This window comes from Variovorax paradoxus (assembly GCF_024734665.1).
Lineage (GTDB): Bacteria > Pseudomonadota > Gammaproteobacteria > Burkholderiales > Burkholderiaceae_C > Variovorax.
Map to the genome: position 1 here is coordinate 5,814,758 of NZ_CP102931.1, position 56,790 is coordinate 5,871,547.

51 protein-coding genes (2 of these 51 only partly in view) are annotated in these 56,790 nt (G+C 66.1%); 31 read left to right on the forward strand and 20 right to left on the reverse strand.

Annotation, left to right across the window (positions count from 1 at the left end; translation table 11 throughout):
• From cnbZ to NWF24_RS27475, 7 genes are all read left to right on the forward strand, one after another.
• On the forward strand, window positions 1–712 hold the 3' portion of the coding sequence (cnbZ, locus tag NWF24_RS27445) for a 2-amino-5-chloromuconate deaminase CnbZ (RefSeq protein WP_258351290.1). The gene continues 65 nt to the left of window position 1, outside the view; 712 of the gene's 777 nt are visible here — the last part of the coding sequence; the start codon falls outside the window, past its left edge; it ends in the stop codon at window positions 710–712.
• Window positions 713–801: 89 nt separating this feature from the next.
• The gene (locus tag NWF24_RS27450) at window positions 802–2,463 is read left to right on the forward strand and encodes an ABC transporter substrate-binding protein (protein ID WP_258351291.1); all 1,662 of its coding nucleotides are present in this window, start codon (window positions 802–804) and stop codon (window positions 2,461–2,463) included.
• A gap of 45 nt (window positions 2,464–2,508) precedes the next feature.
• Window positions 2,509–3,462 (forward strand): ABC transporter permease, encoded by a 954-nt coding sequence (locus NWF24_RS27455; protein WP_258351292.1) that lies wholly within the window; start codon window positions 2,509–2,511, stop codon window positions 3,460–3,462.
• 6 nt (window positions 3,463–3,468) lie between these two features.
• Window positions 3,469–4,371 (forward strand): ABC transporter permease, encoded by a 903-nt coding sequence (locus NWF24_RS27460; RefSeq protein ID WP_258351293.1) that lies wholly within the window; start codon window positions 3,469–3,471, stop codon window positions 4,369–4,371.
• Window positions 4,372–4,678: 307 nt separating this feature from the next.
• On the forward strand, window positions 4,679–5,719 hold the full coding sequence (locus NWF24_RS27465; protein ID WP_258351294.1) for an ABC transporter ATP-binding protein: 1,041 nt from the start codon (window positions 4,679–4,681) through the stop codon (window positions 5,717–5,719).
• A complete protein-coding gene (locus NWF24_RS27470) occupies window positions 5,716–6,726 on the forward strand; it encodes an ABC transporter ATP-binding protein (protein WP_258351295.1) in 1,011 nt (336 codons plus the stop codon). Before NWF24_RS27465 ends, NWF24_RS27470 begins: the two co-directional genes overlap by 4 nt.
• A 30-nt stretch (window positions 6,727–6,756) precedes the next feature.
• Window positions 6,757–7,935, forward strand: a complete 1,179-nt coding sequence (locus tag NWF24_RS27475; RefSeq protein WP_258351296.1) for an amidase — start codon at window positions 6,757–6,759, stop codon at window positions 7,933–7,935.
• Between the two features lie 13 nt (window positions 7,936–7,948).
• On the opposite strand, the gene NWF24_RS27480 is transcribed toward NWF24_RS27475, so the two are convergent.
• On the reverse strand, window positions 7,949–8,464 hold the full coding sequence (locus tag NWF24_RS27480; RefSeq protein ID WP_258351297.1) for an ureidoglycolate lyase: 516 nt from the start codon (window positions 8,462–8,464) through the stop codon (window positions 7,949–7,951).
• A gap of 54 nt (window positions 8,465–8,518) precedes the next feature.
• Between NWF24_RS27480 and NWF24_RS27485 the strand changes: the two genes are divergently transcribed.
• From NWF24_RS27485 to NWF24_RS27495, 3 genes are all read left to right on the forward strand, one after another.
• Entirely contained in the window at window positions 8,519–8,857 is a 339-nt protein-coding gene (locus tag NWF24_RS27485) for a Rieske (2Fe-2S) protein (protein WP_375338419.1), read from the forward strand.
• Between the two features lie 31 nt (window positions 8,858–8,888).
• The gene (locus tag NWF24_RS27490; RefSeq protein ID WP_258351298.1) at window positions 8,889–9,479 is read left to right on the forward strand and encodes a YbhB/YbcL family Raf kinase inhibitor-like protein; all 591 of its coding nucleotides are present in this window, start codon (window positions 8,889–8,891) and stop codon (window positions 9,477–9,479) included.
• An 89-nt stretch (window positions 9,480–9,568) separates the two neighbouring features.
• Window positions 9,569–11,068, forward strand: a complete 1,500-nt coding sequence (locus tag NWF24_RS27495; protein ID WP_258351299.1) for a sensor domain-containing diguanylate cyclase — start codon at window positions 9,569–9,571, stop codon at window positions 11,066–11,068.
• A gap of 37 nt (window positions 11,069–11,105) precedes the next feature.
• Here NWF24_RS27495 and NWF24_RS27500 read toward each other — a convergent pair whose 3' ends face one another.
• Window positions 11,106–12,005, reverse strand: a complete 900-nt coding sequence (locus tag NWF24_RS27500) for a LysR family transcriptional regulator (protein ID WP_093173172.1) — start codon at window positions 12,003–12,005, stop codon at window positions 11,106–11,108.
• Between the two features lie 144 nt (window positions 12,006–12,149).
• Here NWF24_RS27500 and NWF24_RS27505 point away from each other — a divergent pair, with 144 nt between their 5' ends.
• The 13 genes from NWF24_RS27505 (at window position 12,150) to NWF24_RS27565 (ending at window position 27,387) form a co-directional block, all read left to right on the forward strand.
• A complete protein-coding gene (locus tag NWF24_RS27505) occupies window positions 12,150–14,285 on the forward strand; it encodes a 3-hydroxyacyl-CoA dehydrogenase NAD-binding domain-containing protein (protein WP_258351300.1) in 2,136 nt (711 codons plus the stop codon).
• Window positions 14,286–14,324: 39 nt separating this feature from the next.
• Window positions 14,325–15,515 (forward strand): acetyl-CoA C-acyltransferase, encoded by a 1,191-nt coding sequence (locus tag NWF24_RS27510; RefSeq protein ID WP_258351301.1) that lies wholly within the window; start codon window positions 14,325–14,327, stop codon window positions 15,513–15,515.
• 10 nt (window positions 15,516–15,525) lie between these two features.
• Window positions 15,526–16,734, forward strand: a complete 1,209-nt coding sequence (locus NWF24_RS27515) for an acyl-CoA dehydrogenase family protein (RefSeq protein ID WP_258351302.1) — start codon at window positions 15,526–15,528, stop codon at window positions 16,732–16,734.
• A 12-nt stretch (window positions 16,735–16,746) separates the two neighbouring features.
• Window positions 16,747–17,889, forward strand: coding sequence for an acyl-CoA dehydrogenase family protein (locus NWF24_RS27520; protein WP_258351303.1), 1,143 nt, complete (start codon window positions 16,747–16,749; stop codon window positions 17,887–17,889).
• Window positions 17,886–18,698, forward strand: coding sequence for an oxepin-CoA hydrolase, alternative type (locus NWF24_RS27525; RefSeq protein WP_258351304.1), 813 nt, complete (start codon window positions 17,886–17,888; stop codon window positions 18,696–18,698). Before NWF24_RS27520 ends, NWF24_RS27525 begins: the two co-directional genes overlap by 4 nt.
• 70 nt (window positions 18,699–18,768) lie before the next feature.
• Complete coding sequence (locus NWF24_RS27530; protein WP_258351305.1) at window positions 18,769–19,977, forward strand: CaiB/BaiF CoA transferase family protein; 1,209 nt, start codon at window positions 18,769–18,771, stop codon at window positions 19,975–19,977.
• 39 nt (window positions 19,978–20,016) lie between these two features.
• Window positions 20,017–21,009 carry a Bug family tripartite tricarboxylate transporter substrate binding protein gene (locus tag NWF24_RS27535; protein ID WP_258351306.1) on the forward strand — a complete coding sequence of 331 codons (993 nt, stop codon included), beginning with the start codon at window positions 20,017–20,019 and terminating at the stop codon, window positions 21,007–21,009.
• A gap of 42 nt (window positions 21,010–21,051) precedes the next feature.
• Complete coding sequence (locus NWF24_RS27540; RefSeq protein WP_258351307.1) at window positions 21,052–23,004, forward strand: acyl-CoA synthetase; 1,953 nt, start codon at window positions 21,052–21,054, stop codon at window positions 23,002–23,004.
• 38 nt (window positions 23,005–23,042) lie between these two features.
• Window positions 23,043–24,044: a Bug family tripartite tricarboxylate transporter substrate binding protein gene (locus NWF24_RS27545; protein ID WP_258351308.1), complete on the forward strand. Its 1,002-nt coding sequence runs from the start codon at window positions 23,043–23,045 to the stop codon at window positions 24,042–24,044.
• A 46-nt stretch (window positions 24,045–24,090) separates the two neighbouring features.
• Window positions 24,091–24,840: an electron transfer flavoprotein subunit beta/FixA family protein gene (locus NWF24_RS27550; protein ID WP_258351309.1), complete on the forward strand. Its 750-nt coding sequence runs from the start codon at window positions 24,091–24,093 to the stop codon at window positions 24,838–24,840.
• Between the two features lie 2 nt (window positions 24,841–24,842).
• A complete protein-coding gene (locus NWF24_RS27555; protein ID WP_258351310.1) occupies window positions 24,843–25,775 on the forward strand; it encodes an electron transfer flavoprotein subunit alpha/FixB family protein in 933 nt (310 codons plus the stop codon).
• A 15-nt stretch (window positions 25,776–25,790) separates the two neighbouring features.
• Window positions 25,791–26,762: an NAD(P)H-dependent flavin oxidoreductase gene (locus NWF24_RS27560; RefSeq protein WP_258351311.1), complete on the forward strand. Its 972-nt coding sequence runs from the start codon at window positions 25,791–25,793 to the stop codon at window positions 26,760–26,762.
• 355 nt (window positions 26,763–27,117) lie between these two features.
• The gene (locus NWF24_RS27565; protein ID WP_258351312.1) at window positions 27,118–27,387 is read left to right on the forward strand and encodes a hypothetical protein; all 270 of its coding nucleotides are present in this window, start codon (window positions 27,118–27,120) and stop codon (window positions 27,385–27,387) included.
• A 408-nt stretch (window positions 27,388–27,795) separates the two neighbouring features.
• Here the strand turns inward: NWF24_RS27565 and NWF24_RS27570 are convergent, their stop codons facing one another.
• Window positions 27,796–29,964, reverse strand: coding sequence for a phage infection protein (locus NWF24_RS27570; protein WP_258351313.1), 2,169 nt, complete (start codon window positions 29,962–29,964; stop codon window positions 27,796–27,798).
• Window positions 29,965–30,381: 417 nt separating this feature from the next.
• Here NWF24_RS27570 and NWF24_RS27575 point away from each other — a divergent pair, with 417 nt between their 5' ends.
• Genes NWF24_RS27575 through NWF24_RS27585 form a run of 3 tightly spaced genes read left to right on the forward strand, consistent with a single transcriptional unit; the run spans window position 30,382 to window position 33,335 of the window.
• On the forward strand, window positions 30,382–30,963 hold the full coding sequence (locus NWF24_RS27575; protein ID WP_258351314.1) for a TRAP transporter small permease: 582 nt from the start codon (window positions 30,382–30,384) through the stop codon (window positions 30,961–30,963).
• Window positions 30,960–32,258, forward strand: a complete 1,299-nt coding sequence (locus tag NWF24_RS27580) for a TRAP transporter large permease (RefSeq protein ID WP_093079115.1) — start codon at window positions 30,960–30,962, stop codon at window positions 32,256–32,258. The genes NWF24_RS27575 and NWF24_RS27580 overlap by 4 nt, the downstream gene beginning before the upstream one ends.
• 39 nt (window positions 32,259–32,297) lie before the next feature.
• The gene (locus NWF24_RS27585; RefSeq protein ID WP_258351315.1) at window positions 32,298–33,335 is read left to right on the forward strand and encodes a DctP family TRAP transporter solute-binding subunit; all 1,038 of its coding nucleotides are present in this window, start codon (window positions 32,298–32,300) and stop codon (window positions 33,333–33,335) included.
• Between the two features lie 27 nt (window positions 33,336–33,362).
• Here the strand turns inward: NWF24_RS27585 and NWF24_RS27590 are convergent, their stop codons facing one another.
• On the reverse strand, window positions 33,363–34,328 hold the full coding sequence (locus NWF24_RS27590) for a GlxA family transcriptional regulator (protein WP_258351316.1): 966 nt from the start codon (window positions 34,326–34,328) through the stop codon (window positions 33,363–33,365).
• Window positions 34,329–34,436: 108 nt separating this feature from the next.
• Here NWF24_RS27590 and NWF24_RS27595 point away from each other — a divergent pair, with 108 nt between their 5' ends.
• The 3 genes from NWF24_RS27595 to NWF24_RS27605 all read left to right on the forward strand — a co-directional run bounded on the left by NWF24_RS27595 (window position 34,437) and on the right by NWF24_RS27605 (window position 37,539).
• A complete protein-coding gene (locus NWF24_RS27595; protein WP_258351317.1) occupies window positions 34,437–35,267 on the forward strand; it encodes a dienelactone hydrolase family protein in 831 nt (276 codons plus the stop codon).
• 311 nt (window positions 35,268–35,578) lie between these two features.
• On the forward strand, window positions 35,579–36,565 hold the full coding sequence (locus NWF24_RS27600) for a nucleoside hydrolase (protein WP_371127393.1): 987 nt from the start codon (window positions 35,579–35,581) through the stop codon (window positions 36,563–36,565).
• A 158-nt stretch (window positions 36,566–36,723) separates the two neighbouring features.
• Window positions 36,724–37,539 (forward strand): class I SAM-dependent methyltransferase, encoded by an 816-nt coding sequence (locus NWF24_RS27605; protein ID WP_258351318.1) that lies wholly within the window; start codon window positions 36,724–36,726, stop codon window positions 37,537–37,539.
• 171 nt (window positions 37,540–37,710) lie between these two features.
• On the opposite strand, the gene NWF24_RS27610 is transcribed toward NWF24_RS27605, so the two are convergent.
• The 6 genes from NWF24_RS27610 to NWF24_RS27635 all read right to left on the reverse strand — a co-directional run bounded on the left by NWF24_RS27610 (window position 37,711) and on the right by NWF24_RS27635 (window position 43,711).
• Complete coding sequence (locus NWF24_RS27610) at window positions 37,711–38,448, reverse strand: amino acid ABC transporter ATP-binding protein (RefSeq protein WP_093057334.1); 738 nt, start codon at window positions 38,446–38,448, stop codon at window positions 37,711–37,713.
• A 43-nt stretch (window positions 38,449–38,491) separates the two neighbouring features.
• Window positions 38,492–39,181 (reverse strand): amino acid ABC transporter permease, encoded by a 690-nt coding sequence (locus NWF24_RS27615; RefSeq protein ID WP_258351319.1) that lies wholly within the window; start codon window positions 39,179–39,181, stop codon window positions 38,492–38,494.
• 1 nt (window position 39,182) lies between these two features.
• The gene (locus NWF24_RS27620; RefSeq protein ID WP_258351320.1) at window positions 39,183–39,914 is read right to left on the reverse strand and encodes an amino acid ABC transporter permease; all 732 of its coding nucleotides are present in this window, start codon (window positions 39,912–39,914) and stop codon (window positions 39,183–39,185) included.
• Window positions 39,915–40,012: 98 nt separating this feature from the next.
• Entirely contained in the window at window positions 40,013–40,912 is a 900-nt protein-coding gene (locus NWF24_RS27625) for an amino acid ABC transporter substrate-binding protein (RefSeq protein ID WP_258351321.1), read from the reverse strand.
• A gap of 168 nt (window positions 40,913–41,080) precedes the next feature.
• Entirely contained in the window at window positions 41,081–42,547 is a 1,467-nt protein-coding gene (locus NWF24_RS27630; protein WP_093079130.1) for an aspartate ammonia-lyase, read from the reverse strand.
• A 174-nt stretch (window positions 42,548–42,721) separates the two neighbouring features.
• Complete coding sequence (locus NWF24_RS27635; RefSeq protein ID WP_093057305.1) at window positions 42,722–43,711, reverse strand: LysR substrate-binding domain-containing protein; 990 nt, start codon at window positions 43,709–43,711, stop codon at window positions 42,722–42,724.
• A 61-nt stretch (window positions 43,712–43,772) separates the two neighbouring features.
• Here NWF24_RS27635 and NWF24_RS27640 point away from each other — a divergent pair, with 61 nt between their 5' ends.
• The gene (locus NWF24_RS27640) at window positions 43,773–45,215 is read left to right on the forward strand and encodes an amidase (protein WP_258351322.1); all 1,443 of its coding nucleotides are present in this window, start codon (window positions 43,773–43,775) and stop codon (window positions 45,213–45,215) included.
• Window positions 45,216–45,219: 4 nt separating this feature from the next.
• On the opposite strand, the gene NWF24_RS27645 is transcribed toward NWF24_RS27640, so the two are convergent.
• Window positions 45,220–46,158 (reverse strand): 2-hydroxyacid dehydrogenase, encoded by a 939-nt coding sequence (locus NWF24_RS27645; protein WP_093057303.1) that lies wholly within the window; start codon window positions 46,156–46,158, stop codon window positions 45,220–45,222.
• A gap of 42 nt (window positions 46,159–46,200) precedes the next feature.
• A complete protein-coding gene (locus NWF24_RS27650; RefSeq protein ID WP_258351323.1) occupies window positions 46,201–48,042 on the reverse strand; it encodes an ABCB family ABC transporter ATP-binding protein/permease in 1,842 nt (613 codons plus the stop codon).
• A gap of 41 nt (window positions 48,043–48,083) precedes the next feature.
• Here NWF24_RS27650 and NWF24_RS27655 point away from each other — a divergent pair, with 41 nt between their 5' ends.
• Complete coding sequence (locus NWF24_RS27655; protein WP_081268377.1) at window positions 48,084–48,509, forward strand: acyl-CoA thioesterase; 426 nt, start codon at window positions 48,084–48,086, stop codon at window positions 48,507–48,509.
• A 15-nt stretch (window positions 48,510–48,524) separates the two neighbouring features.
• Here the strand turns inward: NWF24_RS27655 and NWF24_RS27660 are convergent, their stop codons facing one another.
• The 8 genes from NWF24_RS27660 to NWF24_RS27695 all read right to left on the reverse strand — a co-directional run.
• A complete protein-coding gene (locus tag NWF24_RS27660; protein WP_309148888.1) occupies window positions 48,525–49,631 on the reverse strand; it encodes an ABC transporter substrate-binding protein in 1,107 nt (368 codons plus the stop codon).
• A gap of 183 nt (window positions 49,632–49,814) precedes the next feature.
• Window positions 49,815–50,579 (reverse strand): enoyl-CoA hydratase, encoded by a 765-nt coding sequence (locus NWF24_RS27665; RefSeq protein WP_093057301.1) that lies wholly within the window; start codon window positions 50,577–50,579, stop codon window positions 49,815–49,817.
• 37 nt (window positions 50,580–50,616) lie between these two features.
• Window positions 50,617–51,210, reverse strand: coding sequence for a 2-hydroxychromene-2-carboxylate isomerase (locus tag NWF24_RS27670; protein WP_258351325.1), 594 nt, complete (start codon window positions 51,208–51,210; stop codon window positions 50,617–50,619).
• Between the two features lie 303 nt (window positions 51,211–51,513).
• Window positions 51,514–52,263: an SDR family oxidoreductase gene (locus tag NWF24_RS27675; protein WP_258351326.1), complete on the reverse strand. Its 750-nt coding sequence runs from the start codon at window positions 52,261–52,263 to the stop codon at window positions 51,514–51,516.
• A 6-nt stretch (window positions 52,264–52,269) separates the two neighbouring features.
• Window positions 52,270–53,106 (reverse strand): acyl-CoA thioesterase, encoded by an 837-nt coding sequence (locus NWF24_RS27680; RefSeq protein ID WP_258351327.1) that lies wholly within the window; start codon window positions 53,104–53,106, stop codon window positions 52,270–52,272.
• Between the two features lie 29 nt (window positions 53,107–53,135).
• Window positions 53,136–54,035 carry an alpha/beta hydrolase family protein gene (locus NWF24_RS27685; RefSeq protein WP_258351328.1) on the reverse strand — a complete coding sequence of 300 codons (900 nt, stop codon included), beginning with the start codon at window positions 54,033–54,035 and terminating at the stop codon, window positions 53,136–53,138.
• Window positions 54,036–54,048: 13 nt separating this feature from the next.
• Window positions 54,049–55,248 (reverse strand): acetyl-CoA C-acyltransferase, encoded by a 1,200-nt coding sequence (locus NWF24_RS27690; protein ID WP_093057296.1) that lies wholly within the window; start codon window positions 55,246–55,248, stop codon window positions 54,049–54,051.
• 11 nt (window positions 55,249–55,259) lie between these two features.
• Window positions 55,260–56,790, reverse strand: the 3' portion of a protein-coding gene (locus NWF24_RS27695) for a 3-hydroxyacyl-CoA dehydrogenase/enoyl-CoA hydratase family protein (protein ID WP_258351329.1). 869 nt of this gene lie beyond the right edge of the window; the window shows 1,531 of its 2,400 coding nt (coding positions 870–2,400); its start codon lies beyond the right edge, outside the window; the stop codon is at window positions 55,260–55,262.

Consider the following 56,790-nt stretch of genomic DNA (forward strand, 5'->3'; position numbering starts at 1 on the left):
GTTCCAGTATTCCGCCGGCGTGGCGGCGCTGCCCGGCTTTGCCATCGAGCGGGTGCGCTTTCAGCAGGCCGTGCCGCTGGCCGACGGCTTCGACGCCATCGCGGCGCATCTGCGCGCCATCGGCCGGCCGCTCACCGCGCTGTGCGCCTGCGAACTGCGCTCGCCCGCGCCGTTCTCGGAGCGCGGCTTTCACGACTTCAACCGCATCTATGCCGGCACGCTCGAGCGCTGGCAGTTGCTGCGCGGCGAACACAACCCGGTGGCGCGCACCAACGTGTGCCCTCGCGTCGGCGCACCGGCCACGCCGGCCTTCCAGGCCTTCTCGTACACCGTGCCGGCCGACGACGATGCCGGGCCGCCGAGCTTCGTGGTTTCGGGCGGCGGCGAAGCGCCCGACGGCCACGCCAGCTACCGCGAGGTGATGGTCCGCCTGGGCGACACCAGCCCCGACGGCCTGCGCGCCAAGCTCGGCTACGTGATGACTGAAATGGAACGCCGCCTCGCCGTGCTGGGCTTCGGCTGGCGCGATGCCGCAGCCGTGCAGGCCTACACGGTGCATGACATCGGCGCGCTGGTGTTCGACGAGATCGTGCAGCGCGGCTCACTCACCACCGGCTTGACATGGCACCTCGCGCGCCCGCCGATCGTGGACATGGAAGTCGAGATGGACCTGCGCTGCGCAAGGCGCGAGATCGCGCTGTCATGGCCCTAGGCCCACAAGGGACTGATCGCCTGCTGGCACATGTCGTGCTTGAGAGTTTCCTTTCGTCCTTTTCGCCATTCCACCCAACGGAGTTCCATGTGAAGCGTGCTGCCCCTGCCCTGTTCCTGAAGCCCCTGGCCGCCTGCGCGGCGCTCGCCATCCTGGCCCTGGCCGCGCCCCATGCGATGGCCCAGGAAAAGACGCTGCGCATCGCCATGACGGCAGCCGACATTCCGCGCACGCTGGGCCAGCCCGACCAGGGCTTCGAAGGCAACCGCTTCACCGGCATCCCGATCTACGACTCGCTCACGCAGTGGGATCTGTCGAAGGCCGATGCACCGAGCGTGCTGATTCCCGGCCTCGCCACTTCGTGGGCGGTGGACGCCAAGGACAAGACCAAGTGGGTCTTCAAGCTGCGCCCCGGCGTCAAGTTCCATGACGGCTCGGCCTTCACCGCCGACGCCGTGGTGTGGAACGTGCAGAAGGTGCTCGACAAGGAAGCCGTGCAGTTCGACCCCAGCCAGGTCGGCGTGACGGCTTCGCGCATGCCCACGCTCAAGTCGGCGCGCAAGATCGACGAAATGACGGTCGAGCTCACCACCAGCGAGCCCGACGCCTTCCTGCCGATCAACCTCACGAACCTGTTCATGGCCTCGCCCGCGCACTGGCAGAAGAAGTTCGATGCCGCCGCCGGCGCCACGCCCGCCGACAAGGCCAAGGCCGCCTGGACCGCCTTCGCCGCCGACCCCGCCGGCTCGGGCCCGTTCAAGGTCACGCGCTTCGTGGCGCGCGAGCGCCTTGAGCTGGCCGCCAACAAGGCCTACTGGGACGCCAGGCGCGTGCCGAAGATCGACAAGGTCGTGATGCTGCCGATGCCTGAGGCCAATGCGCGCACCGCCGCTCTGCTGGGCGGCCAGGTCGACTGGATCGAGGCGCCCGCGCCCGACGCCATGGCGCAGATCACGCAGCGCGGCTTCAAGATCTATTCGAACGCGCAGCCGCATGTGTGGCCGTGGCAGCTCTCGTTCGCCGAAGGCTCGCCCTGGCTCGACAAGCGCGTGCGCCAGGCCGCCAACCTGTGCATCGACCGCGGCGGCATGAAGCAGTTGCTGGGCGGCATGATGGCCGAGCCCAAGGGCACGGTGCCGCCAGGTCACCCGTGGTTCGGCAAGCCCACCTTCGACATCAAATACGACGTGAAAGCCGCGCAGGCGCTGATGACGCAGGCCGGCTACTCCGCCGCCAAGCCGATCAAGGTGAAGGTGCAGATCTCGGCCTCGGGCTCGGGCCAGATGCAGCCGCTGCCGATGAACGAGTTCGCGCAGCAGTCGCTCAAGCAGTGCTACTTCGACGTGCAGTTCGACGTGATCGAATGGAACACGCTCTTCACCAACTGGCGCAAGGGCGCAAAAGACCCGTCGGCCAACGGCGCCAATGCGGTCAACATCAGCTTCGCGGCCATGGACCCGTTCTTCGCGATGGTGCGCTTCGTGAGCACCAAGGCCTTCCCGCCGGTGTCGAACAACTGGGGCTACTACGGCAACCCCGAGGTCGACAAGCTGGTGGCCGATGCGCGCACCAGCTTCGACGACAAGGCGCGCGACGCCGCGCTCGCCAAGCTGCACACGCACATCGTGGACGACGCGCCCTTCGTGTGGATCGCGCACGACGTCGGTCCGCGCGCAATGTCGGCCAAGGTCAAGAACGTGGTGCAGCCCAAGAGCTGGTTCATCGACATCGCCACGATGACGATGGACTGACCGCCTTCTTCCTTCCAGCCAGCCCATCAGCCAGCTATCCAGCCAATGTTCGCCTACCTCCTGCGCCGCGTGATCTACGCCGTGCCGATCATGATCGGCGTGGCCCTCGTGTGCTTCCTGCTCGTGCACATCGCGCCGGGCGATCCGCTGGTGTCGATATTGCCGCCCGACGCCTCCGCCGAACTGCAGGCGCAACTGCGCGAGCTCTACGGCTTCAACCGTTCGCTGCCCGAGCAGTTCGCGATGTGGCTGTGGCGCGCGATGCACGGCGACCTGGGCGTGTCCATTGCCAGCAACCGCGCGGTGGCCGGCGAGGTGTTCACCGCCGTGGGCAACACGCTGCGGCTCGCGGTGGTGGCAACCTTCATCGGCTTCGTGCTGGGCTGCCTGTTCGGCTTTGTGGCGGGCTACTTCCGCAACTCGTGGATCGACCGCCTGGCCTCGATGTTCTCGGTGCTGGGCGTGAGCGTGCCGCACTACTGGCTGGGCATGGTGATGGTGATCGTGTTCTCGTCGCAGCTCATGTGGCTGCCGGCCACCGGCGCGGGCCCCAGCGGCTCCGACGACTGGGCCTGGAACTGGGAGCACCTGCAGTTCTTGTTGCTGCCGGCGCTCACGATGTCGGTGATTCCGATGGGCATCATCGCGCGCACGGTGCGCGCACTGGTGGCCGACATCCTCGACCAGGAGTTCATCGTCGGCCTGCGCGCCAAGGGGCTCACGCACCTCGGCGTGTTCCGCCACATGGTGAAGAACGCGGCGCCCACGGCGCTGGCGGTGATGGGCCTGCAGCTGGGCTATCTGCTCGGCGGCTCGATCCTCATCGAGACCGTGTTCTCGTGGCCGGGCACCGGCTTTTTGCTCAACTCGGCCATCTTCCAGCGCGACCTGCCGCTGCTGCAGGGAACGATTCTTGTGCTGGCGCTGTTCTTCGTGCTGCTGAATCTGCTGGTCGACGTGCTGCAGACCCTGCTCGACCCACGCATTGCCCGGGCCTGAAAGACCATGTCCTCCGTGCTCGCCCCCTCCTCCATCGCCGCGGCCGTCGAGCCGCTGCCCACCCAGCGCTCGCGCGGCTACTGGGCCTCGGTGTGGCTGCGCTTCCGGCGCGACCCGGTCGCCGTCGGCGCGGCCATCGTCGTGCTGCTGCTGATCGCGCTCGCAGTCTTCGGCCCCTGGCTCGCACCATCGGACCCCTACCAGTCGTCGATGCTCAAGCGCCTGAAGCCCATCGGCACCGAGGGCCTGCCCTTCGGCAGCGACGAGCTGGGCCGCGACATGCTCTCGCGCCTCATCGTCGGTGCGCGGCTGTCGCTGTTCATCGGCATCACACCGGTGCTGTGTGCCTTCGTGTTGGGCACGATCATCGGCATCGTCGCGGGCTACGCGGGTGGGCTGACCAACACGCTCATCATGCGCACCATCGACGTGTTCTATGCCTTCCCCTCGGTGCTGCTGGCCATCGCGCTGTCGGGCACGCTGGGTGCGGGGGTGGTCAATTCGCTGATCTCGCTGACCATCGTGTTCATTCCGCAGATAGCGCGCGTGGCCGAGAGCGTGACCACGCAGGTGCGCACCCGCGACTATGTGGAGGCGGCGCGCGCTTCGGGTGCCAGCCCCTTCACCATCGTGCGGGTGCATGTGCTGGGCAATGTGCTCGGACCGATCTTCGTGTACGCCACCAGCCTGATCGCGGTGTCGATGATCCTGGCTTCGGGCCTGTCGTTCCTCGGTCTCGGCGTGAAGCCGCCGGAGCCCGAGTGGGGGCTGATGCTCAACACGCTGCGCACCGCCATCTATGTGCAGCCCTGGGTTGCGGCGCTGCCGGGCGCGATGATCTTCATCACTTCGATCTCTTTCAACATCTTGTCCGACGGGCTTCGGTCTGCCATGGACAACAAGGGGTGAGCATGGGAACTCGTGTTTCGATGCAATGCGGTTCAGGGCGCGATCACGCCGACGGCGTGCTCTGCTCCGCGAATGTCCCCCGGCCTGCGGCCTCCTCCTTTATTTCGCTGCGCAGAGCACACCATCGACGTGATCGATGGACGGAGCAGTCGATCGGCCGGCATAAGTGCTGCGCCCATGTGCGAATGGCATCGGGTGCTCCCCGCAGCGAAATAAAGGAGGAGCCGAAGGCGGGGGACATTCGCGGAGGGGAGCACCCGGTGTCATTCGCACGCACCCCGAACGCAGTGAACAGGAGCTAACAAAAATGGACGCACCCAAAGACATCGGCGGCCCAGCCCAACCGCTCCTGACAATCAAGGGCCTGGTCAAGCACTTCCCCCTGAAGAAAGACCCGCTGGGCCGCGGCGGCGGCGTAGTGCGCGCAGTCGACGGCGTGGACTTCGAAGTGCTCAAGGGCGAAACGCTCGGCGTGGTCGGTGAGTCAGGCTGCGGCAAATCGACCACCGCACGCCTGCTGATGCAGCTCATCGAACCCACACGCGGCGAAGTCGTGTTCGACGGCCGCGAGGTCGGCAGCCGCGACCTGCCGCTGAAGGAATTCCGCCGCCAGGTGCAGATGGTGTTCCAGGACAGCTACGCCTCGCTGAACCCGCGCCTCACCATCGAAGACTCGATCGCCTTCGGGCCGCAGGTGCACGGCGTGCCTCGGCGCGAATCGGTGGAACGGGCGCGCGACCTGCTGGCTCGCGTGGGACTGTCGCCGCAGCGCTTTGCCGAGCGCTACCCGCACGAACTCTCGGGCGGCCAGCGGCAGCGCGTGAACATCGCGCGGGCACTGGCACTGCAGCCGCGCATGGTGATCCTCGACGAAGCCGTCTCCGCGCTCGACAAATCGGTGGAAGCACAGGTCATCAACCTGCTGCTCGACCTGAAGACCGAGTTCGGCTTGACCTACGTGTTCATCAGCCACGACCTCAACGTGGTGCGCTACGTGAGCGACCGCGTCATGGTGATGTACCTCGGCCAGGTGGCAGAGATCGGCCCGGCCGATGCGCTGTACGACGCGCCCGCGCACCCCTACACGCGTGCGCTGCTGTCCTCCATGCCGTCGATGGACCCTGACCACCGCACCGAAGAAGCCGCGCTCGCGGGCGATCCGCCGAACCCCATCAATCCGCCCTCGGGCTGCCGCTTTCATCCGCGCTGCGCACTGGCCTCGCCGGTGTGCGCCAAGGTCGTGCCCGAGCGCATCGTCACCGGTTCGCAGCATGCGGTGAGCTGCCTGATCCACGAGGCGGGCAGTGGGCATCCGATGGCCATCGAAACCCCGAGGCAAGCAGCATGAGCGACAACAACGAACCGATGGTCCGCCTGCGCGACCTCAGCGTCACCTTCAGCGGTGGCCGCAAGCCGGTGCACGCCGTCAGCGGCGTGAGCCTCGAAGTGCAGCGCGGCGAGGTCGTCGCGCTGATCGGCGAATCGGGCTCGGGCAAGAGCGTGACCATGCGCACCCTGCTGCGCCTGCACCCCGAGCGCCGCACCCGCATGGGCGGCACGGTGCAGGTCGCAGGCCGCGACGTGCTCGCGATGTCGCAGCGCGAGCTGGCCGACTTCCGCGGCAAGGTCGCGTCGATGATTTTCCAGGAGCCGCTGCTGGCGCTCGACCCGGTGTATTCGGTGGGTGCGCAGATCGTCGAGTCGATCCGCCGGCACGAATCCGTCTCACAGGCCGAGGCGCAACAACGTGCGCTGGCGCTGTTCGAGCGCGTGCGCATTCCGAGCCCCGAACGGCGCCTGCAGGCCTATCCGCACGAGATGTCGGGCGGCATGCGCCAGCGCGCCATGATCGCGCTGGCGCTCGCCTGCAAGCCCCAGCTGCTGCTGGCCGACGAGCCCACCACCGCGCTCGACGCCACGGTGCAGATCCAGATCCTGCTTCTGCTGCGCGAACTGCAGCGCGACCTGGGGCTGTCGGTGATCTTCGTCACGCACGACATCGGCGCCGCCGTCGAGGTGGCCGACCGCATCGCCGTGATGTATGCGGGCCGCATCGTCGAGGAAGGCACTGCGCGCGAGCTGATCCGCTCGCCGCGCCATCCGTACACGATTGCGCTGCTCAAGAGCCGCGCGCACGGTGCGCTGGCACGCGGCACGCGGCTCGAAACCATCGGCGGCGCGCCGCCCGACCTGTCCGCACTGCCGCCCGGCTGCGCCTTTGCCGAACGCTGCGCGCTCGCAAGCGACGCCTGCCGCGCCGCGCAACCACCAGTGGTCGAGCTTGCGCCAAACCACCGCGTGCGCTGCATCCACACCGATGCGGCAGCGGCCATTGCGCCGGTGCTCGTCGCCTGACAGACAACCTCTTCGACATCTTTCATCGCCATGCCCCTGCACGACCCCGCCCACGCCTTCGTTCCGTACCCCGATGCGCCAGTGCCGCGTGCCACGACCGGTCCGCTGGCCGACCTGAGCTTTGCGGCGAAAGACCTGTTCGATGTGGCCGGCTACCCCACGGGCGGCGGCAACCCCATCGTGCTGGCGATGTCGGGCATCAAGACCCGCACCGCACCCACCGTGCAGAAGCTGCTCGATGCCGGCGCGCGCTTTGCCGGCAAGACCGTGACCGACGAACTGGCGTTCTCGATGAACGGCAACAACGCGCACTTCGGCGCGCCTATCAACGGTGGCGCACCCACACGCATTACCGGCGGCTCGTCGTCGGGCTCGGCCTCGGCCGTGTCGTCGAACCTGTGCGACTTCGCGCTGGGCACCGACACCGGCGGCTCGGTGCGCGCGCCGGCCAACCACTGCGGCCTGTACGGCCTGCGCCCAACCCACGGCCGCGTGAGCCTTGAAGGCGCGCTCGACCTCGCACCCAGCTTCGACACCTGCGGCTGGTTCGCGCGAGACATCGGCACCTTCGCGCGCGTGGCCGATGTACTGCTGGGCACCGATGCCACGCCGCTGCCCGAACGCGTGCGGCTGTTGCGGCCCGACGATGTCTGGGCGCTGGCCGTGCCCGCCGCAATCGAAGCGCTGAAGGGCGCTGCCGACCGCGTGCAGGGCCTGCTCGGTGCCGCCAAGGGCACCACGGTGGCGCTGGAATCCTTCGACACGATGTACTGGAACTTTCGCTACCTGCAGTCGCGCGAAGCCTGGCTCACCGATGGCCCGCTGATCGAACGCTACGCACCGCCGCTGGGCCCGGGCGTGGCAGAGCGCTTTGCGTGGTCGCGGGAAGTGACCGATGCGCAGGTTGCAGCGGGCCGCACCTTCCGCACCGCGTTTCGCGAGCACCTGGCCGCGCTGCTTGGCACCGACGGCGTGCTGCTGATGCCGACCATGCCCGACATCGCACCGCTGCGCAGCGACAGCGAAGCCGCGCTGGAGGACTACCGCAACCGCGCGATCCGCATGCTGTGCATCGCGGGCCTGGCGGGCTTTCCGCAGTTGTCGATGCCGCAGGCCACGCGCGACGGTGCGCCGCTGGGTATCTCGCTGCTCGGACCGGCGGGGTCGGACCGGTCGCTGGTTGCGCTGGCGCAGCGCATCGCTGGCTGAGGCCGGGCAAGCCTCAGAACTGCACGCTGCCGCTCTGCCGAAGAAGGCAGACGTCGCAATCGACATCGCCTCCCGCGCGCTCGATCACCACGAAGTCGCCCGCATCCACCGCCAGCAGCGCGTGATGCCAGGTGCCGGGCGCGAGCACCACGCCCTGACGCCCGTCGGTGACGAAGGCCGCGAGTTGCTGTGCAGAAGTGGGCGCCTCGCCCGCGCGGGCGACCACGATCACGAAGCGCCTGTCGCCCAGCGGCACGAAGGTCTGGCTGCCCAGCGCGTGGCGCTCCATCTCCGACACCTCGTGCGGAAAGTGCCGCGCCTGCGCGCGGAACAGCGCGAGCATCGGCCGTCCGCCTTCGGCATCGAGCTGCAGGTCGTCAAGCAGGTCGAAGCGCTGTGCATTGCCTCCATTGATGGGTCGGCCCTCGCCGGTGGGGGCCTCGATCACGGTGCCATACGGCTCAAAGGCATGGGAGGTCAGCGGCTGCGCAACGAACAACGCGGCGCTGGTGGAAGAAAAATCGGTCATGCCGCGATTGCAGCAGAAAGCATGCCTTCCGCCTTGCGAGGGATACTGTTCGCCATGAGCACGACAGAGCCCCAGTTGATCGCCCCGGCGCTTGCCGACGGCGGCCTCGCCGCCATGTTCACGGCACCGGGCGGTGCCCAGGCCTTTGCCGTACGCTGGCAGGGCGGCGTGCACGGCTATCTCAACCAATGCCCCCATGCAGGCGGGCCGCTTGATTTCGAAGGCCAGGTGCTGGAAAGTTCAGGCCGCTTCCTGATGTGCGCGCGGCACGGCGCTATCTTCGAGCCCGACACCGGCAAGTGCGTCGGCGGCCCCTGCCGCGGCGCACGGCTCACGCCGCTGGCGGTGCACGAGAAAGCGGACGGCAGCGTATGGTTCGGCCAGGCCGAATGAAGACGAAGACAACCCTCCAGGAGAAAAAGATATGCGCAGCAACAACAGGCTTCACCCCCTCACCCTGTCGGTCACGGCCCTCGCCTTCGCCGGCCTCATGGCGGGCTGCACCGGCATGTCGCCCGGCAACGGCAAGGCCTTCACGGGCATGAAGGTCACATCCAGCGCCTTCGGCGACAACGGCGTCATTCCGGCGGACTACGCCGGCGCGGGCGACTGCGGCGGCAAGAACGTCTCGCTGCCCGTGGCGTGGAGCAACCTGCCGGCCAAGACCAAGTCGGTCGCCGTGCTGGTGTTCGACCCCGACGGCGCGGCCGGCCTCGGCGTGTCGCACTGGGTGGCGTACAACATCGCGGCCGAGCGCGGCGAGCTCAAGGCGGGCGAAGGCCAGGCGGGCTCGAACTTCAACTTCACGATGGGCCCGAACGTGGCCGGTGCGCCTGCCTATCGCGGCATGTGCCCCCCGGTGGGCGACCGGCCGCACCACTACGTGATGACCGTGGTCGCCACCGACTTCGCGCCGGGCAGCCTGCCGGCAGGCCTTGCGCGCGACGCTCTGCTGGCCGCGCTCAAGGGCCACGCATTGGGCGGGCAGAGCGTGGTGGGCCTCTACAGCCGCTGAATGCAGCGGGTGCGCGCGTAATAATTAAGACTTCAGTTCGCCGGCATTCGTCAGCCATGGCTGCAGCCGCTTCTTCGAAAGCTTCATCGATGGCCCAGCCCGCTGCCGCGTCCTCCCCCTCTTCGGCCCCACCGTCCATCGGCGACCTCGACGCCATGTTCGACCTGGCGCCCGTCTCGCTCTGGATCGAAGACTACGGCGACCTCAAGCGCAAGCTCGACGGCTGGCGCGCCGAGGGCGTGACCAACCTGGTGGCGCACCTGCACGCAGACCCGCAGCGCGTGAGCGACTGCATGGCGCTGCTGAAGGTGCTGCGGGTCAACCAGCACACGCTGAAACTCTTTGCCGCCGACAGCCAGGAAACCCTGCTGGGCGCGCTCGACCGCGTGTTCCGCGGCGACATGTCGGCCACCGTGGTGCACGAGCTCGACCAGCTGTGGCACGGCCAGCTCACCTTCGAGAGCGAGACCGTCAACTACGCGCTCGATGGCCGGCGGCTCGACGTGCGCGTGCGCGCCCGCGTGCTGCCCGGATACGAAGACAGCTGGAGCCGCGTGCTGGTTTCGCTCGACGACGTTACCGAGCGCGTGGCCGCGCAGCGCCTGCGCGACGAGAGCGCCATGTACGCGCGCAGCCTGTTCGACCGCTCGCCCGTGTCGCTGTGGGTGGAAGACTTCAGCGCGGTGCGCTCGCTGCTCGAGAGCATCCGTGCGCGCGGCATCACCGACTTCGCCACCTTCATCAAGGTGCACCCCGACTTCGTCGCGCGCTGCATGCAGGAGATCCGCGTCATCGACGTGAACCACGAAACGCTGCGCATGTTCGGCGCGCCCGACCTGCCCACGCTGCTGGGCAGCATCTCGCGCATCTTCCGCGACGAGATGCGCGAATCGTTCGCCGAGCAGTTGCAAGACCTGTGGAACGGCAAGACCGTGCAGCATCGCGAGGTGCTCAACTACTCGCTGTCGGGCGAGGTGCTGAACATCCACATGCAGTTCGCGGTGCAGGAAGACCGGCAGGGCACCTGGGACCTGGTGCTGGTGTCGCTGGTCGACATCACTGCGCGCAAGAAGGCCGAGGCCTATCTGGAGTACCTCGGCAAGCACGACGTGCTCACGCAGCTGTGCAACCGCACCTACTACAGCGAAGAGCTCAACCGCCTGTCGCGCAAGGGCCCGTGGCCGGTGTCGATCGTGGCCATCGACCTCAACGGCCTGAAGCAGATCAACGACCAGGAAGGCCACGCCGCCGGCGACTCGCTGCTGCGCCGCATGGGCGAGGTGCTCGACAAGGCCGTCGACCCGCCGGCCTGGCCCGCGCGCATCGGCGGCGACGAATTCGCGGTGCTGCTGCCGATGACCGACGAGCGCGGCGCCGAGGCAATGCGCGAGCGCATCCTCACGCTGCTCGAAATGAACAACCAGTTCCACGCGGGGCAAAGCGGCCACGCCTTGAGCCTGGCCATCGGGCTCGCAACCTGCCATGGAGACGAGTCGCTGGAGGTTGCGTTGCAGCGTGCGGACCGGGCGATGTATGTGGACAAGGCGCGGCACTACGAGAGCGCGGAGAGACACCAGCGGCACGCGTGACCTCCCCGGGCACGATGCGAGTGCCGGCGCCTCCAGTTCACTCCGGCACCGGCACCCGAACCCGCTCCAGAATGAAATCGATGAACGTGCGGATCGCCCGCGTGTGCTGGCGGTTCGGCATGTAGAGCATGAACATCTGCGTGCCGAAGATGCTCAGGCGCCAGTCGTCGAGCGTGGTCACGACGTCGCCTTTGCGCACGTCTTCCTGCACCACGTAGTCGGGCACGAGACCGATGCCCAGCCCCGCGAGGATGGCCTGGCGCAGGAACAGGAAGTTTTCCGAGATCAGCGTCGGCTCCAGGATCACTTCGCGCCGCGTCTCACCTTGGTAGGCCGACACGCGCAGTTGCCGCCCGATGACGGCAGCGGTGACCACGGGTGCGCCCTGCAGCGCGTCTAGCTGCACCGGCAGCGGGTTCTTCGCCGCGTAGTCGGTTGAAGCACACGCCACATAGCGCACCGGCCCCATCTCGCGCGCCACCAGGTTCTGCGGCGGCTCGGGAATCACGCGTATCGCGATGTCGACTTCGTCGCGCAGCAGGTCCTCGATGCGGTTCTCGAACACCACGTCGAGCACGATGCCGGGGTACTGGCGCTTGAAGTCGATCAGCCAGTCGGCCATCACGAGCTGGCCGTAGCCGCTGGGCACGCTCAGGCGCACGCGGCCCTGCAGGCCCTGCCCCAGCGTCGTTACCGATTCGCGCGCCGCCAGCAGTTCGCCCTGGATGGCAACGCCGTGCTGGTAAAGCCGCAGGCCGATTTCGGTCGGCTCGGCGCGCCGGGTGGTGCGCCGCACCAGCTGCGCGCCGACTGAGCGCTCCAACTGGTTCAGGTGGTAGCTGACGTTGGCGCGGCTCATCTTGAGCCGGCGGGCAGCAGCACTCAGGTTGCCGGCGTCAAGAATTTCCACCAACAAAGTGAGCGACTGGAGGTCCATGGGCCGATTGTGTCAAAAATTCTTTGACAGTCTGTCAACCGCCTATGCAATTGTCAAAGCGGCGCAGCGGGCAAAGAATGCTGGGTTCACCCCCAGAGCCTCGAACCTCAGCACGGTTCGCAACGCAAAGAGACAAGCAAGCACATGGCCACCACAACTCCCAGCCCTTCCACGTCCAACGGTCCCGTCACCTTCCAGCGTCGAGGCGACGTGTTCGTGGTGACCATCGACAACCCGCCCGTCAATGCCCTGGGCGTGGATGTGCGCCGCGGCCTCGTGGCCGCCATCGACGCCGCGGAGGCCGACAGCGGCGCCAAGGCGGTGCTGATCGTCGGCGCGGGCCGCAACTTCATCGCGGGCGCGGACATTCGCGAGTTCGGCAAGACGCCGCAGCCGCCGTCGCTGCCCGAGGTCTGCCTGAAGATCGAGAACTGCTCCAAGCCGGTTGTCGCCGCCATCCACGGCGCCGCACTGGGTGGCGGGCTCGAAGTGGCGCTGTCGGCGCACTACCGCCTCGCCTCGCCTACCGCGAAGCTGGGCCTGCCTGAAGTGGCACTGGGCCTCTTGCCCGGCTCGGGCGGCACGCAGCGTGCGCCGCGCCTCATCGGCGTGAAGCCCGCGCTCGAACTGATGCTCAGCGGCCGCCATGCGGGCGCGAAGGAAGCGCTGCCGCTCGGCCTCGTCGACCGCCTCGGCACCGATGCCGACGCGCTGGCCGAAGGCCTCGCCTACGCGCAAGAGCTGGTCGCAGCCAAGGCCCCGGTGCGCCGCACGCGCGAAGCCGGCGCATTGGCCGACAAGGAAGCCAGCCGCGCAGCCCTCGAAGCCGCGCGCGCCGACACCGCGAAGAAGAGCCGCGGCCTGTTCTCGCCGATGAAGATCATCGAAGCCGTCGAAGGCGCGCTCACGCTGCCCTTCGACGAAGGCATGGCGCTGGAGCGCAAGCTGTTCCTGCAGTGCATCGACAGCCCGCAGCGCGCCGGCCTGATCCACGCCTTCTTCGCCGAACGTGAAGTGCTGAAGGCGCCCGAGACCAAGAGCGCGAAGCCGCGCGCGCTGGAGTCGGCCGGCATCATCGGCGGCGGCACCATGGGTGCGGGCATTGCGGTGGCGATGCTCGACGCCGGCATGCCCGTGACCATGATCGAGCGCGACGACACCCAGCTCGCGCGCGGCCGCGCCAACGTGGAGAAGGTGTACGACAGCCTCATCGCCAAGGGCCGCATGACGCCTGAGGCCAAGACCGCCGTCATGGCCCGCTTCTCGGGCTCCACGTCTTATGACGCGCTCGCTCAGGTCGACATCGTGGTCGAGGCCGTGTTCGAGGAAATGGGCGTCAAGAAGGCCGTGTTCGCCGAACTCGACCGCGTGTGCAAGCGCGGCGCCGTGATCGCCACCAACACCTCGTACCTCGACATCGACCAGATCGCTGACAGCATCTCGCGCCCGCAGGACGTGGTGGGCCTGCACTTCTTCTCGCCCGCCAACATCATGAAGCTGCTGGAGATCGTGGTGCCCGCCAAGGTGAGCGCCGACGTGGTCGCCACCGGCTTCGAGCTTGCGAAAAAGCTCAAGAAGGTGCCGGTGCGCGCAGGCGTGTGCGACGGCTTCATCGGCAACCGCATCCTGGCCGTGTACCGCCAGGCCGCCGACCACATGATGGAAGACGGTGCCTCGCCCTACGACATCGACGCGGCCGTGCGCAACTTCGGCTATCCGATGGGCCCGTTCCAGGTGTCCGACCTGGCCGGCGGCGACATCGGCTGGGCCACGCGCAAGCGCAAGGCCGCCACGCGCGATCCGCAGGCGCGCTACGTACAGGTGGCCGACCGCATCTGCGAGCGCGGCTGGTTCGGCCAGAAGACGCAGCGAGGCTACTACCTGTACCCCGAAGGCGCACGCACTGGCCAGCCCGACCCCGAGGTGCTGGCCATCATCGACGCCGAGCGCGAACGCGCGGGAATCAAGCCGCGCACCTTCACCGAGGAAGAAATCATGCGCCGCTACATGGCCGCGATGATCAACGAGGGCGCCAATGTCGTGCTCCAGCGCATCGCGCTGCGCCCACTCGACGTGGACGTGACTTTCCTCTACGGCTACGGCTTCCCGCGCCACCGCGGCGGCCCCATGAAATACGCCGACACCGTGGGCCTGCCCAAGGTGCTGGCCGACATCCGCGAGTTTGCGAAGGAAGACCCGATCTTCTGGAAGCCCTCGCCGCTGCTGGTCGAATTGGTCGCGCAAGGCGCCGATTTCGCCAGCCTCAATCAATCCGAGTAATCAGAGTCCACCTCAGTCAGCCGTCCAGGAGACATTCCCATGCGTGAAGCCGTCATCGTTTCCACTGCCCGCACCCCGCTCACCAAGGCGCACCGCGGCGAATTCAACATCACCCCCGGCCCCACGCTGGCGGCCTTCGCCGTGAAGGCTGCGGTCGAGCGCTCGGGCCTCGACGCTGCGCTGATCGAGGACGCGATCCTCGGCTGCGGCTACCCCGAAGGCACCACCGGCCGCAACATCGCGCGCCAGGCCGTCATCCGCGCGGGCTTGCCCATCAGCATCGCCGGCACCACGGTCAACCGCTTCTGCGCCTCGGGCCTGCAGGCGATTGCGATGGCCGCGGGCCGTATCGTGGTGGACGGCGCGCCGGCCATGATCGCGGGCGGCGTCGAAAGCATCTCGCAGATCCGCTCGCGCAGCGCCACCGACAGTGGCGACAGCGGCATGGACCCGTGGATCGTCGAGCACAAGCCCGCGCTGTACATGGCGATGATCGAGACCGCCGACATCGTGGCCAAGCGCTACGGCATTACCCGCGAAGCACAGGACCGCTTCTCCGCCGAGAGCCAGCGCCGTACCGAAGAAGCGCAACTCGCCGGCCGCTACAAAGACGAGATCGTCGCCTGCACCACCACGATGGCCGTGACCGACAAGGACACGAAGGAAGTCACCTACCGCGAAGTCACCGCCACCGAAGACAACTGCAATCGCCGCGGCACCACCTACGAGGCGCTTGCCAAGCTGAAGCCGGTGATGGGCGAAGACAAGTTCGTGACCGCAGGCAACGCCTCGCAGTTGTCGGACGGCGCATCGGCCTGCGTGCTGATGGAAGCCAAGGACGCCGAGCGCGCCAACATCAAGCCGCTGGGCGCCTTCCGCGGCCTCGCAGTGGCCGGCTGCGAACCCGACGAGATGGGCATCGGCCCGGTGTTCGCCGTGCCCAAGCTGCTCGCGCGCCACGGCCTCAAGGTGCAAGACATCGGCCTGTGGGAGCTCAACGAAGCCTTCGCCTCGCAGTCGATCTACTGCCAGGACAAGCTGGGCATTCCGTCGGAGCTTCTGAACGTGAACGGCGGCGCGATCTCCATCGGCCACCCCTTCGGCATGACCGGCGCGCGCCTCACGGGTCACGTGCTCATCGAAGGCAAGCGCCGCGGCGCGAAGTACGCCGTGGTCACGATGTGCATCGCCGGCGGCATGGGCGCGGCCGGCCTGTTCGAAATCTATTGAGGAGCCTGCGATGGACCTGAACTTCACGACCGAAGAAGAAGCCTTCCGCAGCGATGTGCGCGCCTTCCTGGCCGACAAACTGCCCGTGCGGCTGTCCGAGAAAGTGCGCAGCGGCAAGATCCTCGAGAAGGCCGACATGCAGGAATGGCACGCCATCCTCAACGAGCGCGGCTGGCTCGCCAACCACTGGCCCGAGCAGTACGGCGGCCCGGGCTGGACGGCAGTCGAGAAGTTCATCTTCGAGCACGAATGCGCGCTGGCCTTTGCGCCGCGCATCGTGCCCTTCGGCGTGAACATGCTCGGCCCGGTGCTCATCAAGTACGGCAACGAGGCGCAGAAAAGCTACTGGCTGCCGCGCATCCTGAACGGCGCCGACTGGTGGTGCCAGGGCTATTCGGAACCCGGCGCGGGCTCCGACCTGGCAGCGGTGAAGACATCGGCCGTGCGCGGCATCGACGCGCAGGGCGACCACTACATCGTGAACGGCCAGAAGACCTGGACCACGCTGGGCCAGCACGCCAACATGATCTTCTGCCTGGTGCGCACCAATCGCGAGGCGAAGAAGCAGGAAGGCATCAGCTTCCTGCTGATCGACATGGACTCGCCCGGCGTGGAAGTGCGCCCGATCATCACGCTCGACGGCGAGCATGAAGTCAACGAGGTGTTCTTCTCCGACGTGCGCGTGCCCGCCGAGAACCTCGTGGGCGAGGAGAACAAGGGCTGGACCTGCGCCAAGTACCTGCTGACCTACGAGCGCACCAACATCGCGGGCGTGGGCTTCTCGGTGGCCGCGCTCGAACAGCTCAAGGGCATTGCAGCTACGCAGACGAAAAACGGCAAGCCCCTGGCCGAAGACCCGGCCTTTGCGGCACGCATGGCGCGTGTCGAGATCGACCTGGAGAACATGAAGACCACCAACCTGCGCGTGATCGCGGCGGTGGCCGGCGGCGGCGTGCCCGGCGCGGAAAGCTCGATGCTGAAGATCCGCGGCACCGAGATCCGCCAGGAGATTTCTTCGCTGGCCCGCCGCGCGATGGGTGTGTACGGCCGCCCCTTCATCGCAGAGGCGCTGAAGGATGGTTTCACAGGCGAGACCTTCGGCCCCGACTACGCCTCGGCTGCCGCCTCGCGCTACTTCAACAACCGCAAGCTGTCGATCTTCGGCGGCTCGAACGAAATCCAGAAGAACATCATCAGCAAGATGATTCTTGGCCTGTAAAGGAGACATGCAATGAACTTCGAACACACCGAAGACCGGCGCATGCTCGCCGACAGCCTGAACCGCTTCATCGCCGAGCAGTACGCGTTCGACGCGCGCGACCGCATCGCAAAATCGGAGCACGGGTTCAGCAAGGAAATCTTCCAGCAGTTCGCCGAACTGGGCGTGATCGGTGCGCTGTTCAGCGAGGCCGATGGCGGCTTCGGCGGCGGCGGCTTCGACATCGCCGTGGTCTTCGAGGCACTGGGCCGCGGCCTCGTGATCGAGCCGCTGCTGGGCGCCGTGATGGTCGGCGAGGCAATCAGCGCCGCGGGCACCGATGCGCAGAAAGAGAAGCTCGGCGACATCATCAACGGCGTGACGGTTGCGGCCTTCGCGCACGACGAGGCCGACACGCACTACGAACGCACCCGCGTGGCAACCAAGGCCGAGCGCAGCGGCGATGGCTGGGTGCTCCACGGCACCAAGGCTGTCGTGCCGCAAGGCGAGCAGGCCGACCTGTTCCTGGTCTCGGCCCGCACCTCGGGTGCCATCGACGACGAAGCCGGCATCTCGCTGTTCCTCGTGCCCGCGAAGACTGCCAGCCTCACGGTGCGCGGCTGCCCCGCCATCGACGGCGGCCGTGTCGCCGAGCTCTCGTTCGACGGCGTGAAGCTGGGCGCCGATGCACTGCTCGGAACCGAAGGCCAGGGCCATGCCACGCTGGAACGCGCCATCGGCCGCGGCGTGCTCGCGCTGTGCGCCGAAGCGCTGGGCGCGATGGAAGCAGCCAAGACCGCCACGCTGGAATACCTGCGCACGCGCAAGCAGTTCGGCACGCTGATCGGCAGCTTCCAGGCACTGCAGCACCGCATGGCCGACCTGCTGCTCGAAATCGAGCAGGCCCGCTCGGCAGTCATCAACGCCGCAGCAGCCATCGACACCGGCGACCGCGTGACGCGCGAGCGCGCGCTGTCGGCCGCCAAGTTCAGCATCGGCCGCATCGGCGCGCTGGTGGCGGAAGAAAGCATCCAGATGCACGGCGGCATCGGCATGACGTGGGAGCTGCCGATGCCCCACTACGCCAAGCGCCTCGTGATGATCGACCACCAGCTCGGCGACGAAGACCACCACCTGCAGCGCTACATCGCGCTCGGTAAGGAGGTCGTGGCATGACGGACAAGACGGTTCTGATCTCGCAGGAGGGTGCGGTCCGCGTCCTCACCAACAGCAACCCCGGCGCGCGCAACGCGATCACGCCGACGCTGTACGCCGAACTCTCTGCCGCGCTCGCCGACGCCGAGAACGACCCTGAAGTCGGCGCCATCGTCTTCACCGGCGCGGGCGATTTCTTCTGCTCCGGCGGCGACCTCAACCTGCTGGCCAAGCGCCGCGAACTGCCCGCCTCGGAGCGCCGCGAAAAGCTCGAAGGCCTGCATGACCTGATCCGCGCGATCCGCGATTGCGGCAAGCCCGTGATCGCGGCGGTCGAAGGTGGTGCAGCCGGCGCCGGCCTGTCGATGGCGCTGGCCTGCGACATGCTGGTGTCGGCACGCGACGCCTTCTACACCGTGGCCTATGTCAAGGTCGGCCTCACGCCGGACGGTGGCGCCACGGCGTTCCTCTCGGAGTTCGTCTCGCGCCAGGTGCTGACCGAGATGTGCCTGACCGGCGACCGCATGCCGGCCGAGCGCCTGCACGCGCTGGGCGCGGTCAACCGCCTGACCGACAAGGGCGCAGCACTGGCCGAAGCCATCGCGCTCGCAGCCAAGGTGGCAAGCGGCCCGCAGCGCGCGAGCGCACGCATCAAGACGCTGTGCCGCCAGGCACACCGTGCCACGCTGGAAGAGCAGCTCGACGCCGAGGCCGTGTTCATGGTCGAGTCGCAGGCGGATGCCGAAGCGGCCGAAGGCATCGGCGCCTTCCTCGGCAAGCGCAAGGCCGACTTCGTCGCGCTGCGCCGACAGAAGCAGGACGCGTCCTGACACGCGCCGTGCTCACCCTTCCAACCTCTTGCACGCAGGTGCAGAGGTTTTTCGTCTTTCTGGAGCTGCCATGTCTTCGCTGAATTCCTCGCTGCCGCTTGCCGGCGTGCGCGTCCTCGATCTGTCCCGCATCCTCGCGGGCCCCTGGTGCGGCATGGTGCTGGCCGACATGGGCGCCGAAGTCATCAAGGTGGAGCACCCGGGCCGCGGCGACGACACGCGCGACTGGGGCCTGCGCGTCGGCAAGACCGAGACCGCCTACTTCAACAGCGTGAACCGCAACAAGCGCTCGGTCACGCTCGACCTGCAGACGCCCGAAGGCCAGCAGATCGCACGCGACCTCGCCAAGCAGTGCGACGTGGTGATCCAGAACTTCAAGTTCGGCGGCATCGACAAGCTGGGCCTGGGCTACGAGCAACTGAGCAAGGAGCAGCCCGGCCTCATCTACTGCTCGATCTCGGGCTACGACCGCACCGGCCCCGAAGCCACACGCCCGGGCTACGACCTCGTCGTTCAAGGCGAGGCCGGCCTGATGGCGCTGAACGGCGAAGCCAACCAGCCGCCGCTGAAGTTCGGCGTGGCCGCCGTCGACCTGTTCACCGGCATGTACTCGGCACAAGCCATCCTGGCCGCGCTGTACCAGCGCGAGAAGACCGGCAAGGGCCGGCATGTCGAGATGGCGCTGTTCGACTGCGGCCTGATGATCACCGCCTACTACGGCCTCGAAGCGCTGCTGATGGGCGAAGACCCGCCGCGCTACGGCAACTCGCACCCGTCGATCGTGCCCTACGGCGTGTTCGATGCGGCCGATGGTCCGCTGGTCATCACGGTGGGCAACAACGCGCAGTTCGCACGCTTCTGCACCGACGTGATCGAGCGGCCCGACCTCGCTGCCGACGAACGCTTCAAGACCAACATCCTGCGTTCGGCAAACCGCGCGGTGCTGCTGCCCGAGCTGCACGCCGAGCTGGCGAAGCGCCAACGCACCGACCTGCTCGCGAAGCTCACTGCCTCGGGCATTCCGTGCGGCGAGGTGCTGGGCCTGCTCGAAGCGCTGCAATCGAAGCGCGCGACCGATGCCGGCCTCGTGACCACGCAGCCGCATCCGGTGGCCGGCACTGTCAACGTGCTGGCGCCGCCCTACCGTTTCGATGGCGAGCGCCTGCCCGTGCGCAGCGCGCCGCCCACACTGGGCGAAGGCACGCACGACGTGCTGCAGTCCCTGCTCGGCCTGTCGGATGAAAAGCTGGCCGCGCTTAAAACGAGTGGCGTCGTCTGAAGAAGACAGACGCCCGCATTTCCAAAGTAGACAAACCCAATGGCATCCCTTTCTTCCCTTCGCAGTCCCGTTCGCCGCGCCCTTCTCGCACTCGCCCTGCCCCTGGTGGCCGGCACCGCCTTCGCGCAGGCCTGGCCCGCCAAGCCGATCACGCTGATCGTGCCCTTCCCGCCCGGCGGCCCGACCGACGTGGCCTCGCGCATCGTGGCGCAGAAGATGTCGGTCGCGCTCAAGCAGAACATCGTGATCGACAACCGTAGCGGCGCCTCGGGCACCGTGGGCGCAGCCGCCGCGGCCCGCGCCGCGCCCGATGGCTACACCTTCGTGATGCTGGCCACGCCCACGCTGCTGGCCTCGCACCTGTACGGCCCCACCGGCTACGACATCTTCAAGAACTTCACGCCCGTGGGCTCGGTGTATGACCTGCCGATCGTGCTGGTGGTCAACCCCAAGTCGCTGCCCGACGTGACCGGCGTGCAGGGCCTGATCGCCAAGGCCAAGGCCGAAGGCGGCAAGCTCAACTACACGAGCGCGGGCGCCGGCAGCTTCGGCCACCTGACGACCGAGCAGCTGAAAAACATCGGCAAGTTCGACATGCAGCACGTGCCCTACCGCGGCAGCGCGCCAGCCGTGACCGACCTGATCGGCGGCCAAGTGCCCGCGATGTTCTCTGACCTTGTGGGCGTGCTGCCGCACATCAAGGCCGGCAAGCTGCGCGCCATCGCGGTCGGCTCGGGCCAGCGCGTGAGCCTGCTGCCCGATGTGAAGACGGTGGCTGAGCAAGGATTCCCCGGCTTCGATGCAACCTCGTGGGGCGGCCTGCTGGCACCGGCCGGCACGCCCAAGGACGTGATCGACCGCATGAGCGCCGAACTGAAGACCGCGCTGGCCGACAAGGAAGTGCAGGACAAGCTCCAGAGCGTCGGCACCTTCTCGGCCTACCGCACGCCCGAGCAGACGGGCGTGCGCATGCGCGAGGACTTCGAGCGCTGGGGCAAGGTCATTCGAGACAACCACATCACGAACCAGTAAAACGGCCGGGCCGGCAGGGCGACAACACCAAGGAGACAAGACATGACAGAGAAGTACGACAACAACTACAGCACCCCCGTCGGCGCGCCATTCCGCCCCGCCCTTCCGGTTCGCAGCCTCGCCGACATCCGCAAGCTCGAGGAGACGCCGCTGGAGCAGGCGCTCACGGTGCGCAGCACCTACGAGATCTTCCGCAACGCGGGCCATGCCTTCGGCAACAAGACGGCGCTGACCTTCCTGCGCACCGGCAACCCGGCCGACGAGCCCATCCGCTGGTCGTACGCCGAACTGCTCGCGCGCATCCACCAGACCGCGAACATGCTGCACACGCTGGGCGTGGGGCCGGGCGACGCGGTGGCGGTGCTGCTGCCCGGTTGCCTGGAGTACCACCTCGCGCTGTGGGGTGGCGAGGCGACCGGCATCGTGCAGCCGCTGAACCCGCTGCTCACCGACGAGAAGCTGGTCGCACTGATGACCGCGGGCCGCGCGAAGGTGCTGATCGCCTATGGCTCGGACAGCGAATCGGGCATGTGGTCGAAGGCAATGCGCCTGCGCGGCCAGGTGCCGACGCTGACCACGGTGCTGCGCGTGGCACCGCACGACGAAGCGCCCGGCGCAGCCGGTGCACTGCCCGAAGGAGTCGCCGAGTTCGACGTGCTGCGCGCCGCGCAACCCGACGACCGCCTCGTGAGCGGCCGCGACATCGCGCCTTCCGACATCGCCGCCTACTTCCACACCGGCGGCACCACGGGTGCTCCGAAGCTTGCGCGCCACAGCCATGGCGCACAGGTGTTCACGGCCTGGGCCAGCGTGCAGGTCGCGGGCATGAACGAGAACGGCATCTCCATCAACGGCTATCCGCTGTTCCATGTGGCGGGCGTGCTGCCGGCCTCGCTGTCGTCGCTGTCGGCCGGTGTGGAAGTGATCATTCCCACGCCCTCGCTGCTGCGCAACAAGGAGGTGCTGGCCAACTACTGGAAGCTGGTGGCGAAGTACCGCCCGACCTCGCTGTCGGCCGTGCCCACCGTGCTCGCGGCGCTGGCCAATGTGCCGCTGGACGGTGCGGACATTTCATCGATCACCTACTGCCGCACCGGCGCCGCCGTGCTCGCGCCCGAGCTGGCCGCGCGCTTCGAACGCCTGTTCGGCCTGCATGTGCACGAGAGTCTGGGCATGACGGAGATGGCCGGCATCTCGACCATCACGCCGCCGGGCGTGGACGGGCCCGCGGGCTGCGTGGGCTTTCGCCTGCCGTACATGCAGATGCGCGTGGTGGCGCTCGACGAGAACGGCAACGCCAGCGACCGCGAAGTGGCGCCCGGCGAACAGGGCATGGTGCTGTTCAAGTCACCCAATGTGTTCTCCGGCTTCGTGGACCCGGCCGACAACGCCAAGGCCTTCACGGCCGACAGCTGGCTCGCGACCGGCGACCTGGGCTGGATCGACAGCGAGGAGCGGCTCAACCTCACGGGCCGCTCGAAGGACCTGATCATCCGCAGCGGCCACAACATCGACCCCAAGACCATCGAGGACGCGCTGGGCGCGCACCCGGCCGTGCAGCTGTGCGCCGCTGTCGGTGCGCCCGATGCGTATGCGGGCGAACTGCCGGTGATCTTCGCGACGCTGGTACCCGGCGCCTCGGCAACGGAAGAAGAGCTGCTGGCCTTCACCGCCGAGCGCGTGGACGAAGCACCCGCAAAGCCCAAGTGGGTGTCGGTGATCGAGACCATGCCGATGACCAACGTCGGAAAGATCTACAAGCCCGAGCTGCGCGCGATGGCCGCGCGCCAGGTGGTGAGCGCGACAGTGGCGGAAGTGTGCGTGTCGCTCGGCGTGCCCGATGCAGCGCGGCCCGTCGTGAAGACCGAAGGCGAAAGCCTCGTGCGCGTGCTGATCGACAACGCGGCGGCGGGCGCGCTGGCCGCTGCACTGCAAGAGCAGCTGCAGAAGGCGCTGGAGCCCCTGCCCTTCAAGACGCGCATCGCGGCGCAGTGACCCTTTTTGAAACCGAGACCGAGAAACAGAGACAAGCCATGACCTTCTTCCGCATCCAGACCCGCCGCGCCGTGCTGTGCACCGCCGCTTCCGTCGCCACGCTGTGCGCGCTGCCCGCAGCCAATGCCCAGACCGCTTACCCGAACAAGCCGATCCGCATGGTCGTGCCCTTCGCCGCCGGCGGCGCCACCGACGTGCTCGCGCGCGTGATCGGCCAGAAGATGTCGGCTGGCATGGGCCAGCCCGTCATCATCGACAACAAGCCCGGCGCGGCCGGCATCATCGGCACCGACGCGGTCGCCAAGGCTGCGCCCGATGGCTACACCATCGTGCTGGGGCTGAGCAATTCGCTGATGACCAACGAGTTCTTGTACGAGAAGTTGCCCTACGACACGCAGCGCGACCTCACGCTGGTCTACCAGATCGCGATGGCGCCGCTGGTGCTGGTGGTGCACCCGAGCGTTCCCGCGAAGACCGGCCCCGAGCTGCTGAAGTACGTCACCGCCAACAAGGGCAAGGTGGCCTACGGTTCGTACGGCGTGGGCGCATACCCGCACCTGGCCGGCGCGCACATGAGCCTGGCCACGCAGTCCGACATGAACCACGTCGCCTACAAGGGCGAGGCGCCGATGATGCAGGACCTGATCGGCGGCCAGATCCAGATGGCGTATGCGAGCGCGCTGGTGGCCAAGCCGCACATCGACTCCGGGAAGATCCGCGCCATCGGCGTGAGCGGCGAGCGCCGCATGAGCACGCTGCCCAACGTGCCCACGCTCGCCGAGCAGGGCCTGAAGGACGAGGCCTACCGCGTGACCGGCTGGCTCGCCATCGCGGCTCCTGCAAAGACACCGAAACCCATCGTGGACCGCATCGCTGAAGAAGTGCGCAAGGCCACGCAGCAGCCCGACGTGCGCGAACGCGTGGCAGCCATGGGCTTCGAGATCAAGGACAGCTCGCCCGAACTCTTCGCCACCGCCTGGAAGGCCGAGCGCCCGGTGTGGGAGCGCCTCATCAAGCAGTCGGGCGCCAAGCTCGAATAACCCATTCACTCACTCATTCATTTCTTCGTCATTCAAAGGAACAGCCATGAAGGTTCTTGTACCTGTCAAACGGGTCGTCGACTACAACGTGAAAGTGCGCGTCAAGAGCGACGGCACCGGAGTGGACATTGCCAACGTCAAGATGAGCATGAACCCCTTCGACGAGATCGCGGTTGAAGAGGCCGTTCGCCTGAAGGAAAAGGGCGTCGTGACCGAAGTCATCGCCGTCTCGTGCGGTGATGCCAAGTGCCAGGAAACCCTGCGCACCGCGATGGCCATCGGCGCTGATCGCGGCATCCTGGTCGAGACGACTGAAGAACTACAGCCCCTGGCTGTCGCCAAGCTGCTCAAGGCGCTGGTCGACAAGGAACAACCCCAGCTGATCATCCTCGGCAAGCAGGCCATCGACGACGACGCCAACCAGACCGGCCAGATGCTGGCTGCGCTGGCCGACCTGCCCCAAGCCACCTTCGCCTCCAAGGTCGAAGTCGCAGGCGACAAAGCCACCGTCACCCGCGAAGTCGACGGCGGCCTGGAAACCATCTCCCTGAGCCTGCCCGCTGTCATCACGACCGACCTGCGCCTGAACGAGCCGCGCTACGTGACGCTGCCCAACATCATGAAGGCCAAGAAGAAGCAGCTCGACGTCTTCAAGCCTGAAGACCTGGGTGTGGACGTCAAGCCCCGCCTAAAGACCCTGAAGGTCTCGGAGCCCCCGAAGCGCGGCGCCGGCATCAAGGTGCCTGACGTTGCAACGCTGGTGGACAAACTGAAGAACGAAGCGAAGGTGATCTGAACATGACCGCACTTGTTATTGCCGAACACGACCACGCGACCGTCAAGCCCGCGACCCTGAACACCGTGACTGCTGCACTCGCCTGCGGCGGCGATGTCCACGTGCTGGTGGCCGGTGCCAATGCCGCCGAGGCCGGCAAGGCCGCTGCACAGATCGCCGGAGTCTCCAAAGTCATCGTGGCCGACAGCCCCAGCCTGGCTGAGAACCTCGCAGAAAACGTTGCAGCCCAGGTGCTGGCGATCGCAGCCAACTACAGCCACATCCTGTTCCCCTCGACCGCCAACGGCAAGAACGTCGCTCCGCGCGTGGCTGCCAAGCTCGATGTGGCCCAGATCAGCGACATCACCAAGGTCGACAGCCCGGACACCTTTGAGCGCCCGATCTACGCCGGCAACGCGATTGCCACCGTGCAGAGCAGTGACGCTACCAAGGTGATCACGGTTCGCACGACCGGCTTCGACGCTGCAGCCGCCACCGGTGGCAGCGCGGCCGTCGAAACCGCCGAAGGCGTTGCAGACAGCGGCAAGAGCAGCTTCGTGGGCCGTGAAGTCACGAAGAGCGAACGCCCCGAGCTGACCGCCGCCAAGATCATCGTCTCGGGTGGCCGGGCGCTGGGTAGCGCAGAGAAGTTCACCGAAGTGATGGCTCCTCTGGCCGACAAGCTGAACGCAGGCCTGGGCGCCAGCCGCGCAGCCGTCGATGCAGGCTACGCCCCCAACGACTGGCAAGTCGGCCAGACCGGCAAGATTGTCGCGCCGCAGCTGTACATCGCAGCAGGCATCTCGGGCGCCATCCAGCACTTGGCCGGCATGAAGGACTCCAAGGTGATCGTGGCGATCAACAAGGACGAAGAGGCCCCGATCTTCTCGGTGGCCGACTACGGCCTCGTGGCCGACCTGTTCACGGCCGTGCCGGAACTGGTGAAGGCGCTGTAAGAAGAGGCAGCGACGATGAAGACCCGCATCACCGAACTGCTCGGCATCCGCTACCCGATCATCCAGGGCGGCATGCAATGGGTAGGCCGCGCCGAGCTGGCCGCGGCCGTGTCGAACGCCGGGGGCCTCGGCATCATCACCGCGCTGACGCAGCCCACGCCCGACGACCTGCGCAACGAAATCGCGCGCACCCGCACGCTGACCGACAAGCCCTTCGGCGTGAACCTCACGATCCTGCCGGCGGTGAAGCCGCCGCCATATGCGGAGTACGTGCAGGCCATCATCGACAGCGACATCAAGATCGTGGAGACCGCCGGCAACAGCCCGAAGGACTTCATCGAAGCGCTGAAGCGTCATGACGTGAAGATCGTGCACAAGTGCACCTCGGTGCGCCACGCGCTGTCGGCGGAACGCAATGGCGTCGATGCCGTGTCGGTCGACGGCTTCGAATGCGCGGGCCATCCGGGCGAGGACGACGTGCCCGGCCTGGTGCTGCTGCCGGTGGCGGCGCGCAAGCTGCGCATTCCGATCATCGCGTCGGGCGGCATCGCCGACGGGCGCGGCATGGCCGCCGCGCTGGCACTGGGTGCCGAGGGCATCAACATGGGCACGCGCTTCTGCGTGACGAAGGAAGCGCCGATCCACGACAACATCAAGCAGGCGCTGGTCGACGCAACCGAGCGCGACACGAAGCTGATGTTCCGCACCCTGCACAACACGGCGCGCGTGTTCCGCAACGCCATCTCCGAAGAGGTGGTGGCCACGGAGAACCGCCCGGGTGGCTGCGAGTTCGAGGACGTGCGACCGCTGGTGGCCGGCGCGCGTGGACGGGCGGCGCTGGAGTCTGGTGAGGTGCACAACGGCGTGGTCTCGGCCGGGCAGTGCATCGGGCTGATCGATGACATTCCGACTTGTGCCGAGTTGCTCGAGCGCATGGTGCGCGAGTGCCACGAGCATCTGGACCGGGCACGGTCCTGGATGAACTGAGTCTTTCTGCTCGCATCCGGGGCGACGATCACGCCGACGGGGTGATCGTTCAGAGCCGCTGCGGAAGCTGCATTTGTTGGCAGTCGCCGAGACTTCGTGCCGCATGAAACGGCTACTTCGCCGGGTTCTTCTCTAGAGTGGATGCCCCTGTCACTCGATACCCCAACAAGGGAAGAAGAAAGGCGCAACACACCAAAGCCACCGAGATGTTTGAAGGCTGCTTGCCTCGCGGCAGGTTGTCGGTGCGAAAGCAGCGATGCAAATGCGAGGTATCAAAAGGCGACGGCCGAGGTGTTACTAGCACCCCGACCGTCTAACCAAGTTCGTGCACTTACCTTGGAAGGAACGCACAAAAATGGCTACCAAGACTATAGCCCGGCCTCGCACGCCGGTAGCTTCCGAAGACAACGCCCAAGACCCGGCGGATCTTCTCGAAAACACCCTCTCTCAACTCGAAGCTCTACTGTGGGTTTGCCACGGTGAAGAAATCGACTGGTGCAGCGGTGACGGGCCTCGACAACTGGACAACCTGCTCTGGCTTGCGGCTGAACTTGCTCGCAAGGCCGGAGAGCTGTTCCAGATGAGCGAGAAGGCGCGATGTGGGGCGCCTGAGACTGGCGGTTAGTGGCTGGTCCGCGGGCTGCGGGTTCGCGGCCTGCTCGGCGAACTAGCGTTTTGGGGTACGGCGGCTGAAGCCTTCGTGATGGAGGGAATTCGGTTTGGTTGAGGCTGCTTGTGGGTAGGCCTCGGTGTCGGCGATGCGTTCCATGCTGATTGTCGACAGACAATGCGAGCATCCGCTTTGCAGCGGTTGCGACCAGTCACATCCTGACGCCGAGCTCACGGTCTCAGATCCAGTGCGGTCATTGAATCACCCGTCACGCAACGCCATCAATGCCAAGCATTTCCCCGTTACCTGGTTGAGAACCAGATAACGGGGTTTGCTTGCCCAAGGGGGGCGAAGGTGCGGCATCTCGGGATTGATATCGACGCCGCTCTGAACAACCGTACGCCGCTATTGCCCAGACCGCCACTAGGCCATCGCCACGACCTCTGAGTACAGACGTCGCAGATGCTGGTCTGACATGTCCAGGATTGGTTCGTACATAAACGAGTTCAGGTGGATGTTCTCGGGCGTCATAAGGAGTACGCGCTGAATGACGCCAAGGTTTTCGATTTCGGCAGGAAACTCGTTGCGGTAGCGCTTGAGCAGCGCCTGGGTCTGGTTGACGGTGATGCCTGCCAGCCAGGCAGCATCATTGATCTTGGCCGCCATGAACTTCTCCGCCTGCAACCGTGTGGCGATGGCCAAGACCACCTTGTTCTCGAAGTTAATTCCGTCAGCGGCCTGAAGACATGCCGCGACCTCGGTGGCCAGGACGTCAACGATAGGTGTCGCGCCGTTGCCTGACTGCCCGGTGGTCCCAAAGAGGTTGTTGTAAATCGCATCGAGGTCTGCGACCGTTATCTGAACCGTGCCCACTTTCCAGTGAAGCAGCGACGTCAAGCGCAGGTAGTCAGCATCGGCGTCACCTTTCGTGTACTCGATGAGATTACGCATGAAAGGGATGCAGCAAATCTTCTTCCGGTCGTCCGTGAAGAAATTCGGCTTCCAGACCTTACTGAAGATGTTGCGCACACCTTGGGCCGCTTCGAGCGTGATACCTGCGGTCGTCTTCGAAACCATGAAGCAGTTCTTCCGTGGAACAAGGCCTCTGCTCTCGATGGTTCGGTAGAAGTCGAAGTTGTGGGTAAGGATAAGCAGCTTGAAGTGCTGATCCTCCGCCAAGTCGGAGAGGTACTGGATGATGGCGTACTTGTTCTTGTAGTCGAACGAGTCGGCAATGTCGTCAACGATGAGAAGCGTCTCCTGGCCGGCGGCGCGGCGCACCTCGATGTCGAACAGCATGTTCAGGACGTGAAACGCCTTCTTCTCGCCGGTGCTGAGCGTCTGCAGCAAGGCGTCACGCTCAACTGAAGCATGGTCGTTGCCATCCTTGAAAACGAAACCCAAGCGTGGTGCCGTTTCCTTGCCGAGCACGACCTGAACCTTGTTTGCTACCTCCAGATGGAACGGGACAATGAAGCGGTTGTTGAAGATGTCGATGACCGCCTGCCACTGAGTCTGCTCCTGAGCAGCCTGCGCCTCAATCTCTGCTGAACGCACGGCTGCTTGGTCAACCTTGCTCAGAAGGTCGATGCACAAAGCGTGATTCGCCTTGAGGTATGACATCCAGAGCTTTTTCTTGAATGCCACCGGATCAGCAAGCTCTGGCAGCAACTCTTCATGACTCTGCAGGTAGGCCTCGAACTCACGGAGCTGTGCGTTCTTCTGAATCTGCTTTTCAAGCTCCTCGTACTTCTTACGAAGTACGGCGTCCTCAGATATCTTGGCCCGCTCCGCGTCAATGAGAGCTTGGAGTTCAGCCTCGGAGTTGACCTCTTGCTTCTCGTCACCATTCAGGCTCACAGAATGCTTGGCTTTGAAGAAGCCGCTGTTCTTCAACTCCTTCGCCACGTTGGTGGCCTCGTAGTAGTTGAAGCCGTCTTTCTTAAAGTACTTCGAGGCAGCGAGCAGCTCGTTGTACTTCTTCGTGTAGTCGTTGATCGCTGTGCGGAAGTCGCCGTTGGCCAAGAATGCCATGACCCGCTCGTCGTTCATGACGTCATAGGGCACATCCTTGAAGACCGGCTCCCAGTCTTTGTCCAGTTCGTCTTTCAGGCTCGCCAGCACCGCGTCGAACTCTCCTCCCGAAGGCATGAATGTCGACGCGACTTCGCGGTCCACAGTCCGCTTAGTTTTCGCTGTCGTCTTGAGCGCGCCTATCAAAGCCGCACGTGCGGATGTGACGCCTGCGTGCAGCGATTCATACTCCTGACGCAGCGCGGCATTTACCAACAGAGTCGCGGTGTCGTTGCCCTTACTAGAGAACTCCTCGTAAGGCCTCAGAACAAGCACCTTACCGGCGGCAAGGTCGACACCGTTTTCGTCCTGGACTACTCGCGTTGTGGAACGGTTCGGGAAGATCCGGTCTTGCGACTTTTTGTCATCTGCAATGTCTTGGAAGGTGTTGGCTAAAGAGCTTTTCATCGCACCGTTGGGCGCGTAGATGGCAACGGCGGAAGTGTCTGCATATTCCAGCACCACGTCTAACTTGCGAATGCCATAGCAATATTCCAGCTGCAGCTTCAGGTTATTCATCTTCCCTCCGTCTAAAGCAAATAAGCATACTTCCTGTTTAAGAAAACGTGCCTCGCAGTTTCACGCGACTCAGCTAGCTGTAGACCAGCCTGTCGCCAACCGTGGAGCCATTTCCCTCACGTCCATCTGCAATCCGCCGCAGCGGTCGAACCGCCAACGCTACAGCCGCACTCATCGTGCACAGGGCGTCGGGTGCTCCCCGCAGCGAAATAAAGGAGGAGGCCGAAGGCCGGGGGACATTCGCGGAGGGGAGTACCCGGCGGCCTGCGCACACGCCCTGAAAGCCGCTCTGCAAGCCCCGCAGCTAAGGAAACCCCCGATACATGAGTGGTCATCGACCACCTAGCATCGAAGGCTGTTCCCTGTCGAGGTGTACCGAACGCGTCCCGGCGTTCGTGCCTCACTGACCATCCTGCGATGACAACTCCACCCGAGTCCGGCCCCACGCTGGACGCTGCCAGCCCCCTCCCCCCCGAAATCGAAGCAGCAGACGAACCGACCAAGGTTCCCCTTGCCATCGAAGACTGGCTCACGGTCATCATCATGGGCGCGCTGGCGCTCATCACTTTTGCCAACGTCATCGTCCGCTACTTCACCGACTCGTCCTTCGCGTGGACCGAAGAGTTCTCGGTGTTCCTCATGATCATGCTGGCGCTGGTGGCCGGCTCGGCCGCTGTGGCGCGCGACCGGCACATCCGCATCGAATACTTTTCCGAAAGCGGCTCGATGGCGCGGCGCAAGCGGCTCGCGCAGTTCGGCGCGCTGATGATCGCCATTCTGTTCACGCTCATCGGCGCGCTCAGCATCCGCATGGTGTGGGACGACTATCGCTTCGAGGAAACGACGCCGGGCATCGGGCTGCCGGCGTGGTGGTATTCGATCTGGCTGCCGATCGTGTCGTTCGCCATCGCATTGCGCGCGGTGGGCCTCATGATCCGCCGCGGACGCAAGACGAACTACGGCTCGGACACCAAAGAGAGCAAGGACGACGCCAAGTGATCGCCACCCTGCTCTTCGTTGCCTTCGTCGTGATGATGCTGGTGGGCGTGCCAATCGGCGCGGCACTGGGCCTTGCGGGCGCCGCCTGCATCGCACTGGCCAACAGCGACGCCCAGTGGTTCGGCCTGCTCGCCGTGCCGCAGAACTTCTACGCCGGCCTCGGCAAATATCCGCTGCTGGCCATTCCGATGTTCGTGCTGGTCGGTTCCATCTTCGACCGCTCGGGCGTGGCGCTACGCCTCGTCAACTTTGCCGTCGCCATCGTGGGCCGCGGCCCCGGCATGCTGCCGCTGGTGGCGATTGCGGTGGCGATGTTTCTCGGCGGTATCTCGGGCTCGGGCCCAGCGAATGCGGCCGCAGTGGGCGCGGTGATGATCGCGGCCATGTCGCGCGCCGGCTACCCTGCCGCCTTCTCGGCCAGCGTGGTGGGTGCGGCGGCGGCCACAGACATTTTGATTCCGCCTTCGGTGGCGTTCATCGTGTACTCGGTGCTGGTGCCCGGTGCCTCGGTGCCGGCGCTGTTCGCGGCCGGCATGATCCCCGGCGTGATGGCCGGCCTGGCGCTGATGATTCCGGCCGTGATGCTGGCGCGCAAGCACAAGATGGGCGCGCTCGAAGCCACGCTGCCGCGCCCGCCGTTCTGGAAGAGCTTTCGCGAAGCGACCTGGGGGCTGGCCGCGCCAGTGCTCATCCTCGGCGGCATGCGCGCTGGCTGGTTCACGCCGACCGAGGCTGCGGTGGTGGCTGTGTTCTACGGCCTCTTCGTGGGCATGTGCATTCACCGGACCATCAAGGTGCGCGACCTGTTCGTGATCTTGCGCGAGTCGGGTGAGCTGTCGGCGGTGATCCTGCTGGTGGTGTCGCTGGCGGGCATCTTCGCGTATTCGCTCTCGACGCTGGGCGTGATCGATCCGGTGACACGCGCGATCGTGAATTCGGGCCTTGGCGAATACGGCATCCTGGCGCTGCTGATACTGCTGCTCATCACCGTGGGCATGTTCCTCGACGGCGTGTCGATCTTTTTGATCTTCGTGCCGCTGCTGTTGCCCATCGTGCAGTACTACAAGTGGGACCCGGTGTGGTTCGGCGTGATCCTCACGCTGAAGGTGGCGTTGGGCCAGTTCACGCCGCCGCTCGCGGTCAACCTGATGGTGTCGTGTCGCATCGCCAAAGTGCGCATGGAAGAAACCGTGCGCTGGGTGGGCTGGATGCTGTTCTCGATGTTCGTGGTGATGGTGCTGGTCATCATCTTTCCCGAACTCGCACTCTGGCTGCCGCGCAAGCTCGGCTACTGATTTTTGTCCCGTCTCAGAACCATAAGGAGAGCCCTCATCATGAAATTCCGCCGCACCCTTCTCGGCCTCGCCGCCGCAGCAACCGCCCTGGGCATGTTCTCGACCGGCGCCATGGCGCAAGCCGCCTACAAGCCCGAATACAAGATGTCGCTGGTGCTCGGCCCGCCCACCCCCTGGGGCCAGGCCGGAAAGATCTGGGCCGACATGGTGAAGGAGCGCACCCAGGGCCGCATCAACATCAAGCTGTACCCCGGCGTGTCGCTCATCCAGGGCGACCAGACGCGCGAGTTCAGCGCGCTGCGCCAGGGCGTGATCGACATGGCCGTGGGCTCGACCATCAACTGGTCGCCACAGGTCAAGCAGCTCAACCTGTTCTCCATGCCCTTCCTGATGCCTGACTACGCGGCCATCGACGCGCTCACGCAGGGCGAAGTCGGCAAAGAGATGTTCAAGACGCTCGAGAAGGCCGGCGTGGTGCCGCTCGCCTGGGGCGAGAACGGTTACCGCGAAATCACCAACTCGAAGAGAGCAATCAAGTCGCCGGCCGACGTCAAGGGCATGAAGATCCGCGTGGTCGGCTCGCCCATTTACTCCGACATGTTCACCGCGCTCGGCGCCAACCCCACGCAGATGAGCTGGGCCGACGCACAGCCCGCACTCGCGAGCGGCGCGGTCGACGGCCAGGAGAACCCGCTGTTCCTGTTCACCGTGCTCAAGATGCAGAACGTGGGCCAGAAATTCTTGACCGCCTGGGGCTATGTGGCCGACCCGCTGGTGTTCGTGGTGAACAAGGAAATCTGGGCCTCGTGGACGCCGGCCGACCAGGCCATCGTGCGCCAGGCCGCCATCGACGCGGGCAAGGAAGAAATCGTCATCGCACGCAAAGGTTTGATCGAAGCCGACAAGCCCCTGCTGAAGGAGATCGCGGGCATGGGCGTAACGGTGACCAGCCTCACACCAGCCGAACGCGATGCCTTCGTGAAGGCGACGCGGCCGGTGTACGACAAGTGGAAGCCGACTGTGGGTGCCGACCTGGTGGCGAAGGCCGAGCAGGCGATTGCCGCGCGCAAGAAGTAAGAGCAGGCACGGCGCCTTGCGGGCGCATCAGCCGCGATAGCGGCTCGGGTTCGCGCCCGCCATCTTCTTCATCAGACGTCGCAGTGCCGTGGCGTCCTGGTAACCCACGGCGCCTGCCACCTGCTCGACAGTCATTCGGCTCGACTCGAGCAGCGCGCGGGCGCGCCGCAAACGCACGCTCTGCACCAGCGCCTGCGTGCTCTTGCCTGTGGCCTTCTGGATGTGGCGCGACAGCGTGCGCTCCGACATGCAGAACTCGCGCGCCAGCACGCTGACCGCAGGCGGATCGGGCAATGCCGATTCGACGCGTGCGGCCAGCCGCGCCACAAGGTCGTTGCCGTTGGCCAGCACCTCCGGCACGATGAATGGCGCCTGCGCCTGACGTCCGTCGATCAGCAGCATGCGCGAGACCAGGTCGGTGAGCGCACTGCCGCAGCGCTCGCGCAGCAGGTGCAGCATCAGGTCGGTCTGCGCGAACGCGGCGCCAGCGGTGACCACAGGGCCGTCGGAGCACACCATGCGGTCGACGTCGACGGTGCAGCCAGGCGCCATCTGCTTGAGCAGCGCCGCGTACCACCAGGAGGTTGTCGCGCGCCGCCCCTGAAGCAGACCCGCAGCATTCAGCAGGAACACCGCCGAGCACGAGGCCGCGACCTGCCCTCCGGCCTTCGCATGACGCACGAGGCCCGCGATGGCCCTGGCCGCGTCATCGCTGTCGAGGCACCGCCGGATCTCGCCCGGCGTGTTGAGCCCGAGCCCCGGCACCACCCACGTCGAGCGGTCGTCACGCGCTCGCACGGGCAGGCGCGCGGTCTCCAGGCTCATGCCCGCTTGCAACTGCACCGGGCCGCCCTGCACAGAGCACAGCCTCCAGCGCGGCGGCGCCACGCCGGCACGAGCGGCCACGGCCTGGGCAGCGCCCAGGATGTCGAGCGTGACAGCGACGCTGGAGTTGAAGGCGCCGGGCAGCACCAGGACGGTGAAATCGTGCATGTCTGATTCAGCCCTGAAACGGTCAAATTTGACACTGCCATTCTGGCGACGCGGGCGGCCCAATACAAGCTCATCCGCTTTACCCGTGCCGTCCACGGCCGTACTCACATGACATCGACCCGCTCCCTGAACGAAGACGATCCGCTCGACGACTTCACCCCGCGCCAGATCACGCTCGATGGCATCGGGAAGAAGGTCTACCTGATGGGCCAGGGCCCCGCCGTGATCGTGATGACCGAGATGCCGGGCATCAGCCCGCACGTGGCGCGCTTTGCGCGCTGGGTGCGCGACGCGGGCTTCACCGTCTACATGCCTTCGCTGTTCGGCCGCGACGGCGCAGTGCCACAGGCCGAGGAAGGCGCCGCTGTGTTCAAGCGGGCCTGCGTGAGCGCGGAGTTTCGCGCCTTTGCGTCGAATGCATCGAGCCCCGTGACGCAATGGCTGCGCGCGCTCGCCCGACTGGCGCATGAGGAATGCGGCGGGCCCGGCGTGGGCGCGATCGGCATGTGCTTCACCGGCAACTTCGCGCTCTCGATGATGATGGAGCCGGCCATGCTCGCGCCGGTGGTGTGCCAGCCTTCGCTGCCGCTCGACGATCCGGCAGGCATGAACGTGGCGGCAGACGAACTCGCGACCGTGCGCCAACGCCTGGAGCGCGAGGACCTGAGCGTGATGGCCTATCGCTTCGACGGCGACAGGTTCTGCAAGGCCGAGCGCTTCGCTGCGTTCTCTCAAGCACTGGGCGAGCGTTTTGTCGCACGCGTGTTGCCCGACAGCGCAGCCAACCCGAACACGCCGCCCTTCTTCGCGCAGGTGGTGGCCAGCCCGCACAGCGTGGTGACGGCGCACCTGATCGATGAGGCGGGGCAACCGACGCTTGCTGCAAGGGACGAGATCCTGGCGTTCTTTGCGCTGCGGCTGCTGGATCGTCCGCGCTGAGCAGCGGCGTTTTCACAACAGGCGGCCGAGCTCTTCCTGCGCGTGTTTGCGCACTTTCCACTTCGGCCGCCCGCACGCGCTAACCCCTTGGTATGCGCACCGTTGCGAGCCCGTGCGTCGCCACCGACAATGCACCCGCGATCCGATGCCCGCGCTCGAGATGCTCTGGCAGACTGACTTGCACAGCGCACTTCTTCGCGCAGCAAGGAGCCTCCTTCATCATGCATCTCAGGTCCACGGCATCGACCGTCGCAACAACACGGCCATCGCGCTTCGCGATCTTTTCGGTTCTTCTCGCAGCACTTGTTTTCTTGACCACCAGCTTCATCACCCCGAAGGCCCACGCGGCCGACGCCACCGTGCACACGCTGATCATCGACACCGACCCTGGCGCCGACGACGTGATCGCGCTGCTGTTTGCCATGGCCTCGCCCGAGCAGTTGAAGATCCAGGCGCTGACCACCGTGGCAGGCAACGTGCAGCTCGCCAAGACCTCGCGCAATGCGCGTCTCGCTCGCGAGTGGGCGAAGCGGCCCGACATTCCGGTCTATGCCGGTGCGCCGCGGCCCCTGTTGCGCACGCCCATCTATGCAGCCGACATCCACGGCAGCGAAGGCATCACCGGCGTCAAGGTGCACGAGCCGAGCCAGCCGCTGGCTGATGGCAATGCGGTCGACTACCTGATCCGCACGCTGCGCGCGGCGCCCGAAAAAAGCGTGACGCTCGCCATGCTCGGGCCCGAGACCAACCTCGCGCTGGCACTGACGCAGGCTCCCGACATCACGCGCGGCCTGCGCGAGCTGGTGCTCATGGGCGGCGCGCATTTCAATGGCGGCAACATCACGCCGACCGCGGAGTTCAACGTGTTCGCCGATCCGCATGCGGCCGAGATCGTGCTCAAGAGCGGCGTACCGATCACCATGCTGCCGCTCGACCTCACGCACAAGGTGCTGACCAGCCCCGAGCGCATTGCCAGGCTGCGCGGCATCGGCAACCAGGCAGGCAAGACGGTGGCCGACATCCTCGATGCCTATGTGCAGCACGACATGCAGTACTACGGCCTGCCCGGCGGCCCGGTGCACGACGCCACCGTGATCGCCTACCTGCTGCAGCCCTCGCTGTTCAGGGGCCGGAAGGTGAACGTGGAAGTCGACAGCCGCGAAGGCCTGGGCTTTGGCCAGACGGTGGTCGACTGGTACGGCGGTTTGAAGAAGCCCGCCAACGTGAACTGGATTGCCGAGGGGGATGCGCAGGGGTTCTTCGATCTGCTGACGCAACGTATTTCCCGCCTGCCTTGAGCGGCAGCGCCCCAGAACGACGTTGACGGCGGTGGCATGCGGGGCCACCATGGTGCACCGTCGCCAATGCCCAACTAGGCGGCGGACTCGTCGGGGAGGCCTGCCCGCTCTGGAATAGGTGATCAAACGCGCCATTTCAGGGCTTTCGAGGAGGTCTCATGGCTGAAAGCGACAAGGTGTTCGCAGGCTCGATCCCGAAGTTCTACGACACGCTGATGGTCCCCCTCATCTTCGAGGCCTACGCCACCGACATGGCAGAGCTTGTTGCGGCTTCCTCGCCCGGCTCGGTGCTTGAAACGGCGGCCGGCAGCGGCGTGGTTACGCGGGCGCTTGCGCCAAAACTCGGCGCCGGCGCGCGCTACGTGGTGACCGACCTCAACCAGCCAATGCTCGACTATGCGGCCACCCGGCAAGGCGCCGATAGCCGTATCGAGTGGCAGCAGGCGGACGCGCTCGCCCTGCCGTTCGAAGATGCATCGTTCGACGTCGTTTGCTGCCAGTTCGGCGCGATGTTTTTCCCCAACCGGGTTACCGGCTATGCCGAGGCGCGTCGCGTGCTGAAGCCAGGCGGGCGCTTTGTCTTCAGCGTCTGGGACCGCATCGAAGAGAACGCCTTTGCCGACGACGTCACGAACGCCGTTGCCACGGTGTTTCCGCATGACCCTCCGCGATTTCTCGCCCGCACGCCGCACGGCTATCACGACACCGCACTGATCCGCGATGATTTGAGCCGCGCAGGGTTCACCAACATCGGGATCGAGACGCGCGAGAAGCTGAGCCGCGCCCCCTCGGCACACGACGTTGCCACCGCGTATTGCCAGGGAACGCCGCTGCGCAACGAAATCGAGGCGCGCGACGCCAGCCTGCTTCAGCTCGCTACGGAGCGCGCGACGGAGGCGATCGCCAGCCGCCATGGCAAAGAGGGCCCGGTGGCCGGCAAGATTCAGGCACATGTGATCGTGGCAGCGGGATAGCGGGGTTCCGGCGCGCGCTTCATCCGGTCATCTCGCGCCGCCTTTGGCGCACTTCATCGCATTCGCGTGGCAGTTGCGCCGCGGCGCGGCACTGGCAGGACGGGTCGTGAATGAAAAAAGCCACGCTGCAGAACAGCGTGGCTTTTGACTTTCTTGCGCAGCAGCAGCGGATCAGTGCTGCAGGATCTTGTTCAGGAAGTCCTTGGTACGCGGCTGACGGTTTTCCGGGTGGCTGAAGAACTCGTCCTTCGGGCAGTCTTCCAGGATCTTGCCGCCCACGTCGATGAAGATCACGCGGCTCGCGACCTTGCGGGCGAAGGCCATTTCGTGCGTGACCACCATCATGGTCATGCCTTCCTTGGCCAGGCTCACCATCACGTCGAGCACTTCGCCGACCATCTCGGGGTCGAGCGCCGAGGTGGGTTCGTCGAACAGCATCACGATCGGGTCCATCGACAGCGCACGGGCAATGGCCACGCGCTGCTGCTGGCCGCCCGACAGCTGACCCGGGAACTTGTCTTTATGCGCCATCAGGCCCACGCGGTCGAGCATCTTCAGGCCACGGGTCTTGGCTTCGTCGGGCGTGCGGCCCAGCACCTTGATCTGCGCGATCGTGAGGTTCTCGGTTACCGACAGGTGCGGGAACAGCTCGAAGTGCTGGAACACCATGCCGACCTTGGAGCGCAGCTTGGGCAGGTTGGTCTTGGGGTCGTGCAGCGGAATGCCGTTGACGGTGATCTCGCCCTTCTGGAAGGGCTCCAGCGCGTTCACGGTCTTGATGAGGGTGGACTTGCCCGAGCCCGAGGGCCCGCACACCACCACCACGTCGCCCTTGGAAATGCTCACCGAACAATCGTTGAGCACCTGCACCGGGCCATACCACTTGGATACGTTCTTGATTTCAATCATTTTTTCGGACATTTCTTTCTCTCCGGTTCAGCCACTCAAACAATCAGCGAATGATGGCGATCTTCTTGTGCAGGCGCTTGACCAGCCAAGAAAGGGCGTAGCACATGACGAAGTACACGACGGCTGCGAGCAGGTAGGCCTCGATCGGGCGGCCGAAGTTCTTGCCCGCGGTCTCGAAGCCCTTGAGCATGTCGTAGGCACCGATGGCGTAGACCAGCGACGTATCCTGGAACAGGATGATGGTCTGCGTGAGCAGCACCGGCAGCATGTTGCGGAAGGCCTGCGGCAGCACCACCAGGCGCATGTTCTGGCCGTAGGTCATGCCGACCGCCTGGCCGGCATTCACCTGGCCGCGCGGAATCGACTGGATACCGGCACGCATGATCTCGCTGAAGTACGCAGCCTCGAACGCCACGAAGGTGATCACGGCCGAGATTTCGGAGCGGTAGTTGGAGCCGACCGAGCCAAACAGCGAGTAGAACGACGCCGGCACGAGCAGGAAGAACCACAGGATCACCATCACCAGCGGGATGCTTCGCATGCCGTTGACGTAGATGGCCGCAGGCGTATCGAGCCACTTCTTGCCCGACAGGCGCATGAGCGCCAGGATGGTGCCGAAGATCACGCCGCCAATCGTGGCCACTATCGTCAGCATGATGCTGAAGTAGAAGCCCTTGACGACGAAGTTGCTGATGACGTCCCAGTTGTAGAAGGACAGGTCGAGATTCATCATGTCAGTGTCCTCCGCCGCCCGCGCTTGCAGACACGATGAAGCCCGGCACGCGGGTCTTCTTCTCGATGAATGCCATGAGGCGGTTGATGATGAGGGCCGAGATCACGTAGCACCCCGTCACCGCCAGGTAGACCTCGATGCCGCGCGAGGTTTCTTCCTGCGCCTGCATGGCGAACATGGTGAGTTCGGTGACCGACACGGCGAACGCAACGGACGAGTTCTTGAATATGTTCATCGTCTCGCTCGTGAGCGGCGGGATGATGATGCGGTAGGCCATCGGCAGGATCACGTAGCGGTAGTACTGCACCGTGGTGAAGCCCACCGCCATGCCCGCATAGCGCTGGCCCTTGGGCAGCGCCTGGATGCCCGAGCGCACCTGCTCGGCGATACGCGCGGAAGTGAAGAAGCCCAGCGCCAGCACCACGAGGATGAAGCTCGGCACGCCCTTCATGACGGGGATGAGCGCCGGGATCACGTGGTACCAGAGGAAGATCTGCACCAGCAGCGGAATGTTGCGGAACAGCTCGACCCAGGCATTGCCCAGCCGCACCAGCCACGGACTGTCGGGCAGCGTGCGGATGATGCCGATGAGCGAACCCAGCACCAGCGCCACGATCAACGCCAGCAGCGCGACCGACACGGTCCAGCCCCAGGCCGACAGCATCCATTGCAGGTAGGTCGGATAGTCCCCCCCGGGGTCTTGCAGGAATACCTGCCAATCCCAGTTGCCCATTTGTGTTTACTCCTTCTTCACCGTCTCTTCGAAAACCAGTCCCTTGAAAAGAAACGCCCACCGCGAAAGGTGGGCGTCATCACGCAGCGACGCGGCGCTTATTCCTTGGTGACGTAGTCTTCAGCAGGCTTGTCGTTCGGGTTGGCCCAAGCGTTCTTGGTGGCTTCGCCCAGCGGCAGGCCGATGGTCACGCCTGCCGGGGGAATCGGCTTGAGGAACCACTTGTCGTACAGCTTGGCGAGTTCGCCCGACTTGGCCTGTGCCTTGATGCTGTCGTCCACGGCCTTCTTGAAGGCGGCGTCGTCCTTGCGGATCATGATGGCGATGGGCTCGACGGCCAGCACGTCGGACAGGATCTTGTAGTCCTTGGGCGACTTCGACTTGGCGGCCAGGGCAGCCAGGATCGAGCCGTCCATCACGAAGGCGTCGGCACGGCCGGTTTCGAGCAGCAGGAAGCTGTCGGAGTGGTCCTTGCCGTAGACCTCCTTGAAGGTCAGGTTCTCGGCGCGCTTTTGCTTGCGCACGGTCTGCAGCGGCGTGGTGCCGGTGGTGGTTGCAACCGTCTTGTCCTTCAGGTCGGCCAGCGAGTTGATGCCCGAGTTGGCCTTGACGACGATCTTGGTTTCTTCGACGTAGGTGGTCACGCCGAAAGCCACGTCCTTCTGGCGGGTGGCGTTGTTGGTGGTCGAGCCGCACTCGATGTCCACGGTGCCGTTCTGCACGAGCGGAATGCGGTTCTGCGAGGTCACGGGCTGGAACTTGACTTCGAGCTTCTTGCCGGCGGCCTTCTCGAGGTCCTTGATGATGTTGGCGCAGACGTCGTAGTGAAAGCCCGTGTATTGGCCATTGCCCAGTGTGTACGACAGGCCCGACGATTCACGCACGCCTTCGGTGATGACGCCGGAAGCCTTGATCTTGGCCAGCGTGTCATTGGCTTGCGCCATCGCGCCGCCAGCGGCCAGTGCCGCGACTGCCAATGCCAATACTTGTTTTTTCATACGGAAAACTCCTGAGGGTGACTGAAACAGATACAACTAAATTCTAGACATTTACATTTTGCGTGATACCCGGACCAACCCGGTGCATACACACACACACTGCACCGGGCATGCGCATGGCAGCGCCAGCCTGGTGCGATCCTGCCTCCTGGCATTGTCTGACTTTCACTAAGCAGCCTTTATGCCCGAAGCCTGGCCCGAAGGCTCGGCAGCCGGCGGAACCGGCGCGGCCGACAGGCGCACCGGCTGCGTCAGGTTCTCGGGCACGAGCAGCGCCTCCATCTCGGCGCGCGTCATGATGCCCAGCGATTCGGCCACCAGGTCGATCGGCCCGCCGGTGGCGAGCGCGGTCTTGGCGATGAGCGCGGCCTTTTCGTAGCCGATGAGCGGGTTGAGCGCCGTGACCAGCGTGACCGATTCGCGCACCCTCTTGGCAAGGAACTCGCGGTTGGCCTCGATGCCGTCGACGCAGTTCACCTGCAGCGTGATGCAGGCCCGGCTCAGGTGCTGGATGCTCTTGAACAGGCTCCAGCCCATGATGGGCTCGAAGGCGTTGAGCTGCAGCTGGCCGGCTTCCGAAGCCATCGTCACGGTGACGTCGTTGCCGATGACCTCGAAGGCCACCTGGTTCATGACTTCCGGGATCACCGGATTGACCTTGCCCGGCATGATCGACGAGCCCGCCTGCCGCGCCGGCAGCCGGATTTCGCCGAAGCCGGCCTGCGGGCCGCTGGACAGCAGGCGCAGGTCGTTGCAGGTCTTGCTGAGCTTGGTCGCCACGCGCTTGAGCACGCCCGACAGCTGCACGAAGGCGCCCGTGTCCTGCGTGGCCTCGATGAGGTTGGCCGCCTGCTTGAGCGGCACGCCGGTCTGCTCGGCGAGGTACTGGCAGGCCAGGTTCGCGTAGCCGTGCGGCGCGTTGATGCCGGTGCCGATGGCGGTGGCGCCGAGGTTGATTTCTTCGATGAGCGCGCGGGCCTCGCCAAGGCGGGCCTCGTCTTCCCCGATCATGATCGCGTAGGTCAGGAACTCCTGGCCCAGCGTCATCGGCACCGCGTCTTGCAGCTGGGTGCGGCCGATCTTGAGGATGTCCTTGAACTCGAGCGCCTTGGCCTCGAAGCTGCGACGCAGGGTGGCCATCGATTCGAGCAGCCGGCCGATGGCGAACCACAGCGCCAGCCGCACTGCCGTGGGGTACACGTCGTTGGTGCTCTGCGAGGCGTTGACGTGGTCGTTGGGGTGCAGCACGTCGTAGCGCGCCTTCTCGTGGCCCAGCTTTTCGAGCGCGAGGTTGCAGATGACCTCGTTGGCGTTCATGTTGGTCGAGGTGCCCGCGCCGCCCTGGATGACGTCGACCACGAACTCGTCGAGCAGCTTGCCGTCGATGATGTCCTCGCAGGCCAGGATGATGGCCGCCGCGCGGTCTCGATCGATGGCGCCGAGGTCGGCATTGGCGCGCGTGGCGGCCTTCTTCACGTAGGCCAGCGCTCGCACCAGGTCGGGCATGGCCGAGATGCGCGTGCCGGAGATGGGGAAGTTCTCGACCGCACGCGCCGTGTGCACGCCCCAGTAGGCGACGGCAGGGATCTGCTTGTCGCCGAGGAAGTCGTGTTCAGTCCTGAAATTGGAGCTCATACAGGTTCCTCGGCTTAAAAAAAAGCACGCGTAGGGCGCGTGCCGGAGATGTTGCTGTGACAGCGACTAAAAGCAGCCGCGACTGTAGAGGCGCCGGGTTCGGGGCGCCAATGCCGTTTGCGGGGAGTCCTATGCGCGGCATTTATAGATTGTGCGGTGCACAAATCTCCGTTGTCAGCGGTGCGGCTGGGTGCCGACCAGGTAAGACCATAGCGCATCGGCGGTGCGTTTGGGTTGCAGGCTGTCAGCGGCTGCAGCCTTGCTGGCGGCACGGCTGGCGCCGGCCTTGACCGGCACCGGCGCGCCGGGCCGTTCGCGGTAGGCGCGGATTTCCATGGTCGCCTCCAGGCTGTCGATTTCGGGCGGCAGCGCGCTCACGAGCTTGCGGGCCTTGATCTCCTTGCGCACCGCACTCTGCGGCAGGAAGGCGATGCCGTGGCCTTCGAGCGCCATGACCTTCAGGCCTTCGGCCATGTCGGTCTCGTAGACCCGGTCGAGGTGGATGGCAGTGCCCGACTCCTTCAGCAACTGGTCGACCACGCGGCCCAGGTAGGCGCCTGGCGCATAGCCCAGGTAGGGCAGCGGCTGGCCGGGACGCCCCGGCAGCCGGTAGCGCGGCGCACCTTCGGCATCGGCCTTGACCCAGGGGGCCACGGTTTCCTCGCCGAGGCTGACCATCTCGTACTTGTTGGCATCGAGCTGCAGCGGCTGCGAGGGGTGGTGGTAGGCGATCAGCAGGTCGCAGCTGCCTTCGACCAGCCGCAGCACCGCGTCGTGCACGTTGAGCGCGATGAGGCGGCTCTTGATCGGCCCGAAGTGCTCGCGCAGGCTGGTCACCCACGAGGGGAAGAAGGTGAAGGCCAGCGTGTGCGGCACGGCGATCTCGATCACGTCCTGCCCGGCGGCCGAGTGCCCGCGCAGCATGGCCCGGGTGCTCTGCAGCGACTGCAGCATCTCGATGGCCTGGCTGTAGAGCGTCTGGCCCGCTGGCGTGAGCCGTGTGGGGTAGGAGCTGCGGTCGACCAGGTCAGTGCCGGCCCAGCCTTCGAGCGCCTGGATGCGGCGGGAAAACGCCGGCTGGGTCACATGCCTCAATTGAGCCGAGCGGCTGAAGCTGCGGGTTTCCGCCAAACTGATGAAGTCTTCGAGCCACTTGGTTTCCATACGCGGCGATTATGCGAGCGCCGCGCCATACTGGGCGCCCCCTCCTTTTCCCGCACTCGCCATGCCTTCAGCCGACCTGCTCGAACTCAGCGCCACCGAACTCTCCCGCCGCATCGCCGCGCGCGACGTGTCCTGCCGCGAGGTGATGCAGGCCTCGCTGGCCCGCATCGAGGCGCTGAACCCGCGCTTCAACGCCATCGTGTCGCTGCGCGATCCGGCGCAGTTGCTGGCGGAGGCCGACGAGCGCGACGCCGAACTGGCGCGCGGCGAACGGCGCGGCTGGATGCACGGCTTTCCGCTGGCGGTGAAAGACCTGAGCCACGCCGCCGGCCTGCCGACCTCCATGGGCTCGCCGCTGTCGCCGCGTTCGCCGGCGCGCACCGACAGCCTGCACGTGGCCCGCGCCAGGGCGGCCGGCACAGTCGTCATCGGCAAGACCAACACGCCCGAGTTCGGGCTCGGCTCGCACACCTACAACACGGTGTTCGGCATCACGCGCAACGCCTATGCACCCGAGCGCAGCGCGGGCGGCAGCAGCGGCGGTGCGGCCGTGGCGCTGGCCCTGGGCATGCTGCCCGTGGCGGACGGCAGCGACATGATGGGATCGCTGCGCAACCCGGCCGCCTTCAACAACGTGATCGGCATGCGGCCATCGCGCGGGCGTGTGCCGGGCAACCCCGACGAGGAACTGTTCTTCCAGCAGCTGGGCTGCGAAGGCCCGATGGCGCGCACGGTGGAAGACGCGGCGCGGCTGCTGGCCGTGCAGGCGGGCTTCGACACGCGCGTGCCGCTGTCGTCACCGCACGCCCTGCCCTCGCCCGATACGCTGCAGCTGGACGGCGACGGCAAGGGCCTGCGCATCGGCTGGCTCGGCAGCATCTGGCCTGACCTGCCGCTGGCCCCCGGCATCCGCGAGCTGGGCGAGAAGGCGCTCGGCACCTTCCGCACCATCGGCTGCGAGGTCGAGCCCTGCACGCTCGACGTGCCGCGCGAGCACAACTGGAGCGCGTGGCTGCGGTTGAGGCAACTGCTGGTGGGCGGCAAGCTCGGTGCCTACCTCAGCGACCCGAAGCTGTTCGGGCAGCTCAAGCCCGAGGCCCAATGGGAAATCGAGCAGAGCCGGCACCTCGATGCGGCTTCGCTGTACCAGGCATCGGTGTACCGCTCGAACGTGTACCGAGCATTCCTGAAGCTGTTCGAGCGTTTCGACTTCGTGCTGGCACCGACGGCGCAGGTGTTTCCGTTCGATGCCGAGTTGCACTGGCCGGCCGAGGTGGATGGCGTGAAGAGCGACACGTACCACCGCTGGATGGAGATCGTCACGCCGTTCACGCTGGCCGGGTTGCCGACGCTGAATGTGCGCGCCGGCTTCGGCGAAGGCGCGCTGCCGATGGGGCTGCAGCTGGCGGGGCCGATTCATGCGGACCTCGACGTGCTGCGGCTCGGGCATGCCTATGACCAGGCCTGCGGCTGGGCGGCGCACCGCCCCTCCGCATTGGGCTGAGGCCTCAGATCGGCGTCAACACGCCGCGCCCCGCGAAGTGCCCTTCGGCATTCGCGAGGAAATGGTCGACCGACTTCTGCGTCGCCTCGGGCGACCAGCCGGCCATGTGCGGCGTCAGCAGCACGTTGTCGAGGCCGACCAGCGGCTCGGGCCGCTTCGGTTCGCTCTCGTACACGTCGACGCCGGCCCCGGCGATGCGGTTCTCGCGCAATGCGGCCGCCAGTGCCTCGGTGTCGACCACGCTGCCGCGCCCGATGCTCACCAGGTAGCCCTGCGGCCCCAGCGCGTCGAGCACTTCGGCGTTGACCAGATGCTTGGTCGCCGGCCCGCCCGGTGCGGCCAGCACCAGGAAGTCGGCCCACGCGGCCAGCGACTTCAGGTCGTCGAAGTAGCGCTGCGTTGCGCCTTCGCGCGGCTTGCGGTTGTGATAGCCGACCTCCATGTCGAAGGCCGCCGCTCGCTTCGCGATCTTCTGGCCGATGGTGCCCAGCCCCAGGATGCCCAGCTTCTTGCCCGACACGTTCGGCGGCTGCGGAATGGCTTCGCGCCACACGCCCTCGCGGCACAGCCGGTCGAGCTTGCGGAACTCGCGCACGATGCTGATCAGCAGGCCGAAGGCGTGGTCGGCCACGCAGTCGTCGTTGGTGCCCGCGCCGTTGGCCGTCGCGATGCCGCGAGCGCGCGTCACTTCGAGCGGCACGCCTTCGTAGCCCGCGCCCATGCAGCAGATCAACTCCAGCGCCGGCATCGCCGCGATTTCCTCGGGCGTGATGCCGATGACGCCGATGGTCAGCACCGCGCGAAACTTCTTGCCGTGCTCGGCGATGGCGGCCGCGCGCAGGGCGGGGTCGAAGGCGTAGGTCATGTCATAGACCTCGGCAATCTGGGCCTGGTGGGCACTCGAAAGGCCGCTGAGCACCAGCAGGGGAATCTTGGTCGACACGTCTGAACTCCTGAAATCGATAAAAAGGAATGGATGATCGCGCTACATCAATGGAGTTGCTTCGCTCTTCTGCAAAGCCCACATCTGGGCGTAGCGGCCCTGCTTCGCGAGCAGCTCGGCATGCGTGCCGCGCTCGACGATCACGCCCGACTCCAGCACCAGGATCTCGTGCGCGTCGACCACCGTCGACAGGCGGTGCGCGATGACCAGCGTGGTCTTGTCCTGCGCGGCGCTCTTCAGCTCGGACTGGATGGCGCGCTCGTTGGCCGAGTCGAGCGCCGAGGTGGCCTCGTCGAAGATCACGATCGGCGGGTTCTTCAGCAGCGTGCGCGCAATGGCCACGCGCTGCTTCTCGCCGCCCGAGAGCTTCAGGCCGCGCTCGCCCACGGTCGTGTCGTAGCCCTTGGGCGTGGCCACGATGAAGTCGTGGATGCGCGCGGCGCGTGCCGCGGCCTCCACCTCTTCGCGGCTCGCCCCCGGGCGGCCGTAGGCGATGTTGTATTCGACCGTGTCGTTGAACAGCACCGTGTCCTGCGGGACGATGCCGATGGCGCGGCGCACGCTTGACTGAGTGACCTCGCGAATGTCTTCCCCGCCGATGGTGATGCGGCCGTGCTGCACGTCGTAGAAGCGGTACAGCAGCCGCGCCAGCGTGGACTTGCCCGAGCCCGAAGGCCCGACCACCGCCACCGTCTTGCCGGCGGGAATCTCGAAGCTCACGTGCTTGAGGATGGGCCGCGCGGCCTCGTAGGCAAAGCTCACATCCTCGAAGCGCACGGTGGCGTCGGTACCTGCCAGCGGCTGCGCGCCGGGCGCATCGCGCACCTCGCGCTCTTTTTCCATCAGCACGAACATCTTGTCGAGGTCGGTAAGGCTCTGCTTGATCTCGCGGTAGATCACGCCCAGGAAGTTCAGCGGAATGTAGAGCTGGATCATGAAGGCGTTGACCATCACCAGGTCGCCCAGCGTCATGCGCCCTTCGACCACGCCCGAGGTGGCGCGCCACAGCATCAGCACCAGGCTCACTGCAATCAGCAGTTGCTGCCCGGTGTTCAGCATGCTCAGCGTGCGCTGGCTCTTGATGGCGGCCTTGCGGTAGCGGTCGAGGCTGGCGTCGTAGCGGCCGGCCTCGAAGTCTTCGTTGTTGAAGTACTTGACGGTTTCGTAGTTCAGCAGCGAATCGACCGCGCGGCTTTGCGCCACCGAGTCGAGCTCGTTCATGGTCTTGCGGAACTGCGTACGCCATTCGGTCACCGTCACGGTGAAGGTGATGTACAGCACCAGCGCCGCCGCCGTGATCCAGACGAACAGCGAATCGAACTTCACGCCCAAGATGGTGAGCACCAGCACCAGCTCGATGATGGTCGGCACGATGCTGTAGAGCGACATCGAGATGAGCGAGTGCACGCCGCGCGTGCCGCGCTCGATGTCGCGCGTCATGCCGCCGGTCTGGCGCTCCAGGTGAAAGCGCAGGCTCAGTGCGTGCAGGTGGCGGAACACCTCCAGCGCAATCTGCCGGGCCGTGCCCTCGGTGGCCTTGGCGAAGATCAGCTCGCGCAGTTCGCCGAACAGAGAGGTCGAGAAGCGCAGCAGGCCATAGGCAAGCAGCAGGCCGATGGGCACGATGAGCAGTGCCTGGGCCAAGTCGGGAGCACCCGGCTTCGGCGTCATCGTGTCGACCAGGTTCTTCAGCAGCACCGGCACGCCGACGTTGGCCACCTTGGCGCCCACCATGAAGGCCAGCGCCGCGGCCACCCGCCACTTGTACTGCCAGAGATAGGGAAACAGGCGGCGCAGCGTCGCCCAGTCGGAACGGTCGCTGCGCGCCGGCGGGTGGCCGCCGGCTGTGTGAGGGGAAGGAAGGGCTTCGCCGCTTCGGCGCATGGGAGACAATCGTGGTTGCTTGTTTGTTCCAGATTGTGCCCATGTCAGATACTTCCAGTGCCGCCGCTGCTGCCACCCTCAAAAGCCTGCCCACCGACATGGAGCTGGTGCTCAAGGTCATCCCGATGCCGGCGGACTGCAACGCCAACGGCGACATCTTCGGCGGCTGGGTCATGGCGCAGTGCGACCTGGCCGGCTCGGTGATCCCGGCGCGCTACGCCAAGGGCCGCCAGGCCACGGTTGCCGTGAACGAATTCATCTTCAAGCAACCGGTGCGGCTGGGCGACATCCTGTCGTTCTATTCGAAGCTGGTGCGCATCGGGCGCACCTCGGTCACGGTCACGGTCGAGGTGTTCGCCGAGCGCTTCCGGGCGCAGGGCGAGTACATCAAGGTGACGCAGGCGACCTTCACCTACGTGGCCATCGACGACAACGGCCGCCCACGGCCGATCGAACAGCAGCCCTGAGCCACGCCCCTGGGCTCAGACGCCCGGGTCGCGCACCCGCTCGAAGCGCTCGAATTCGCGGTTGACCCAGCGCCCGTCGCGCCGCTCGACGCGGCGGATGTACACGGTCTGCACGATGTCGCGGGTGTGGGCGTCGATCTCTACCGGGCCGCGCGGGCTGTCGAGCTTCACACCCCGGAACGCATCCACCAGCCGCTCCCCGACCACGCCGCCGCGCGCCACGGGCGAGCTCATCGCCGCATCGATGGCGGCGAGCGCATCGTGGGCCGCGACCGCAAAGTAGCCCGGGCGCAGGTGGCTGCCGTACTCCTTCTCGAAGATGCCAGTGAAGCGGCGGTTGGCCGGCGACTCGTGCGCAAACGAATAGTGGTGGCTGGTGACGAGGCCGTCGGCCAGTTCGCCGATGCCTTCGAGGTAATGGTCGTCGGTGGCGTCGCCGGTTGCCAGCAGTCGGATGCCGGTGTCGGCCATGCCGCGGTCGCGCCAGAACTTGAGGAAAGTGGCCGGCATCTGCCCCGAGGGCAGGAAGAAGAACACCGCCTGCGGCTTGAGTTCGCGCAGCCGCAGCATGTAGGCCGAGTAGTCGAGCGTGTTCAGCGGCACCCGCAGCATCGCGCCGACCCGGCCGCCGCCCGCGGTGATGCCCGAGACAAAAGCGCTTTCGGCATCGACGCCCGAGGCGTAGTCGGCCACCACGGTGCAGACGTCGCGCAACCCCTGCTGCAGCGCCCATCGCGCCAGCGGCAGCGTGACCTGGCCGATGGTGAAAGACACCCGCACCGCGAACGGGCAGCGCGCCGTGATGCCCGAGGAGGCCGCGTTCATCACCACCAGAGGCAGCTTCGCCTGCGTGGCGACTGTGCCGACGGCGTAGGCGTTGGAGCTGAAGTCCAGGCCCGCCAGCAGATCGACGCGCTCGCTCTCCACGAGATCTTGCGCATGGCGGCGTGCCTGCTCGGGCGCGCTGCCGGGCACGTCGCGCCGCAGCAGTTCGACCGGCCGGCCCGCGATGTTCTGGTTGTGCGCCGCCAGCCAGACGGCCATGCCGGCATCGAACTGCCGACCGCCGCCCGCGTAGGGGCCGGACCATGAACCGATGACGCCGATGCGCAGCGGGCGCACGCGTGCCAAGGCCAGCGAAGGCGCTGCCAAGGCGCCTGCCAGCAAGCCGAAAGTACGCCGGCGCGTGAAGTTGGATGCTACTTTTTCAGTAGCATCATTCGCCCGCTGGCCGGGCGTTGTGAGCGTTCTTGTCTCTGAAACTTGCACGGCGGCCAGTGTACGCGTGCAAGCCCCGAAAACGCATCAGACCTTGGAGAAGTCCGGCTTGCGTTTCTCCATGAAAGCGCCGAAAGCTTCGCGTGCCGCCGGCTCGCGCAGCATGCGGCCGAAGCTCGCGCCCTCCTCGCCCATACGCTCGAGCACGGCGGGCATTTGCGCCTTCTTCAGCAGACGCTTGGTTTCCACCAGCGCGCTCAGCGGCTTGGCCGCCAGCTTGCGAGCCTGCGTCTGCGCGATGGCGTTCGCCTCGGTCGGCGGCACCACGCGGTTGACCAGGCCCACTTCGAGAGCGGCCTCGGCCATGAAGGGCTCGCCCAGCAGCAGAGCCTCGGCCGCGCGGTGGTAGCCCAGCATCTGCGGCACCAGCAGGCTCGATGCAGCCTCGGGGCACAGGCCCAGGTTCACGAAGGGCATCGAGAAGGCGGCGTTGTCGCCTGCATAAACCAGGTCGCAATGGAACAGCATCGTGGTGCCGATGCCCACGGCCGGGCCGCACACGGCCGCAACGATGGGCTTGGGGAAGGTCGCGATGCCGCGCAGGAAGCGAAACACCGGCGACTCTTCCGTCGACGGCGGGCCGTTGAGGAAGTCGCCGATGTCGTTGCCCGCGCTGAAGATCGTCGGGTCGCCCTGGATCAGCACGCAGCGCACGGCCGCTTCGCTCTCGGCCGTAGCCAACGCGTCAGCCAGCTCGGCATACATCGCGCTGGTGATCGAATTCTTCTTGTCGACTCGGTTGAAGGTGATGGTCATCACACCGGCTTCGGTGTGGACGAGGATGTCGCTCATGGGTAGTGTCCTTGGATGAAAAAGATTGGCACCGTGGTCAGGCGCAAAGGGCTTCGCGGACGAAATCGAGGCGGTCTTGCCCCCAGAACATCTCGCTGCCGACGAACATGGTGGGAGCGCCGAACACGCCGCGCTCCACGGCTTCCTGCGTGACGGCCTTGAGGCGGTCCTTGGTTTCCTGCGCGCCGGCCAGCGCAAGCAGGCCCGCGGCATCGAAGCCCGCATTTTGCAAGACGGCACCGACGGTCGCCGGGTCGTTGAGGTTCTTCGGATCGACCCACATCGCGTGGAAAACCGCATCGACGTACGCACCAAAGCGCGTCGGCTCTTTCATCTGGACACCGGTGGCGCCGCGCATCAGCAGCAGCGTGTTGATCGGGAAGTGGGGGTTGTGCACGAAGGGCACGCCGTAGCGCTTGGCAAAGCGCTTCAGGTCGGTCGTCATGTACGGGCCCTTGGGCTTGATCTCGGCGGGCGAATGATTGCCGGTGGCCTGGAACACGCCGCCCAGCAGCATGGGCTTCCACACCAGCTCGGCGCCTGTGTCGGCGCAGATGTGCGGCAGTTGCGTCGCGGCCAGGTAGGCGGCTGGGCTGCCGAAGTCGAAATAGAAGTTGACTTGTTTTGTCATTGGTGTCTCCTTGTTGGTGCTTCGGGGCGCTTGTTGTTCGGGGGGTGTGCGAATGACACCGGGTACTCCCCTCCGCGAATGTCCCCCGCCTTCGGCTCCTCCTTTATTTCGCTGCGGGGAGCACCCGATGCCACTCGCACATGGGCGCTGCGCTTATGCCGGCCGATCAACCACTGCGTCCATCGATCACGTCGATGGTGTGCTCTGCGCAGCGAAATAAAGGAGGAGGCCGCAGGCCGGGGGACATTCGCGGAGCAGAGCACGCCGTCGGCGTGAGCGCTCCCTGAACAGCAAGGCTTCATCTCAGAACTTCTCTGACCACGGCCGCAGATCGAGCTCATGTGTCCACGCGTCGCGCGGCTGCGAATGCAGCATCCAGTACGCATCGGCGATGTGCTCGGGATTCAGGATGCCGTCGCTTTCCTTCAGCGCGTAACGCTCCGGGAAATTGCTGCGGATGAACTCGGTATCGATAGCGCCATCGACCACCACGTGCGCGACGTGAATGCCTTGCGGCCCGAGTTCGCGCGCCATCGACTGCGCCAACGCACGCAAGGCCATCTTCGCGCCCGAGAAGGCCCCGAAGTTGGCCGCACCGCGCAGCGATGCCGTCGCGCCGGTGAAGATGATCGTGCCGCGATGCCCACCCTTCGGGATCTCACGCGCCACCATTCGCTTCGCCACTTCGCGCCCGTTGAGAAAGCCAGAGAAGCAGGCCATCTCCCACACCTTGAAGTACTTGCGCGCGGTCTCGCTCAGGATGCTCTCGGGCACGTTGGCGCCGATGTTGAACACCATCACCTCGATCGGCCCGATGGTCGACTCGATCTGCTCGATGAGCTCGACCACTTCTTCTTCCTTGCGCGCATCGCAGGCGAAGGCGTGCGCACGACCGCCGTCGGCCTCGATCTGCGCGACCAGCGGCTGCAGCTTGTCGAGACTGCGGCGCGTGACGCAGGTGGCGAAACCTTCGCGCGCGAAGCGGCGAGCAATGGCGCCGCCAGTGGCGTCACCAGCGCCGACGATGAGTGCGGCTTTTTGCGGAGTGGTCATGTCTCTTTATTCCTTGTAGTAGACGATCTGGTTCGAGGTGGCGAGCAACACGCCTTTCTCGCTCCACAGATGCGCCGTCTGGTCGAAGAAACCGTTGAAGAACTGCTGCCCCGCCGCGCGGCCCAGCAGATAGCCCGTGCCGACCTCGGCCAGCTGCGCCGGCCCGACGTGAAAGTAAGTGGTGATCGACACCGTGCCCGCGGGCACGTGCTTCGCGCGGCGCAGCCACACACGCGGATAGAACATGTCGCTCATCGCGGCGAGCGATGCAAAGTCGAGCGGCCGCGGCTGTGCATCTCGCAGCCAGATTCGGGTTTCGCTGTGGTGCAGGCTCTCGTCCCACTTCGCGGGAATACCGCCGCTGAAGGGGCGCATCTCGTACTGGTTGATCCACGCCACGCCGGAGGGGCCGATGCTCATGCGGTCGACCGTCTCAGGCCTTGGCGCCTCGGGCATCGGCATGTCGCTCTCGCCCCAGGTATCGCGGCGCGCGGCCGTTACCACTGTGGCGGTGGTCGTCATGTTGGGCGCGCCGCTGGGGCCAGCCTGCGTGATCTGCACAGTCCAGTGCTGCGTCGAGCGGTTGGTGCGCACGGCAGTGGCCTGGATGTCGAACGCGCCGGCTTCGATCGCCGCCGCGTAGTTGACGGTGAGCGCGATGGGCGTGCCCAGCACGTCGGGGTGCTGCATCACCGACTGCAGCACCAGGGCCGCAGTGGTGCCGCCGAAGGGCCCGACCATGTTCCAGTAGTCGGGGCTGGTCATGCCTGTGAAGTGCCCCACGCGGATGTCGCTGTGGTGGATCGTCAGGGCTTTGTCGAAGGGGTGCTGCTGCGTGCTCATGATCGGCAGTGTGCATCCGGAGGCTGGCGTCACGCAGTCGTGTGCGGGACGTTGGCGTGCTGCACCGCAGTAAGCGCGGCCAGCCGGTGCAGCTTGTCGACCGTGCTCGGCCACAGGCTCTGGCTGAACTGCTCGCGGAAGAATCCGAAGTGACCGATGCGTCGGGCCTGCACGTCCGCCGGCGCGATGCGCTCCACCGCGCTCGGTGCGCCTGCATAGAAGCTCACCAGGCTTTCGGTGCCTGCGAGCGTCATGAGTTCGTCGTCGGTGATCGACAGCGCGAGCACCGGGAAGCGCACGCGGTTGTAGCTCTGCGATGCAAGCTCGCCCTCGGCGCCCACGCTGTAGCGCGGGTTGAGGCACCAGCGCCGCCATTGCAGGATCACGCCGCGCGGCAAGTCGCCGACCTTCTTCAGCTTGCGACCCGGAAAGTAGCCGAACAGCCGCGTGACCAGCGGCACGAGCACAAACCAGAAGTAGAGGATGCTGCGCCTGAGCTTCGGCGCGTTCTCGCGCCAGTAGCCGCTGCCGGCTGCGATGCTGACGAGGCCGTCGACTTGTTCCGGGCGCTGCAGGAAGCCCGGCAGTTGCGCGCCGAGACTGTGGCCCAACAAATAAAGCGGCTGGTCGGGCAGCGCGGCCTTGGCGCTGTCGATCACCGCTTCATAGTCGCGCGCCCAGTCGAACAGGTCGGCCTTGAAGCCGCGCAGCGACGCGTCGCCGCGCGAATCGCCCGAGCCCCGGTAGTCGAAGGTCCAGACGCGCAGGCCCTGCTGGTCTGCAAGCCACTGCGCGAAGGGTTCGTAGAACGACTGGCGCACGCCCATCGCGCCGCCGATCACGATGCTGGCGCGCGGTGCGTCGGCGGGTTCGTAGCAACGCACCGCCAGTTGCGTGCCACCGTCGACTGGGAGCTGCTGCGTCTGCATGGAGTTACGCAGTTCAGACGCGTTCAAAAATCCCTGCGGCGCCCTGGCCCATGCCCACGCACATCGTGACCATGCCGTACTTCAGGTTCTCGCGGCGCAGCGCATGCACCACGGTCGCCGAGCGGATGGCGCCCGTAGCGCCGAGCGGATGACCCAGCGCAATCGCGCCGCCCATCGGGTTGACCTTCGACGGATCGAGCCCCAGCGTGTTGATGACTGCGAGCGATTGCGCGGCAAAGGCTTCGTTGAGCTCGAACCAGTCGATGTCCTCGTGCTTCAGGCCGGCATAGCGCAGCGCGGCCGGAATCGCCTCGATCGGGCCAATGCCCATGATGTGCGGCGGCACGCCCTTGCTGGCGAAGCTCACGAAGCGCGCGAGCGGCGTGAGGCCGTACTGCTTCACGGCCTTTTCGCTGGCCAGGATCAGCGCGCCCGCGCCGTCCGAGGTCTGCGAGCTGTTGCCGGCCGTGACCGTGCCGCGCGCGGCGAACACGGTGCGCAGCTTGGCGAGGCCTTCGATGCTGGTGTCAGGGCGCGCGCCTTCGTCGAGGTTGACGGTGCGCGTCTTGGCAATCGACTCGCCTGTCTCCAGGTTCGGCGTGCGGTCGGTCACTTCGATGGGCGTGATCTCGTCGGCGAACTTGCCAGCCTTCTGCGCGGCCAGCGCCTTCTGGTGCGAGGCGAGCGCGAACTCGTCCTGCGCCTCGCGGCTCACCTTCCACTGCTGCGCGACCTTCTCGGCCGTGAGGCCCATGCCGTAGGCAATGCCCACGTCGCCTTCGCGCTCGAAGATCGAGGGCGACAGCGAGGGCGAGTTGCCCATCATCGGCACCATGCTCATGCTTTCGACACCGGCCGCGATCATCACGTCGGCCTCGCCAACGCGGATGCGGTCGGCCGCCATCTGCACGGCCGACAGGCCCGAAGCGCAGAAGCGGTTGACGGTGATGCCGCCGACGCTGGTCGGCAGGCCCGCCAACACCGCGCCGATGCGCGCGACGTTCAGGCCCTGCTGCGATTCGGGAATCGCGCAGCCACAGATGATGTCTTCGATGGCCTTCGGATCGAGGCTGGGCACGGCGGCCAGCGCGGCACGCAGCGTGGTGGCCAGCAGGTCGTCGGGGCGGTAGTTGCGGAAGTAGCCGCGGTGCGACTTGCCAATGGGGGTGCGGGTGGCGGAGACGATGTAGGCGTCTTGTACTTGCTTGCTCATGAAATCTGTCCTTAGTTGCGCACGGGCTTGCCGGTGCTGAGCATCCCCATGATCCGCTCCTGCGTCTTGGGGTGCACGATGAGCGAGCAGAACGCCTTGCGTTCCAGCGTCATCAGGTATTCCTCGGTCACGAGCGAGCCCGCGTCCACGTCGCCGCCGGTGACCACATTCGCGATCAGGCTGGCAATGTGGAAGTCGTGCGCGCTGATGAAGCCGCCGTCGCGCATGTTCACCAATTGGCCCTTGATGGTCGCGGCGCCGCTGCGGCCCGCCACGCGGAAGGTGCGGCGCAGCGGCGCGCGGTAGCCTGCGTCGGCCATGGCCTTGGCCTGCTGCAGCGCCACGTACAGGAGCTCGTCCTTGTTCGGCACGATCACGTCGCTGTCGAGCAGGTAGCCCAGCTTCTTCGAATCGAGCGCGCCAGTGCCGACCTTCGCCATCGCAGCGGCGGTGAAGCCTTCGGTCAGGAATGGCAGCAGGTCGGTGCCCGTCGAGGCCGAGGCGTTCTCCGCGGCGCGACGCGCAATGTAGGTCAGGCCGCCCGCGCCGGGGATCAGGCCCACGCCGACTTCGACCAGGCCGATGTAGCTTTCCATCGCCGCCACGCGCTTGGCCGAATGCACGGCCAGCTCGCAGCCGCCGCCCAATGCCATGCCGCGCACGGCCGAGATCACCGGCACGCTGGCGTAGCGGATCTTGAGCATCACGTTCTGCAGCTCTTCCTCGGCGCCTTCGACCGCGCCGATGCCCGCGACCACGAAGGCCGGCAGCATTGCCTGCAGGTCGGCGCCGACCGAGAACACTTCGTCGGGCGACCAGATCACCAGGCCCTTGTATTCGGCCTCGGCCAGCTCGACCGCGGCGCCAAGCGCCTCGGCCACGTCTGGGCTGATGGCATGCATCTTCGAATGGATGCTTGCGATGAGCACTTCACCATCGAGCGTCCACACGCGCACGTCGCCTTCGTCGCTGATGGTGGTGCCGGCGGTGTTGGCGTCAGCCGCGTTCGCGCCGAGCACGCTCTCGGGGAACAGCTGGCGGTCATGCACCGGCAGCCTGCGCTGCAGCACGAACTTGTTCTGCGATGCGCTCCACGAGCCTTCGGGCGTGTGCACGCCGCCCGCTTCGGCCACCGGGCCTTCGAACACCCACTTGGGCAGCGGCGCGGTGCTCAGCGCCTTGCCGGCGTCGATGTCTTCCTGCACCCACTTGGCGACCTGCGCCCAGCCGGCTTCTTGCCACAGCTCGAACGGGCCTTGCTTCATGCCGAAGCCCCAGCGCATTGCGAAGTCGATGTCGCGCGCGCTCTCGGCGATGTCGCCCAGGTGCACGGCGGCGTAGTGGAAGCCGTCGCGCAGGATGGCCCAGAGGAACTGGCCCTGCGGCCCTTCGCTCTCGCGCAGCAGCTTCAGGCGTTCGCCCGCGGGCTTCTTCAGCATGCGGCCGTACACCTCGTCGGCCTTGGCGCCGGCGGGCACGTATTCACCGCTCTTCAGGTCGAAGCGCAGGATGTCGCGGCCAACCTTCTTGAAGAAGCCGGCC

Excerpts from the sequence above, each read along its gene's own strand:
- NWF24_RS27460 (WP_258351293.1), top strand. The coding sequence starts at position 3,469 with ATGTCCTCCGTGCTCGCCCCCTCCTCCATCGCCGCGGCCGTCGAGCCG.
- NWF24_RS27540 (WP_258351307.1), top strand. The coding sequence starts at position 21,052 with ATGACAGAGAAGTACGACAACAACTACAGCACCCCCGTCGGCGCGCCA.
- NWF24_RS27500 (WP_093173172.1), bottom strand. The coding sequence starts at position 12,005 with ATGGACCTCCAGTCGCTCACTTTGTTGGTGGAAATTCTTGACGCCGGC.
- NWF24_RS27555 (WP_258351310.1), top strand. The coding sequence starts at position 24,843 with ATGACCGCACTTGTTATTGCCGAACACGACCACGCGACCGTCAAGCCC.
- NWF24_RS27560 (WP_258351311.1), top strand. The coding sequence starts at position 25,791 with ATGAAGACCCGCATCACCGAACTGCTCGGCATCCGCTACCCGATCATC.
- NWF24_RS27665 (WP_093057301.1), bottom strand. The coding sequence starts at position 50,579 with ATGAGCGACATCCTCGTCCACACCGAAGCCGGTGTGATGACCATCACC.
- NWF24_RS27505 (WP_258351300.1), top strand. The coding sequence starts at position 12,150 with ATGGCCACCACAACTCCCAGCCCTTCCACGTCCAACGGTCCCGTCACC.
- NWF24_RS27530 (WP_258351305.1), top strand. The coding sequence starts at position 18,769 with ATGTCTTCGCTGAATTCCTCGCTGCCGCTTGCCGGCGTGCGCGTCCTC.
- NWF24_RS27550 (WP_258351309.1), top strand. The coding sequence starts at position 24,091 with ATGAAGGTTCTTGTACCTGTCAAACGGGTCGTCGACTACAACGTGAAA.
- NWF24_RS27630 (WP_093079130.1), bottom strand. The coding sequence starts at position 42,547 with ATGAGCTCCAATTTCAGGACTGAACACGACTTCCTCGGCGACAAGCAG.
- NWF24_RS27590 (WP_258351316.1), bottom strand. The coding sequence starts at position 34,328 with ATGCACGATTTCACCGTCCTGGTGCTGCCCGGCGCCTTCAACTCCAGC.
- NWF24_RS27515 (WP_258351302.1), top strand. The coding sequence starts at position 15,526 with ATGGACCTGAACTTCACGACCGAAGAAGAAGCCTTCCGCAGCGATGTG.
- NWF24_RS27650 (WP_258351323.1), bottom strand. The coding sequence starts at position 48,042 with ATGCGCCGAAGCGGCGAAGCCCTTCCTTCCCCTCACACAGCCGGCGGC.
- NWF24_RS27615 (WP_258351319.1), bottom strand. The coding sequence starts at position 39,181 with ATGATGAATCTCGACCTGTCCTTCTACAACTGGGACGTCATCAGCAAC.
- NWF24_RS27535 (WP_258351306.1), top strand. The coding sequence starts at position 20,017 with ATGGCATCCCTTTCTTCCCTTCGCAGTCCCGTTCGCCGCGCCCTTCTC.
- NWF24_RS27625 (WP_258351321.1), bottom strand. The coding sequence starts at position 40,912 with ATGAAAAAACAAGTATTGGCATTGGCAGTCGCGGCACTGGCCGCTGGC.
- NWF24_RS27455 (WP_258351292.1), top strand. The coding sequence starts at position 2,509 with ATGTTCGCCTACCTCCTGCGCCGCGTGATCTACGCCGTGCCGATCATG.
- NWF24_RS27490 (WP_258351298.1), top strand. The coding sequence starts at position 8,889 with ATGCGCAGCAACAACAGGCTTCACCCCCTCACCCTGTCGGTCACGGCC.
- NWF24_RS27525 (WP_258351304.1), top strand. The coding sequence starts at position 17,886 with ATGACGGACAAGACGGTTCTGATCTCGCAGGAGGGTGCGGTCCGCGTC.
- NWF24_RS27470 (WP_258351295.1), top strand. The coding sequence starts at position 5,716 with ATGAGCGACAACAACGAACCGATGGTCCGCCTGCGCGACCTCAGCGTC.
- NWF24_RS27610 (WP_093057334.1), bottom strand. The coding sequence starts at position 38,448 with ATGATTGAAATCAAGAACGTATCCAAGTGGTATGGCCCGGTGCAGGTG.
- NWF24_RS27545 (WP_258351308.1), top strand. The coding sequence starts at position 23,043 with ATGACCTTCTTCCGCATCCAGACCCGCCGCGCCGTGCTGTGCACCGCC.
- NWF24_RS27570 (WP_258351313.1), bottom strand. The coding sequence starts at position 29,964 with ATGAATAACCTGAAGCTGCAGCTGGAATATTGCTATGGCATTCGCAAG.
- NWF24_RS27575 (WP_258351314.1), top strand. The coding sequence starts at position 30,382 with ATGACAACTCCACCCGAGTCCGGCCCCACGCTGGACGCTGCCAGCCCC.
- NWF24_RS27475 (WP_258351296.1), top strand. The coding sequence starts at position 6,757 with ATGCCCCTGCACGACCCCGCCCACGCCTTCGTTCCGTACCCCGATGCG.
- NWF24_RS27690 (WP_093057296.1), bottom strand. The coding sequence starts at position 55,248 with ATGAGCAAGCAAGTACAAGACGCCTACATCGTCTCCGCCACCCGCACC.
- NWF24_RS27565 (WP_258351312.1), top strand. The coding sequence starts at position 27,118 with ATGGCTACCAAGACTATAGCCCGGCCTCGCACGCCGGTAGCTTCCGAA.
- NWF24_RS27585 (WP_258351315.1), top strand. The coding sequence starts at position 32,298 with ATGAAATTCCGCCGCACCCTTCTCGGCCTCGCCGCCGCAGCAACCGCC.
- NWF24_RS27620 (WP_258351320.1), bottom strand. The coding sequence starts at position 39,914 with ATGGGCAACTGGGATTGGCAGGTATTCCTGCAAGACCCCGGGGGGGAC.
- NWF24_RS27480 (WP_258351297.1), bottom strand. The coding sequence starts at position 8,464 with ATGACCGATTTTTCTTCCACCAGCGCCGCGTTGTTCGTTGCGCAGCCG.
- NWF24_RS27670 (WP_258351325.1), bottom strand. The coding sequence starts at position 51,210 with ATGACAAAACAAGTCAACTTCTATTTCGACTTCGGCAGCCCAGCCGCC.
- NWF24_RS27605 (WP_258351318.1), top strand. The coding sequence starts at position 36,724 with ATGGCTGAAAGCGACAAGGTGTTCGCAGGCTCGATCCCGAAGTTCTAC.
- NWF24_RS27510 (WP_258351301.1), top strand. The coding sequence starts at position 14,325 with ATGCGTGAAGCCGTCATCGTTTCCACTGCCCGCACCCCGCTCACCAAG.
- NWF24_RS27485 (WP_375338419.1), top strand. The coding sequence starts at position 8,519 with ATGAGCACGACAGAGCCCCAGTTGATCGCCCCGGCGCTTGCCGACGGC.
- NWF24_RS27465 (WP_258351294.1), top strand. The coding sequence starts at position 4,679 with ATGGACGCACCCAAAGACATCGGCGGCCCAGCCCAACCGCTCCTGACA.
- NWF24_RS27680 (WP_258351327.1), bottom strand. The coding sequence starts at position 53,106 with ATGAGCACGCAGCAGCACCCCTTCGACAAAGCCCTGACGATCCACCAC.
- NWF24_RS27640 (WP_258351322.1), top strand. The coding sequence starts at position 43,773 with ATGCCTTCAGCCGACCTGCTCGAACTCAGCGCCACCGAACTCTCCCGC.
- NWF24_RS27675 (WP_258351326.1), bottom strand. The coding sequence starts at position 52,263 with ATGACCACTCCGCAAAAAGCCGCACTCATCGTCGGCGCTGGTGACGCC.
- NWF24_RS27635 (WP_093057305.1), bottom strand. The coding sequence starts at position 43,711 with ATGGAAACCAAGTGGCTCGAAGACTTCATCAGTTTGGCGGAAACCCGC.
- NWF24_RS27655 (WP_081268377.1), top strand. The coding sequence starts at position 48,084 with ATGTCAGATACTTCCAGTGCCGCCGCTGCTGCCACCCTCAAAAGCCTG.
- NWF24_RS27595 (WP_258351317.1), top strand. The coding sequence starts at position 34,437 with ATGACATCGACCCGCTCCCTGAACGAAGACGATCCGCTCGACGACTTC.
- NWF24_RS27495 (WP_258351299.1), top strand. The coding sequence starts at position 9,569 with ATGGCCCAGCCCGCTGCCGCGTCCTCCCCCTCTTCGGCCCCACCGTCC.
- NWF24_RS27520 (WP_258351303.1), top strand. The coding sequence starts at position 16,747 with ATGAACTTCGAACACACCGAAGACCGGCGCATGCTCGCCGACAGCCTG.
- NWF24_RS27685 (WP_258351328.1), bottom strand. The coding sequence starts at position 54,035 with ATGCAGACGCAGCAGCTCCCAGTCGACGGTGGCACGCAACTGGCGGTG.